At 63.9% G+C, this 55,809-nt stretch carries 55 protein-coding genes and 1 tRNA gene (1 of these 56 only partly in view); 24 read left to right on the top strand and 32 right to left on the bottom strand.

Annotation, left to right across the window (positions count from 1 at the left end):
* Positions 1-469: 469 nt before the first annotated feature.
* The gene (locus AC6H34_RS22955) at positions 470-1,318 is read left to right on the top strand and encodes a cytochrome c (RefSeq protein ID WP_497540333.1); all 849 of its coding nucleotides are present in this window, start codon (positions 470-472) and stop codon (positions 1,316-1,318) included.
* A gap of 254 nt (positions 1,319-1,572) precedes the next feature.
* Positions 1,573-2,457, top strand: coding sequence for a formyltetrahydrofolate deformylase (gene purU / locus AC6H34_RS22950; RefSeq protein WP_448147272.1), 885 nt, complete (start codon positions 1,573-1,575; stop codon positions 2,455-2,457).
* A 67-nt stretch (positions 2,458-2,524) separates the two neighbouring features.
* Here the strand turns inward: purU and AC6H34_RS22945 are convergent, their stop codons facing one another.
* Positions 2,525-3,415, bottom strand: coding sequence for an AraC family transcriptional regulator (locus AC6H34_RS22945; protein ID WP_497540332.1), 891 nt, complete (start codon positions 3,413-3,415; stop codon positions 2,525-2,527).
* A 141-nt stretch (positions 3,416-3,556) separates the two neighbouring features.
* Here AC6H34_RS22945 and AC6H34_RS22940 point away from each other — a divergent pair, with 141 nt between their 5' ends.
* A complete protein-coding gene (locus tag AC6H34_RS22940) occupies positions 3,557-4,336 on the top strand; it encodes an SDR family NAD(P)-dependent oxidoreductase (RefSeq protein ID WP_448147270.1) in 780 nt (259 codons plus the stop codon).
* Positions 4,337-4,355: 19 nt separating this feature from the next.
* Here the strand turns inward: AC6H34_RS22940 and AC6H34_RS22935 are convergent, their stop codons facing one another.
* From AC6H34_RS22935 to AC6H34_RS22925, 3 genes are all read right to left on the bottom strand, one after another.
* Positions 4,356-4,661 carry a hypothetical protein gene (locus AC6H34_RS22935; RefSeq protein ID WP_497540331.1) on the bottom strand — a complete coding sequence of 102 codons (306 nt, stop codon included), beginning with the start codon at positions 4,659-4,661 and terminating at the stop codon, positions 4,356-4,358.
* A 314-nt stretch (positions 4,662-4,975) separates the two neighbouring features.
* Entirely contained in the window at positions 4,976-5,359 is a 384-nt protein-coding gene (locus AC6H34_RS22930) for a hypothetical protein (protein ID WP_497540330.1), read from the bottom strand.
* 290 nt (positions 5,360-5,649) lie between these two features.
* On the bottom strand, positions 5,650-6,579 hold the full coding sequence (locus tag AC6H34_RS22925; protein ID WP_448147267.1) for an ABC transporter substrate-binding protein: 930 nt from the start codon (positions 6,577-6,579) through the stop codon (positions 5,650-5,652).
* Between the two features lie 541 nt (positions 6,580-7,120).
* Here AC6H34_RS22925 and AC6H34_RS22920 point away from each other — a divergent pair.
* The 4 genes from AC6H34_RS22920 to AC6H34_RS22905 all read left to right on the top strand — a co-directional run bounded on the left by AC6H34_RS22920 (position 7,121) and on the right by AC6H34_RS22905 (position 10,375).
* Positions 7,121-7,648, top strand: coding sequence for a Dps family protein (locus tag AC6H34_RS22920; RefSeq protein WP_448147266.1), 528 nt, complete (start codon positions 7,121-7,123; stop codon positions 7,646-7,648).
* Positions 7,649-7,787: 139 nt separating this feature from the next.
* Positions 7,788-8,696, top strand: coding sequence for an arginase family protein (locus tag AC6H34_RS22915; RefSeq protein ID WP_497540329.1), 909 nt, complete (start codon positions 7,788-7,790; stop codon positions 8,694-8,696).
* A gap of 63 nt (positions 8,697-8,759) precedes the next feature.
* Positions 8,760-9,563, top strand: coding sequence for a dienelactone hydrolase family protein (locus tag AC6H34_RS22910; protein WP_448147264.1), 804 nt, complete (start codon positions 8,760-8,762; stop codon positions 9,561-9,563).
* A gap of 95 nt (positions 9,564-9,658) precedes the next feature.
* Positions 9,659-10,375, top strand: coding sequence for an SAM-dependent methyltransferase (locus tag AC6H34_RS22905; RefSeq protein WP_497540328.1), 717 nt, complete (start codon positions 9,659-9,661; stop codon positions 10,373-10,375).
* Here AC6H34_RS22905 and AC6H34_RS22900 read toward each other — a convergent pair.
* Positions 10,370-11,317, bottom strand: a complete 948-nt coding sequence (locus AC6H34_RS22900; RefSeq protein ID WP_448147262.1) for an AEC family transporter — start codon at positions 11,315-11,317, stop codon at positions 10,370-10,372. The two genes, AC6H34_RS22905 and AC6H34_RS22900, sit on opposite strands and share 6 nt — an antisense overlap.
* A 281-nt stretch (positions 11,318-11,598) precedes the next feature.
* Here AC6H34_RS22900 and AC6H34_RS22895 point away from each other — a divergent pair, with 281 nt between their 5' ends.
* The 5 genes from AC6H34_RS22895 to AC6H34_RS22875 all read left to right on the top strand — a co-directional run bounded on the left by AC6H34_RS22895 (position 11,599) and on the right by AC6H34_RS22875 (position 16,903).
* Complete coding sequence (locus tag AC6H34_RS22895; RefSeq protein ID WP_448147261.1) at positions 11,599-12,480, top strand: LysR family transcriptional regulator; 882 nt, start codon at positions 11,599-11,601, stop codon at positions 12,478-12,480.
* A gap of 94 nt (positions 12,481-12,574) precedes the next feature.
* Complete coding sequence (locus AC6H34_RS22890; RefSeq protein ID WP_497540327.1) at positions 12,575-12,895, top strand: hypothetical protein; 321 nt, start codon at positions 12,575-12,577, stop codon at positions 12,893-12,895.
* Between the two features lie 137 nt (positions 12,896-13,032).
* Positions 13,033-14,184, top strand: coding sequence for a carboxylate-amine ligase (locus AC6H34_RS22885; protein ID WP_497540326.1), 1,152 nt, complete (start codon positions 13,033-13,035; stop codon positions 14,182-14,184).
* 149 nt (positions 14,185-14,333) lie between these two features.
* Positions 14,334-15,965, top strand: coding sequence for an HAL/PAL/TAL family ammonia-lyase (locus AC6H34_RS22880; RefSeq protein ID WP_497540325.1), 1,632 nt, complete (start codon positions 14,334-14,336; stop codon positions 15,963-15,965).
* A gap of 8 nt (positions 15,966-15,973) precedes the next feature.
* Positions 15,974-16,903: a carbohydrate kinase family protein gene (locus AC6H34_RS22875; protein ID WP_497540324.1), complete on the top strand. Its 930-nt coding sequence runs from the start codon at positions 15,974-15,976 to the stop codon at positions 16,901-16,903.
* Between the two features lie 215 nt (positions 16,904-17,118).
* On the opposite strand, the gene AC6H34_RS22870 is transcribed toward AC6H34_RS22875, so the two are convergent.
* Together AC6H34_RS22870 and AC6H34_RS22865 are read right to left on the bottom strand one after the other, a co-directional pair.
* Complete coding sequence (locus AC6H34_RS22870; protein WP_448147255.1) at positions 17,119-17,520, bottom strand: hypothetical protein; 402 nt, start codon at positions 17,518-17,520, stop codon at positions 17,119-17,121.
* Between the two features lie 556 nt (positions 17,521-18,076).
* Positions 18,077-18,150: transfer RNA gene (locus tag AC6H34_RS22865), tRNA-Gln, on the bottom strand.
* A gap of 397 nt (positions 18,151-18,547) precedes the next feature.
* Between AC6H34_RS22865 and AC6H34_RS22860 the strand changes: the two genes are divergently transcribed.
* Together AC6H34_RS22860 and AC6H34_RS22855 are read left to right on the top strand one after the other, a co-directional pair.
* Complete coding sequence (locus AC6H34_RS22860; protein ID WP_448147254.1) at positions 18,548-19,258, top strand: hypothetical protein; 711 nt, start codon at positions 18,548-18,550, stop codon at positions 19,256-19,258.
* A 39-nt stretch (positions 19,259-19,297) separates the two neighbouring features.
* Complete coding sequence (locus AC6H34_RS22855; RefSeq protein ID WP_448147253.1) at positions 19,298-20,050, top strand: hypothetical protein; 753 nt, start codon at positions 19,298-19,300, stop codon at positions 20,048-20,050.
* Between the two features lie 42 nt (positions 20,051-20,092).
* On the opposite strand, the gene AC6H34_RS22850 is transcribed toward AC6H34_RS22855, so the two are convergent.
* Genes AC6H34_RS22850 through AC6H34_RS22825 form a run of 6 tightly spaced genes read right to left on the bottom strand, consistent with a single transcriptional unit; the run spans position 20,093 to position 26,055 of the window.
* Positions 20,093-21,043, bottom strand: coding sequence for an RDD family protein (locus AC6H34_RS22850; RefSeq protein WP_497540323.1), 951 nt, complete (start codon positions 21,041-21,043; stop codon positions 20,093-20,095).
* Positions 21,027-22,121 (bottom strand): stage II sporulation protein M, encoded by a 1,095-nt coding sequence (locus AC6H34_RS22845; RefSeq protein WP_448147251.1) that lies wholly within the window; start codon positions 22,119-22,121, stop codon positions 21,027-21,029. Before AC6H34_RS22845 ends, AC6H34_RS22850 begins: the two co-directional genes overlap by 17 nt.
* Positions 22,118-23,428 (bottom strand): DUF58 domain-containing protein, encoded by a 1,311-nt coding sequence (locus AC6H34_RS22840; RefSeq protein WP_497540322.1) that lies wholly within the window; start codon positions 23,426-23,428, stop codon positions 22,118-22,120. Before AC6H34_RS22840 ends, AC6H34_RS22845 begins: the two co-directional genes overlap by 4 nt.
* A complete protein-coding gene (locus AC6H34_RS22835; RefSeq protein WP_448147249.1) occupies positions 23,425-24,381 on the bottom strand; it encodes an AAA family ATPase in 957 nt (318 codons plus the stop codon). Before AC6H34_RS22835 ends, AC6H34_RS22840 begins: the two co-directional genes overlap by 4 nt.
* Positions 24,359-25,579: a DUF4350 domain-containing protein gene (locus tag AC6H34_RS22830; RefSeq protein WP_497541263.1), complete on the bottom strand. Its 1,221-nt coding sequence runs from the start codon at positions 25,577-25,579 to the stop codon at positions 24,359-24,361. The genes AC6H34_RS22835 and AC6H34_RS22830 overlap by 23 nt, the downstream gene beginning before the upstream one ends.
* On the bottom strand, positions 25,579-26,055 hold the full coding sequence (locus tag AC6H34_RS22825) for a DUF4129 domain-containing protein (RefSeq protein ID WP_497540321.1): 477 nt from the start codon (positions 26,053-26,055) through the stop codon (positions 25,579-25,581). The genes AC6H34_RS22830 and AC6H34_RS22825 overlap by 1 nt, the downstream gene beginning before the upstream one ends.
* 495 nt (positions 26,056-26,550) lie before the next feature.
* Here AC6H34_RS22825 and AC6H34_RS22820 point away from each other — a divergent pair, with 495 nt between their 5' ends.
* From AC6H34_RS22820 to AC6H34_RS22810, 3 genes are read left to right on the top strand one after another with little or no spacing between them, the layout of a single operon-like run.
* On the top strand, positions 26,551-28,623 hold the full coding sequence (locus AC6H34_RS22820; protein ID WP_497540320.1) for an ATP-dependent helicase: 2,073 nt from the start codon (positions 26,551-26,553) through the stop codon (positions 28,621-28,623).
* Between the two features lie 34 nt (positions 28,624-28,657).
* Positions 28,658-29,356, top strand: coding sequence for an SOS response-associated peptidase (locus AC6H34_RS22815; RefSeq protein WP_448147245.1), 699 nt, complete (start codon positions 28,658-28,660; stop codon positions 29,354-29,356).
* A gap of 38 nt (positions 29,357-29,394) precedes the next feature.
* Entirely contained in the window at positions 29,395-30,393 is a 999-nt protein-coding gene (locus tag AC6H34_RS22810; protein WP_497540319.1) for an NAD(P)H-quinone oxidoreductase, read from the top strand.
* Between the two features lie 11 nt (positions 30,394-30,404).
* Here the strand turns inward: AC6H34_RS22810 and AC6H34_RS22805 are convergent, their stop codons facing one another.
* Positions 30,405-30,608, bottom strand: a complete 204-nt coding sequence (locus AC6H34_RS22805) for a heavy-metal-associated domain-containing protein (protein ID WP_497540318.1) — start codon at positions 30,606-30,608, stop codon at positions 30,405-30,407.
* A 217-nt stretch (positions 30,609-30,825) separates the two neighbouring features.
* Here AC6H34_RS22805 and AC6H34_RS22800 point away from each other — a divergent pair, with 217 nt between their 5' ends.
* The 4 genes from AC6H34_RS22800 to AC6H34_RS22785 all read left to right on the top strand — a co-directional run bounded on the left by AC6H34_RS22800 (position 30,826) and on the right by AC6H34_RS22785 (position 34,657).
* A complete protein-coding gene (locus AC6H34_RS22800) occupies positions 30,826-33,204 on the top strand; it encodes a heavy metal translocating P-type ATPase (protein ID WP_497541262.1) in 2,379 nt (792 codons plus the stop codon).
* Positions 33,205-33,216: 12 nt separating this feature from the next.
* Positions 33,217-33,651 carry a Cu(I)-responsive transcriptional regulator gene (gene cueR, locus AC6H34_RS22795; RefSeq protein WP_497540317.1) on the top strand — a complete coding sequence of 145 codons (435 nt, stop codon included), beginning with the start codon at positions 33,217-33,219 and terminating at the stop codon, positions 33,649-33,651.
* Positions 33,652-33,704: 53 nt separating this feature from the next.
* Positions 33,705-34,205: a peptide deformylase gene (locus AC6H34_RS22790; protein WP_497540316.1), complete on the top strand. Its 501-nt coding sequence runs from the start codon at positions 33,705-33,707 to the stop codon at positions 34,203-34,205.
* Positions 34,206-34,303: 98 nt separating this feature from the next.
* Complete coding sequence (locus tag AC6H34_RS22785; protein WP_448147240.1) at positions 34,304-34,657, top strand: DUF1428 domain-containing protein; 354 nt, start codon at positions 34,304-34,306, stop codon at positions 34,655-34,657.
* 64 nt (positions 34,658-34,721) lie between these two features.
* Here AC6H34_RS22785 and AC6H34_RS22780 read toward each other — a convergent pair whose 3' ends face one another.
* The 8 genes from AC6H34_RS22780 to AC6H34_RS22745 form a co-directional block, all read right to left on the bottom strand.
* Complete coding sequence (locus tag AC6H34_RS22780) at positions 34,722-35,075, bottom strand: ArsC family reductase (RefSeq protein WP_448147239.1); 354 nt, start codon at positions 35,073-35,075, stop codon at positions 34,722-34,724.
* A 37-nt stretch (positions 35,076-35,112) separates the two neighbouring features.
* On the bottom strand, positions 35,113-36,315 hold the full coding sequence (locus AC6H34_RS22775) for an MFS transporter (RefSeq protein ID WP_497540315.1): 1,203 nt from the start codon (positions 36,313-36,315) through the stop codon (positions 35,113-35,115).
* 438 nt (positions 36,316-36,753) lie between these two features.
* Entirely contained in the window at positions 36,754-37,824 is a 1,071-nt protein-coding gene (locus tag AC6H34_RS22770; protein WP_497540314.1) for an ABC transporter ATP-binding protein, read from the bottom strand.
* An 11-nt stretch (positions 37,825-37,835) separates the two neighbouring features.
* Positions 37,836-38,675 carry a carbohydrate ABC transporter permease gene (locus AC6H34_RS22765; protein WP_497541261.1) on the bottom strand — a complete coding sequence of 280 codons (840 nt, stop codon included), beginning with the start codon at positions 38,673-38,675 and terminating at the stop codon, positions 37,836-37,838.
* Between the two features lie 2 nt (positions 38,676-38,677).
* The gene (locus AC6H34_RS22760; protein WP_497540313.1) at positions 38,678-39,601 is read right to left on the bottom strand and encodes a carbohydrate ABC transporter permease; all 924 of its coding nucleotides are present in this window, start codon (positions 39,599-39,601) and stop codon (positions 38,678-38,680) included.
* Positions 39,602-39,750: 149 nt separating this feature from the next.
* On the bottom strand, positions 39,751-41,016 hold the full coding sequence (locus AC6H34_RS22755) for an ABC transporter substrate-binding protein (RefSeq protein WP_448147234.1): 1,266 nt from the start codon (positions 41,014-41,016) through the stop codon (positions 39,751-39,753).
* 231 nt (positions 41,017-41,247) lie between these two features.
* Positions 41,248-42,417, bottom strand: a complete 1,170-nt coding sequence (locus AC6H34_RS22750) for a PLP-dependent transferase (protein ID WP_497540312.1) — start codon at positions 42,415-42,417, stop codon at positions 41,248-41,250.
* Positions 42,414-43,067 (bottom strand): FadR/GntR family transcriptional regulator, encoded by a 654-nt coding sequence (locus tag AC6H34_RS22745; protein ID WP_448151270.1) that lies wholly within the window; start codon positions 43,065-43,067, stop codon positions 42,414-42,416. The genes AC6H34_RS22750 and AC6H34_RS22745 overlap by 4 nt, the downstream gene beginning before the upstream one ends.
* A gap of 320 nt (positions 43,068-43,387) precedes the next feature.
* On the opposite strand from AC6H34_RS22745, the gene AC6H34_RS22740 reads away from it, so the two are divergent.
* Positions 43,388-43,519 (top strand): hypothetical protein, encoded by a 132-nt coding sequence (locus AC6H34_RS22740; protein WP_497540311.1) that lies wholly within the window; start codon positions 43,388-43,390, stop codon positions 43,517-43,519.
* A gap of 3 nt (positions 43,520-43,522) precedes the next feature.
* On the opposite strand, the gene AC6H34_RS22735 is transcribed toward AC6H34_RS22740, so the two are convergent.
* Entirely contained in the window at positions 43,523-43,966 is a 444-nt protein-coding gene (locus AC6H34_RS22735; protein WP_497540310.1) for a GNAT family N-acetyltransferase, read from the bottom strand.
* Positions 43,967-44,239: 273 nt separating this feature from the next.
* Between AC6H34_RS22735 and rimO the strand changes: the two genes are divergently transcribed.
* Positions 44,240-45,592 (top strand): 30S ribosomal protein S12 methylthiotransferase RimO, encoded by a 1,353-nt coding sequence (gene rimO, locus AC6H34_RS22730; protein WP_497540309.1) that lies wholly within the window; start codon positions 44,240-44,242, stop codon positions 45,590-45,592.
* A 221-nt stretch (positions 45,593-45,813) separates the two neighbouring features.
* Complete coding sequence (locus AC6H34_RS22725; protein WP_497540308.1) at positions 45,814-46,038, top strand: hypothetical protein; 225 nt, start codon at positions 45,814-45,816, stop codon at positions 46,036-46,038.
* Between the two features lie 11 nt (positions 46,039-46,049).
* Here AC6H34_RS22725 and AC6H34_RS22720 read toward each other — a convergent pair whose 3' ends face one another.
* From AC6H34_RS22720 to xdhB, 9 genes are all read right to left on the bottom strand, one after another.
* Entirely contained in the window at positions 46,050-46,913 is an 864-nt protein-coding gene (locus AC6H34_RS22720; protein WP_497540307.1) for an EamA family transporter, read from the bottom strand.
* A gap of 60 nt (positions 46,914-46,973) precedes the next feature.
* Positions 46,974-48,236 carry an allantoate amidohydrolase gene (locus tag AC6H34_RS22715; protein WP_497540306.1) on the bottom strand — a complete coding sequence of 421 codons (1,263 nt, stop codon included), beginning with the start codon at positions 48,234-48,236 and terminating at the stop codon, positions 46,974-46,976.
* Positions 48,229-48,723 (bottom strand): 2-oxo-4-hydroxy-4-carboxy-5-ureidoimidazoline decarboxylase, encoded by a 495-nt coding sequence (gene uraD / locus AC6H34_RS22710; protein ID WP_448147226.1) that lies wholly within the window; start codon positions 48,721-48,723, stop codon positions 48,229-48,231. Before uraD ends, AC6H34_RS22715 begins: the two co-directional genes overlap by 8 nt.
* Positions 48,724-48,905: 182 nt before the next feature.
* Entirely contained in the window at positions 48,906-49,985 is a 1,080-nt protein-coding gene (locus AC6H34_RS22705; RefSeq protein WP_497540305.1) for a BMP family ABC transporter substrate-binding protein, read from the bottom strand.
* A gap of 78 nt (positions 49,986-50,063) precedes the next feature.
* Complete coding sequence (locus AC6H34_RS22700) at positions 50,064-50,999, bottom strand: ABC transporter permease (RefSeq protein WP_448147224.1); 936 nt, start codon at positions 50,997-50,999, stop codon at positions 50,064-50,066.
* Positions 51,000-52,070: an ABC transporter permease gene (locus AC6H34_RS22695; protein ID WP_497540304.1), complete on the bottom strand. Its 1,071-nt coding sequence runs from the start codon at positions 52,068-52,070 to the stop codon at positions 51,000-51,002.
* Positions 52,060-53,583 (bottom strand): ABC transporter ATP-binding protein, encoded by a 1,524-nt coding sequence (locus AC6H34_RS22690; RefSeq protein ID WP_497540303.1) that lies wholly within the window; start codon positions 53,581-53,583, stop codon positions 52,060-52,062. Before AC6H34_RS22690 ends, AC6H34_RS22695 begins: the two co-directional genes overlap by 11 nt.
* Before the next feature lie 60 nt (positions 53,584-53,643).
* Positions 53,644-54,681 (bottom strand): xanthine dehydrogenase accessory protein XdhC, encoded by a 1,038-nt coding sequence (xdhC, locus tag AC6H34_RS22685; RefSeq protein ID WP_497540302.1) that lies wholly within the window; start codon positions 54,679-54,681, stop codon positions 53,644-53,646.
* A gap of 59 nt (positions 54,682-54,740) precedes the next feature.
* Positions 54,741-55,809, bottom strand: the final stretch of a protein-coding gene (xdhB, locus tag AC6H34_RS22680) for a xanthine dehydrogenase molybdopterin binding subunit (protein WP_497540301.1). 1,250 nt of this gene lie beyond the right edge of the window; only the last 1,069 of its 2,319 coding nucleotides appear in the window; the start codon falls outside the window, past its right edge; it ends in the stop codon at positions 54,741-54,743.

Here is a 55,809-nt window from a genome sequence, read left to right as displayed (position 1 = left end):
GCCTCCGCGGAGTGGAACATCACCGATGGAAAGGTGCCACAAGGCACGCCGTCGGTCCCTACGCCAACTGACGTATCCGATCTGCTCCTATGCGGCCGATGCGTGCGTAATCTTACCCATCGTTCATTTGATCTGGCGGCCCAACGATCTACGATGAGCTGCCGGTCTCCCGACTTCCGGCACGCCTCGACCGACCACCGGCTCCAAGCGGTGGCCGGCCGGGGTGTTTTTTGGGTCTCGGAACAGATGTTCTAGACCTACGGCCAGTGGCTGTCCTCCTATGCGGCTGCGCGATAGCGCGGGACCCTCCCAGCAAGCCGTATTCGGGATGTGATTTCACAGCACCAAGAAATCATTCAGACCTGTATTGAAATCGCCCTTTTCGGGACGAGGCCGATCTGGGATCAATTGACGTTCAGAGCCCTGTCTCAGTAGTGTAGCGATATTCGAACAACTCGTTGCTTCTTGCATGCAGATCAAATTGCTCCGCCGGCTCACTCGTGGACTGTTTGCGCTGGCCGTCTTGGCGGCCGCCGGTCCGGTTATGGCTGCTGAACTGCTGATGGATGTAGGAGCGAGAAAATCGCTTTCCACGGAAGAACTGCTGCACCGCTCGGACGTCGCGACCATCGAGGTGCCGGCAGATGCCAGCTATGGCCGCACGATGACCTATCGCGCCGTGCCTCTGCGCTCGCTTCTCGGCGTCGAGGAATTGCCGGCCGGCCAGGATCTGCAGATTACGGCCACGGACGGCTTCGTGACCAACCTGCCAGTGGATCTCATTCATCCGGCCGGCGACAAGGCTGCCGTTCCCTGGCTGGCCATCGAGCCGTCCGATACCCCCTGGCCCCCGACGGCTGGCGGCAAGGCGACCGGGCCGTTCTACCTGGTATGGCTCAATCCGGCAGCCTCCGGCATCACGAGCGAGCAGTGGCCTTTCCAGGTCGATACGCTTCGATTCGTGCCTGCATGGGCGTCGAAATGGCCTAGCCTCGCCGTGGCGAATGACGTAGCCGTGGAATCTCCCCTTCGGGCCGGTCAGGCATTGTTCGCCAAGCAATGCATGGTCTGCCATCAGATGGGAGGCGCTGGAGACGCGAAGGTCGGCCCCGACCTCAACATCCCCCACAATCCCACCGAATACTTTCAGGCCTGGGCGTTGCGGGCCTATATCCGCTCGCCGGCCTCCCTTCGCGCCTGGGCCGACATGAAGATGCCGGGCTTCGATAGGCAATCCATTAGCGATGCGGATCTCGATGCGATCATCGCCTATCTGGCCTATATGGCGGGACGGAAAACCGCGGCTCAAGCGCCCTGACGCCCCGTTCGCCCGCCGACGGTGCGAAACAGCCGATCGGCTCTGGCACGTGTCATCCAGTCTTGACGAAAATCAGCGAAAGCCTGTCGCAACGGGTCGGGGATAGTACCTCGTCGCTGGTATGCTTCTTGCCTGAGGAACCCGCCCTCCGCACAAGGCAGCCATGCGCCCGAGGCCGTTGCCCATGCCTGTGTAGTCGTGCGCCTTTATCTAGTCAGTCAACGGGCAGTCTGCCCGAAAGTGGAGCATCCGACGTGAATAAATACATCCTGACCGTATCGTGCCAGTCGACGCGGGGCATCGTTGCGGCGCTTTCCGGCTACCTGGCGGAGAAGGGCTGCAACCTCGTGGATGCCTCTCAATTCGACGCGCTCGACTCCGGCAGGTTCTTCATGCGCATTTCCATCCAGTCGCAGCAGGGCCTTGGACGCGACGCACTCCTGGAGGGGCTGCAGCCGATCATCGAACGTTTCGGTCTGGAGGTGGCGCTCTACGATGCGGCGGAGCGCATGAAAGTGATGCTGATGGTCTCGCGCTTCGGCCATTGCCTGAACGATCTGCTCTATCGCTGGCGCATCGGCGGCCTGCCCATCGACATCGTAGGCGTCGTTTCCAATCACCTCGACTATCAGAAGCTGGTGGTGAACCACGACATCCCGTTTCACTACATCAAGGTGACGAAAGAGAATAAGCCCCAGGCCGAAGCCCACCTCATGGATCTGGTGAAGCAGACTGGCACGGAACTGATCGTGCTCGCACGCTACATGCAGGTCCTGTCGGAGGAACTGTGCAAGGTGATGTCGGGCCGCATCATCAACATCCACCACTCCTTCCTGCCTTCCTTCAAGGGAGCAAATCCCTACAAGCAGGCTTATGAGCGCGGCGTGAAGCTGATCGGCGCCACTGCGCATTACGTCACTGACGACCTCGACGAAGGCCCAATCATCGAGCAGGACACCGTGCGGGTGACCCATGCCCAGAGCCCCGAGGACTATGTCTCGCTCGGACGCGACGTGGAATCGCAGGTGCTGGCCAGGGCCATCCACGCGCATATCCACCACCGCACCTTCATCGACGGCAACCGAACGGTTGTCTTCCCTGCCAGCCCCGGTAGCTACGCATCCGAGCGGATGGGCTGAGCGGCTGCTGACGGGAAACCCGCAGCCCCTTCTGTGTCCGGCTGAGGGCCCCAGCCTGCGCCCGTGCTCAGGCGGCCGCCAACCTCAGCGCGGCCACATCCCTTCGCGGCGGCGTACCGAACATGCGGGTATACTCGCGGCTGAACTGCGATGGACTTTCATAGCCCACCTCGAATGCCGCGGACTCCACGTTCGCGGCGTTCGTGACCATCAACCGCCGAGCTTCCAGGAGACGCAGCTGCTTCTGGTACTGCAGCGGCGTCATGGATGTCAGGCTCTTGAAGTGGCGATGGAAGGCCGACGGGCTGAGCTGTGCGATCGCCGCCAGTTCCTCGACGCGCACCGGTTCTGCAAAACGCGCCCTCAGAACATGGACCGCGTTGATCACCCGGTGGGCGTGGTTGCCCGCCAGGGTCATCCTGGCGACGGCGCCCCCCTGCGGTCCCGTCAGGAGCCAATAGCAAACCTCACGCATGATCGAGGGATAGAGCATGCCTATGGCCTGTGGCGTGTCGAGCAGGCGCACCGCCCGCAGCACGCAATCGGCAAGCGCGCCGTCGAAATGGGTGACGAAGACGCCGTGCCCAGGCCTGCCCCCTCGCGCCGGGGGCGTCTCCAGTCCCTGCAAAACCTCGCGCATGATCGCCAGATCGAATTCCATGACGAGGCCGAGAAACGGTTCTGTCGGACTAGCCTCCGTCACGCGGCCGAAGGCCGGCATTTCGACACTTACGACCAGGGCCTGCCCTGCCCGGTATTCGAAGCGCCGCTCACCGAAACTGGTCCATTTCGCGCCCTGAACCACCACGCAGAGCGCCGGTTTCAGGATCATGTGCGATGTTCGCTTCTCACGCTCGGAGCGCAGGATGGTGAAGCCCTCGATGGCGGTCGCGAAGGGACTCTCGCCCGCCTGGCGCGCCGTGTAGCGGCCGACGGCCGCCAGCAACTCCTCGGACATAAAGAAGCCCCTTCTTTTAACCGGTGCGAGATAGATAGGCTCCTGAGCAGGATCAGGCAAGAAAGGAGAGGGTTTCGGCATTCACGCGGGCAGTGCAGCACTTATTCTGCAGGCCATCAAAAGCCATGCGAGGAACCTGCCATGACATCCGAAAACGCCGTTTCTTCAATCCCTAAGGTCGCCATCGTCACCGGCGGCAGCCGCGGTCTCGGCCGCAGCACCGTGCTGGGCCTGGCTCGGCGCGGCATCCATTCGATCTTCACCTATAACGCCAATCGGGCAGAAGCCGACAAGGTGGTCGCCGCCGCAGGGCAGGCCGGCGTACGGGCTTTCGCCCTGCAACTCGATACGGGCAAGGTGGCCAGCTTCGGTGCCTTCGCCGACGAGGTGCGCAAGATCCTGTCAGATCTCGGCATCGATCGCTTCGATTATCTGGTCAACAATGCCGGCATCTCCCATCACAATGCCTTCGAGACCACGACGGAGTCCGAAGTCGACGCGCTCTACAACGTCCATTTCAAGGGCGTCTTCTTCCTTACCCAGAGACTGCTGCCGCTGCTGCGGGACGGTGGGAGGATCGTGAATGTCTCCACCGGCCTTACGCGTGTCACGATGCCGGGCAGCAGCCCCTACGCGGCGATGAAGGGAGCGGTCGAGGTGCTCACACGCTATCTCGCCAAGGAACTGGGTGCACGCGGGATCGCCGTGAACACGGTCGCGCCCGGCGCAATCGCCACGGACTTCAGCGGCGGCATGGTGCGCGACAATCCCGAGATCAACAGGCGTGTCGCGGAAATGACGGCACTCGGCCGGGTAGGCCAGCCGGACGACATTGGGTCGATGATCGCTTCCCTGCTCGCCGACGACAATCGCTGGGTCAACGCCCAGCGCATCGAAGTCTCCGGCGGCATGGCGCTTTGACCCACTCGCCCCTATCGGATCAGGACAGCGGCTCGAAACGGCCGTCGAGGAATTCGCTCTTCCGGCGTACCCAGAGTTCGCCGTCCTCCTCCGCACGATAGACCACGACGACCTCGTGGTCGGCAAGAGGCTCGGCGGCCTGCACCTGGGCAAGACCGAGTTCCACATAGGTGCTGCCGCGTTTCTTGTGACGCCAGCGCCGCGGCGGCGCCTCGCTTCCCAGGGCGGCGTCGCAGGCGTCCACCGCCGCCGCAGCCTTCTCGCGTGCCATGTCGGGCATTCCCAGCGCCGCGATCAGCGCATCGATCTGTGCATCCGTTGCCATATCTTCTCTCGGGGATGTCGTTCGTTCCGCAGCCTTCTACAGCAAAATGCGGCCAGGTCGAACGGCCTTTCCAACCTAACATGCAGAAATCACGAGCATTTTGCGATTCATGGCGATTTCGTCCGAGAGCGAGATGCGCTTAGTATAGCTTACCTTCAGGACCAATCGCCACGGCTCGCCGAGTGTTTCACTGCCGATGGGTGACCTGGTCGATCCTGTCAGATTGATCGCAATTTGCCTTGGCCCGCCCCGGCAACAGCAGGCGCATTGCGGGAGCTGCGGCAACGGGAGGTGCCACCTTTTCGTCGAACAGGCTACGGCGTCTCGGGTACCCGGCACGTGAAAATCACCTGGGTTGGCGAGACCTGCTCCAGATTTGTGGCGAAAGCGCCTCCGCCCAGGCGGTTGCGGCAGATGTCGGCCGCATCCCGCCGCGTACTCCCGCGCATAGCCGCGCTGTGGTCGAGGTCGAAGGTCCTGGGATATGCGTTCACGATGAGGAGAGATTTCGAACCCTTGCTCGCGGCGGCCAGAGCATCCACGGACTGCTTGAGAGCGGCGATCTCGGCGCTTTGAGCCTCGATCAATTTCTGCAGATCCGTCGTCGGCGGCGGGGTGGCCGCCGGAGTCGCACTATCCTGGGCCATGGCCGCCGTGGCGAAAGCAATTCCCACCATTCCCAAGACGATCCCCTGCATATCTCTTCCTCCGGCCCTGTCATCCACCGGGCAACAGTGGCCCGTGCCCCGCCGAAGACTGCGCGAAGAGAGGCGGAGGCGCAAGCTTTCGCGCGCCCGGCTCGAGCATTCGTCCCGGCGGGGCTCCGCGCACCATTCAACTGTTGTTTCCCAGGTAACATGCACCGGGCCGGTCAACGGCTAGCAATGTCGGTGTCGGTGCGCCTCGCCCAACCTAGGTCGCCGTTCTCGGGGGAGTAGTTACCCAGCCCAGTCCTCGGGGGGAGGACTGGGTTTTTTGTTGGGTCTTGTCACCAGCCCTTGTATTGGGCAGCGTTGTCGCGGGTCACCAGTTGCGGCGGCAGCATCAGGATCCTGTGCTCGGGCGGCTTGCCGTTCATGAGCCCGTAGCCCTCCTCGACACCGATGCGTCCCTCCTGCCGGGGATCCTGGCTCGAGGTGGCGATGAGGTCGGTATCGCCCTTGAGCGCGCTGACCGCATCCGGAGAACCGTCGGTGGACGCTATGACGATGCCGTCGCGCTTGAGCTGACGGATCGCAAGATCCGCGCCAAGCGCCTCCGGTTCGCAGATCGTATATACCCCCTTGATATCGCGATAGCGCTGCAGGTGGTCCAGCATGATGTTCATGCCACCCTCACGGGTGCAGTTGCCGTTCTGGTCGTCAGAGAGAACCTTGATGCCTGCATGGGCACCGAGTGCCTTCTCGCAACCCTTGACGCGCGCGATCGAACCCGAAAGCGGCCCCGCCCACTGGATGACGACGTTGCCGGCGCCCATCTTGTCGCCGAGATAGGCACAGGCGATCTCCCCGGCCTTGGTGTTGTCGGTCTCGACGGTGGCATCCGCCCCTTCTGCCTCGACATCCACGGCCACCACGGCAATTCCTGCCGCCTGTGCCCGCTTTATGGCCGGCGCGATGGCCTTGGGGTCGTCCGCCGCTACGAGAATGAGATCCACACCCGCTGCGATGAAATTATCCATCTCGGTGAATTGCTTGCCGAGATCATATTCGGACGAGACGGCATTGACGCGGACATCGGGATTGATCTTGTGCGCCGCCTGGCTGGCACCCTCCACGAGGGCGACGAAATATGGATTGCCCAGCGAACCGACACTGATCCCGACGGACCGCAGTTCCCTTGCACAGGCAGGCATGGCGGCAAGCGCGATTGCAATGGCCGCGGCAACGCCGCCAGCCTGAAATGTCCTGAAGGACATGGTGGTTTTCCCCTCTTGCGTTTCCTGATCTGCCCGAGTTCCCCTCGCCCGATCGAACCATGCGCTCACATGGGCCGGCCGCTTGCTCGCGAGAGCGGCCCACATCCATGGCCGTAACCGTTCGACGACGGAAAAGACAGTATCAACAATATCTTAGAAAGCTGGTCGCCGTAACCGAAGTCGCTTTTCGTTATGGCCCCGTCGCGTTCCGCGATGGAGTAGCCATGCAGAGGCCCTGCCCTTTTTCCTTTCGGCACATCGTGCCGTCCGCAGGGGCGACGCATACCTTGGTTGGGGGTGCCCCATGCAAACATATGGGGGCGGATACGTTCGTATGGATTGAGAGCCTTGCAGGGCACTTCTAGTGTTCTACCACGGTGATCGAAGATCTGCCCCGGCATCGGCAAGCGTTGCGACGGCATCGCAGGCAAACCGGCCCGAGGGAATACGGGTGAAAGGCAGCTTCTTCATCATCATGTCAAAATAATCATGAATGCCAGCAAGCTCCGGCACTCTCCAGAAGCATAGAAAGGACGAAACCATGACTGTACCGGCCAAGACCGCCTGGGCAGACCGTTCTCACGTCGCCACCGACCTTTCCGAAGCAGCGAGCCGGGATATCAGCGCTGCACTCGCGCCTCTCCTCGCCGACGTCTTCGCGCTCTATCTGAAGACGAAGAACTTCCATTGGCATATGAGCGGACCGCACTTCCGCGACTATCACTTGCTGCTCGACGAGCAGGGTGACCAGATCTTCGCCATGACCGATGCGATCGCCGAGCGCGCCCGCAAGGTCGGCGGCACGACGCTGCATTCCATCGGGCATATTGCCCGCCTGCAGCGCCTGGCAGACAACGACGCCGACTATGTCGATCCCCAGGACATGCTGGCCGAACTGGGCGAGGACAACCGTCGCCTCACCGCCGCCATGCGCCAGGTCCACGCCACCTGCGACGAGTATGGCGACGTCGCCACCGCCAGCCTGATCGAAAACTGGATCGACGAGAGCGAGCGGCGGAGCTGGTTCCTCTATGAGGCCTCGCACATTCGTCCCGCTGCCTCCGCCTGACAAGCAATCGACACCCGGGGCAGGCCACACTCGCCCATGTTGGGGACACTCTGGATCGCAGGGACCAACCCTGCGATGAAAAGAAACGGAAATCTTCCCGATTCTTCGATCAGCCCTGAACTCAGGCGAGGATCCAGACATGTCCCCCTCTACCGGCTTCCTTGGTTTTCCCGCACGACTGCCTGACGGTAGCCCGCGCGCCGTGCTGTTCGGCGCTCCTCATGGCAGCACCTATCCGGGCGCGGACAGCATCGGATTTGCCGGAGCGGCGGCTGCCATTCGCACTGCAAGCCAGGCTGATGCGTCCTTTCTCGACAGCTGGGATTTCGATCTCGGCGGTCCCCTGTTCGACGGCCGGGCACCCTGCTGCACGGATGCGGGCGACCTGCCGACCTCGGACCATGACAACGCAGGCAACCGCAGGCTCATCGAGGAGAAGACCCGCGCCATTCTCGCTGCCTCGGCCGTACCGGTGATGATCGGGGGCGACGATTCCGTGCCGATTCCCTTCATCGCCGGCTTCGCAGATCACGGCCCGATCTGGATTCTGCAGATCGATGCCCATATCGACTGGCGTGACGAGCGCCATGGCGAACCGATGGGCTATTCGAGCACCATGCGGCGGGCAAGCGAGATGCCCCATGTCGCCGGCATCGTGCAGGCCGGCATTCGAGGCGTCGGGAGCGCAAGGCCGCTGGAAGTCGAAACAGCCAGACGCTGGGGCTCCCGTCTCGTGACGGCGCGGGAGATTCAGGCAGAAGGCATCGAGGCGGCCATCCGTCACATCCCGGAAGGCGCCCGCGTGGTCATAACCCTCGACTGCGACGGTCTCGATCCCAGCGTGATGCCGGGTGTCGCCGCCCGCACGCCCGGCGGGCTCAGCTACCAGCAGGCCGTAGCGCTGATCGAGGCGGTAAGCAGGCGCGGCCGTATCGCGGGCTTCGACATCATCGAGTTCCACACTCCCTCCGATGTCGACGGCATCACGGCCCTCACCGCCGCCCGCCTTCTCGTCAATGTGATCGGGCGCGTCATCAGGCAGGTTTGAACCACGGGGCGGCGCATGCATGATGCGGACGGACTTGTACAGATCCGCCTAGGGAGCTACATCATGCGCCTGATCCGTCGATTTCTGCTCGCCCTCGTTGCCCTTGTCGCCGTGGCCTACGCGCAGCCGGCCTTCGCCAAGATGGTCGCCAAGCCTGTGGACTGGACGCTGGACGGCACCGCCTTTCACAGCTTTCTCATCTATGACGACGCAGGCAAGGCCAAGCGCCCGGGCCTGGTGATGGTGCCTAACTGGTACGGCGTCACCGACATCGCCGTAAAGAAGGCCGAAATGATCGCCGGCAAGGACTATGTAATCCTGCTCACGGACATGTACGGCGCTTCTGTGAGACCCAAGAACAACGATGAAGCACAGGCGGCCATCATGCCGTTGCTGAAGGACCGCGTGCTGATGCGCAAGCGTATCAGCCTTGCGGTAGACCAGCTCAAGGCGCAGGCCTCGTCTGCCCCGATCGATACCGGCCGCCTCGCGGCCATCGGCTTCTGCTTCGGCGGCGCTTCCGTGCTCGACCTTGCCCGAAGTGGTTCCGACGTCCGGGCGGTGGTTGCCTTCCACGGCGTTCTCGCCACGGACGACCCCTCCCTCTCCAAGAACATCAAGGCCCGCGTGCTCGCGATGACCGGCGCCGACGACGTCGACACCATGCCCCAGGCACCTGGTTTCCTCAGCGAGATGAAGGGCAGCCCGGCAGACTGGCGCTTCGCCGTGATCGGCCATGCCGTGCACTGCTTCACGGAGACTGAGGCGACCGCCGCCACCGGCAATTGCCGCTACGACGCCAAGGCTGCCGGGGAATCCTACGCGATGATGCGCGCTTGGCTGGCGGAAACCTTCGCGAAGTCCTGAGGGCCGCGCTTCCGGGCAGTTTTCATACCAGCATAAAGGGGCGTCTTCCCGGCGCCCTTTCCCTGCGGGAAAAGCGCTGCATAGGGAGCTGAAAAATGAACAGACCGCCTTCTAACTCCTCGGCCGGCAAGTTCGATACCGGCCGCGCCGGGGAATATGCGGTGCAGAGCCGCATTGCCCTTGCGGGCTACGACGCGTGCCATGAACTGGCTGCCTGCCTGCTCGCAGCCGATCTCGGTCCGGGACGACAGGCTCATGTCCTGGTTGCCGGCGCCGGCGGCACAGGGCAGGAAATGCTCTGCGCGGCCCCGCTGGAGCCCCTCTGGCACTTCACCGCCGTCGACCCCTCCGAACCCATGTTGGAGTTGGCGATGGCGGCCGTCGGACAGGCTGGCCTTGCGAGCCGAGTCACGCCCGTACTGGGCGAAATCGGCACCCTCCCGGAAGAGCGTATCTATGACGCCGCTACCCTGATCGGCGTGCTGCATCACCTGCCGGGAGAAGCAGCCAAGCTGGCGATTCTTCGTGACATCGCCGGACGGCTCAAGACGGGGGCGCCGCTCATTCTTGCTGGTAACCGCCATCCCTATGAAAGCCGCCCGCTCTTCCTCGCCGCGTGGAGCGAACGTTGGAGGATGCATGGGGCGTCTCCTTCCGAGATCGAGGCGAAGCTCGGCAAGATCCGGCAGGGCGCCGATCCGCCCGACTCGGAGCGGGCTATCTGCGATCTGCTTGCCGCATCGGCTTTCGAGCCGCCGCAGTTGTTCTTCTCGAGCCTGTTCTGGGGCGGCTGGATCACGCGTCGCCTATGATGACGCGGGCGTCACGAAGGCAAGATAGGCCGAAACGGTGAGGATCGAGATGATCGTGGAAGTAAGGATCACCCGAGAGGTGACCTGGGCCTCCCGCCGATAGAACTCGGCCAGCATGAAGGGCCCCGTACCGGTCGGCAGGGCAGCCAGCAGCACGGCTGTGTGCGTGAGAAGCGGCGGCAACTGGAACACGAAAACCGCGAGTACCCAGGTTACCAGCGGGTGCAGCACCAGCTTGAAACCGACAAGCAGGGCCGTGATGTCGGCGCCTGCAGCGGCCTTTTCCTGCTTCTGGGCAAGGAACAGGCCGAGCGCGACGAGCGCGCAGGGAGAGGCGGCTCCTCCCAGGAGCTTTAGGAAGCTCTCCCCGGCGTCGGGCACACTCAATCCGCTAAGCGGGAACAGGGCAGCGACCGCCGGCGCCACCAGCAATGGGTTGCGCGCGAGGGAACGGCAGACCTTGGCCGCGAGCGGTCCCGGACGCTTCTCGGCCTGCAAGCCGGCTTCGATCAGCACGATGGCCACGGCGAAGATGGCGCACACCGTGATGATGGTTGCGATCACCGTGGGTGCCAAGGTCTCCCTGCCGATCGCGACGAGCGCCAACGGAAATCCCATGAAGCCGGTATTGGCATAACCGGCGTTGAGACCATCTATCGCAGCATCCGCCAGGGGCCGTGCCCCGCGCAGACGGATGAGCAAGGTCAGGGCGAAGACCAGGACGCTGGAGAGCCCGAAGACGGCGATGAAGCCCGGCTGCCAGATATCGGCGCCGTGCGTATGCGCAATGACGTCGAACAGGAGAGCCGGCAGGGCGAGCCAGACCACGAAGCGGTTGAGCTCGGTGGTGGCGTGCGCGCCGAGCACTCCGATGCGGCGCGCGAGCCAGCCGGCGAAGATCAGGGCGAAGATGGGCAGGACGGTTGAAAAGGTCGAGAGCATGACGGTTGGCCAGAGAGCGCCAGGGCATCGAACTTCGGAGGCATCCAGGCATAGATGCCGTCACCGGGGCATGAAGCGGAATGCGGAAATCCGTGACCCTGCCCGAACGACATGGCCTTCATGGTTTCCAGGCTTTTCCGACAGCCACCCGACTAACGACACCCTGCCGCCGAAGACCCCGTAGCCGAGCCCTTAGGAGAACAGGTTTTCATTGGCGTAGCCGAGCCGTTCGATATAATCCAATGCCGATTTTTGTTCCCATTAATACCTTTTCAGTATCCATGATCGACATCAGGCAGATGCGCTATTTCGTGACCCTGGCCGAGACGCTGCATTTCGGTCGGGCAGCCGAACGCCTTCACCTCACGCAGCCTCCTCTCACCAGGCAGATCGCCGCATTGGAGAAGGAACTCGGGGTGAGATTGCTGGAGCGCCATTCACGCCAGGCGAGGTTGACACCGGCCGGCACGCAATTCCTGCAGGATGCCAGAACCGTCCTGGCAACCTTCGAGCAGGCTTGCGACAATGCGCGCCTCGCCGACAGGGGTGAACTCGGCCGGCTCTCGATCGGATTCATGATGCATGCCGCACACACCATCGTGCCGCGACTCGCGCGCCGCTACATGGCGGATCATCCCGGCGTCGAGCTGAAGCTCCGCGAGGTCATCCCGAATGTGCTGATCGACGATGTGCTGGCCGGCCGCCACGATGTCGGCGTCGTATTCCCGCCCGGTCACGTCAGGGGACTGGAGGCTCGGGTCGTACACCGCGAGAAGCTCTGCGTGGCGCTCTATCCCGGCCACCCTCTCGCGGCGGAGAACATCGTCGCCCCTGCGGACCTGGAAGGCCTGCCCCTGATCGCAACACCGGTGGAGATCTCGCCGGCACTTCGCGACAGCATCGTCGCCTATTGCCGCAGTGCCGGGTTCCTGCCGGAGATCAGACTGGAGACGCAGTTGCAGCAGACCATCGTCAGTCTCGTCGCCGAGGAGTTGGGCATAGCACTGGTACCGGAGTCCATGCGCCGCTCAGGCATCCCCAATGTCGTCTACCGGGACCTTTCCCTGGCCCCTTCGATCGAACACGTCCTGATCTGGCGGCGCGGCAACCTCAACCCCGCTCTCCCGAGCTTCCTCGCTCTGGCCGAAGAAGCCATGGCGTGAGCAATATCTTTATTCGGTCGTATTTTTCTGGTGATCTCGACGTGGAACCTAGGTGCGTCGCGCCTGGGCGCCTGTCCCGTGCCGGAGTTGTTTCATGAAGCGGAAAGCAGCGAAGACGATCATGGGGGCCGCGGCTCTCATTCTCGCAGCCGGCGCCGCCTCGGCCGAGGACAAGTTCGCCCCTCCCCCGAATGCTTTCGCTCCGCCTCCGCTGACGCCGGAAAAGCCCAAATCCAAGCACCATGACTGGACGGGTTTCTACGCCGGCGTGCAGACAGGAGCTTCCTTTGGCAATTCGAGCACGAAGTGGAGCAGCGACAGCACGGCCTCGCCGACTTTCGGAGCCCATGCCGGCTACAATTACCAGCTCGGGCAAGGCCTGGTGCTCGGCGGCGAGAGCGACGTTTCCAAGTAGCGCCGCTCGCTGCCTAGGGTCCGATGCCCGGCATCATCGGAATTCGTGACGCGCTGGATCCACGAACCGTCCCCCCGCGTTCCCCTTGCGATATCGAGACTTCCGGTCCCCCGACCGCGACGCGCAGGAAGGGATAGATGACACAGCCCTATACGTTCGGCATCGAGGAAGAATATTTCGTTTTCCGGCGTTCCAGCGGCGCAGCCCAGGAAACGATGTCTGCGCAATTCTTCGACAAGGCGCGCCGGGTGCTGGGCAAGCATGTCTCGCGTGAGCTTCTGCAAGCGCAGATCGAGGTAGCGACCTCGCCCTGCGAGGACATGCAGGATGCGAGGCTCCAACTCGTCGGTTGCCGCCAGAGCCTGCAGGATCTCGCCCTCGAGCACGGACTCGGCATCCTCGCCGCCGGGACTCACCCCTCTGCCGCATGGTCCGAGCAGCAGATGACAAGGGCTTCGCGCTACGGCAAGGTGGCGCAGGATCTTCAGATGATCGCCCGCCGCAAGATGATCTGCGGCATGCACGTCCATGTCGAGGTGCCGAGCACGGTCTCCCGGGTGGATCTCATGGGACGTACCCTCTCCTGGTTGCCCCTGTTCTATGCATTGTCGACATCCTCGCCTTTCTGGCAGTCGCGGCGTACCGGATTGAAGGGCTACCGCCAGTGCGTCTACGCCGAGCTGCCTCGTTCCGGCCTGCCCGAACTCTTCCGCGACGAGGCCGACTATCGCAGCTATGTCGATACGCTGGTGGCCAATGGCATCATCACCGACGCCAGCTTCCTGTGGTGGAGCATCCGACCCTCCAGCCACCTGCCTACGCTCGAGCTTCGGATCACCGATGTCTGCACGCGCGTAGACGATGCCATCGCCATCGCAGCCCTCTATCGCGGACTCATCCGTCATCTGTGTCACAATCCCAAGTCGGGCGGTGGGTTGACCGCCGCCGGCCGGGCCATCGTGGAGGAGAACAAATGGCTGGCCCAGCGCCATGGCGTGCACGCTTCCCTCATCGACGTCTCATCCGGCGAGGCCCGCCCGATCGCTTCCCTGCTGACCGATCTGCTCGATCTGATCTGGGAAGATGCGGAGATGCTGGGTTGTGCCGAGCAGGCCGCCGCCACCCAGATGATCCTGCGGGAGGGAACCAGCGCCGACCGCCAGCTCGCAATATACGACGCCCATCTCGCGCAGGGCGGCGATGCGACCGGAGCCGTCCAGGCCACGGTAGAATGGCTCGCCGATACGACGGCGGAGCCTGCCAGCGTGGCGCTGACCGCCGGATCATGAACTTCGCTCTTCCCGCCAGCATGCCCCGTGCGAGAGCCAGGCGTGCGGTTGCGTTTCCCTTCGCTTCTGTTACGTCAGGCGATTGGACAGCCTTTGCGCGCCAGGGCTTCTGAGTCTGTTTGCGGTGCGGCTGGAACGCGGGGTTCGCCATGGCGGTAACGATCGACGGAAGGCGCATGACCGGCGCCAAGGTGATGCGGGTTGCCCGGCCCGGCGGCGCGGGTCGCTTCGAGAAGGCAGGCATCGACGCGAGGGCGCGCGAGGCCGTCGGCACCGCCCGTGACTACATCGACGGCAACTGGCTGAACGACGAAGCCCCGCTGATGTATGCGTTCAATACGGGTGTCGGCCTGTTCAAGGATGTGCGCGTGCCCATCGCGAGCATGGCGCATTACCAGGACCAGACCATCCGGGCCCACGCCACCGGCATCGGCGAGCCCTTCGCGCAGGACATCGTGCGCGCCACCATGCTGCTGCGTGCCAACGCTTTCGCCTCCGCCTATTCGGGCGCCACTCTTTCCCTGATGGACAGGCTGGTGGGCTTCCTCAATGCCGGCCTGCATCCGGTAATCCCCTCGAAGGGGTCCGTGGGAGCCTCCGGCGATCTCGCCCCCCTCGCCTATCTCGCCGGCGCCCTGCGCGGCTTCGAGGATGTCCTGGTGGAATATAAGGGGCGGATCTATTCGGCCCCTGAGGCCGCGCGCCGTGCCGGTTTCGAGCCTGAATATCGGATGGGCGCGAAGGAAGCCTCGGCCATCATCAACGGCTCCACGGTCTCTCTTGCCATCGCCGCGCTGGCGCAGGAGGATGCCAAGCGCATCCTCAAGCACGCGGACATCGCTCTCGCGCTGACGCTGGAGGCCCTGCGCGGGGAGCTTGCTGCCTTCGACCCGCGCGTGCACGCGGCGCGCCCGCATCGTGGCCAGGCTCGCACCGCGCGCAATCTCCTCAAGATCGCCGGCGATTCCAGGCGGTGTTCGGAGGCGGCCCGCGCCATCCTCTTTCCTGACGAGACGCGCGACCCGCAAAAGCCGGTGCCACCCCGCGTGCAGGATGTCTATTCGCTGCGGTGCGCCCCGCAGGTGCATGGCCCGGTATTCGAGGCGCTCTCCTACACGGAGAATATCCTCGGCGTTGAAATGAATTCGGCCACAGACAATCCGCTGATGTTCGCCAACGAGGACGGCAGCTACGTGTCGATCTCCGGCGGCCACTTCCACGGCGCCTATGTCGCGCAGGCCATGGATCTCCTCGCCATCGCCATGACGGATCTCGGCGCCATCAGCGAGCGGCGCCTCGCCCGCCTGATCGACCCGGTGATGAGCTACGGCCTGCCGCGCAACCTGCTCGCCGGCCAGCGCGGCCTCAACACCGGCTTTGCCACAGTGCAATGCTCGATGTCGGCCCTCGTGATGGAAAACCGCAGCCTTTCCACACCCGGATCGGTCGATTCCATCCCCGGCAAGAGCAATGCCGAGGACCATGTCTCGAACTCAACCTGGTGTGCCCGCAAGGCGCGCACGGTGGTGGAGAATGTCGAGCAGATCGTCGCCGTGGAAATGCTGATGGCGGCGCAGGCCCTTTCGCTGGTCGCGGACCGCACGAAGGACTGTCCGATCGGCAAGGGATCGCAGGCGGCGCTCGAAGCAATCCGTGCGGAAATCGAGCCGGCTCTTGACGGCGACCGCTGGTACCATCACGAAATAAAGTCAATTCTCGAACTCGCCCGCAGCGGCCGCATCCTCGCGGCGGTTGAAACGGCGGTCGGCCCCCTGGAGTGAGGAAGCCCATGATCCTTGTGTGCGGAGAAGCCCTGATCGACTTCTTGCCCGTGAAGACGGCGGATGGGCGCAACGCCTATCGTCCCGTCGTCGGCGGCAGCCCGTTCAACACCGCCGTCGGCATCGGGCGGCTCGATGGTGACGTCGGTTTCTGCGCGGCCCTGTCCACGGACTTCTTCGGCGAGGATCTTGCCGCCGCCCTGAACCGCTCGAAGGTCAGCCAGCACTACGTGGCCCGCTCGAAGCATTCCTCCATGCTGGCCTTCGTCTCGGTCGGCGACGGCGAGCCGGAATATGCCTTCATCGACGAAGCTTCCTCCAACCGCCTGTTCTCGCCCGAGCGCGACGTACCGGCCATCGGCCAGGAAGTGTCGATGATCTGGACGGGTTCGGTCGCCCTCATCAATGATCCGATCGCCTCCGCCTATGAGAAGCTCTATTTCGACAACAAGGGCAAGCGCGTGCTGGGCATGGACCCGAATGTGCGACCTACCGTGGTGGGCGACGCCGGCGCCTATCGTGCCCGCATGAAGCGCATGACGGAAGCAGCCGAGATCATCAAGATCTCCAAGGCGGATCTCCTCTGGCTCTATCCGGGCATCGATCCGGCCACCTGGGCAAAGGACCTCGTCGCCAAGGGCGCGCATCTGGTCGTGCTCACCGATGGCGGCAATGGCGCGGAAGGTTATGGCAAGGGCTTCGCAGTGAAGAGCCCGGTGGTGAAGGTGGCGAAAGTAGCTGACACAGTCGGCGCCGGCGACAGCTATTCGAGCGGCCTCCTCACCATCCTGCAGCGACGCAACGTGGTGTCGATCGACACAGTGAAGAACATCGACGAGAAGATCGCCCAGGAAGCGATGGACTTTGCGGCCCGCACGGCGGCGATCACGGTCTCGCGGGAAGGCGCCGACCCGCCTTGGAATAGCGAAATGGCGTGAGACGTCCGGCTTTTCGGCCGGACATTTCTCACGGCGTCATCGCCTTCCGTTTTGTCCGGAGCAAAAGGCAGGCCGGGCCGGCCGCTCGCCCAACCCGACATACGGAATGGCGAGCGTTTTGCGATGCTCAGCAATGCCGACTTAGGGCACAATGCACTTTTTCTGCGCAGCAGCGGTGGCGGCAAGCCTGACCAGGACCGGCAATGTCCGCGGGCTCATGCCTTCTTGTCGAGTTCGGCGAGCTTCCTGTCGAACCGGCCGCTCTGGATGCTGATCAGGGCCAGCAGCGGCAATGCAAAGAGCAGCAGGTGAATGAACCCGCCATGCACCACGAAGATCTGCGCCACCAAGATAGCCGCATCAAGGAGCAGCAGCACGATCGCCGCCGCCAGGCTGGTGAGGGGCACCAGGACGAGCAATGCCGCGGTGACCTGCACCAGGGAAACCGTGATGCGAAACCAGACGCCGTAGCCGAAGGCATCGAATTGACGGACCATCGAGGCCTGCCCGCCCAGCGAGAGCAGAGCCGGCGCAGCGAAGAGCGCCGCCACGATGATACGCAGCCCCCAAATCACCAACGCCTTGGTACGTGCATCAGAAGAAGCGGCAGAGGCCATCCAGTGAACTCGTGAACAACGCACCTACACGCCCGAAGGCCAGCTTCTGCAGCAAACAGCCGACCACCGGGCTCCGTCGATATAATAGTCCGCCCACTTCCTCGCCATGGCAACAGCGAAAATCACGCGCAGCCGTCGGAACAATCGGCGGACCCAGTGCGCCGGATCGCGCCAAGTTCACGGGATTTGAAAAGGATGAACTTATTCGCGATCCTGCTATCTCACTATGTTTATCACAATACTATCCAGGATTGGCGTACTTCCGTCAGGATACACACGACGAGCGACAAGCTTATCCCGACCGATGAACCCCGCCTTGAACCTATAAAACAGAGCGACCTTGTCTATTTTTCTGCCATTGCATTTCTCCCAGCGAAGATCGGGGCTGCGGAATGAATACTCCACTGTGTTCCCAAGCCGCCATTCCGGAGTGTCGAAATGCGTACACCCGCTCCCGATGACGTCCGTCGCAGGGTTGTCGGTCGATCCCATGGCGTCGACAGCGCCCAACACAAGTAGACGCTGGGAAATTCAGAAACCTATCGTATATCCGGACTGGCTCGGGGACCTGGATTCGAACCAAGATTAACGGAGTCAGAGTCCGCTGTTCTACCGTTGAACTATCCCCGAACAAAAGGCCTTGTTGGTCAATCACTTGGCAGCGACGTTTTCCAGTCCCGCGTGATGTTTCGCAGCGGGTAGCCTCGATCCGTTCGCGCTTCATATTGAAGTCGCTCCGGCATTGCAAGAGGCGAGAACGATTTTCTGTGGTTGGTCTTCCGCCCTTCGGATGTTCCCGCCTCGGCTCTGATCAACAAGCGCCTGGCAAAGGCGCCGGATGGTGGAAAAAGGCTGGTGGATCATGTGTGCAGCGGAAACGCCGACGGCTCGAAGCCTCGCAGTAGCAAGCGACAGATCGAACGCGTACAATATGGCTTCCTGCCTGGTCTCCCGCGTTGGTGAGCGCCCGCTCTCTCATGCAGCACCTCATCGGGGACTGAGGTTCGATTCGTTTCATGGAGTGCGGATGGCCGATACACCGGTGCTGGTCCCGAGTTTCCGCATCGGCTTGCTCGCCGCAAGTGCTGGCCATATTTGCCTGCGCAGCCTGCCCCAGTTGCTCGTTCTCAACGCTCTGCCGAGCTTGCCGGCCCTGCTGGTCCTGGCCTTGACGGCCGGATCGCCGCAGAGCGTTTCCATGGCCTCGCTGGTTGCTCTGCCCATCTCGCTCATCCTGCTCATCTTCGCGCAGGGCGTCACCATTCTGGGGACGTTCCGCCTGCTGCAGGGCGAATCCTTCGAGCTCCGACAGGCCGCCCATGCCGTCTGGTGGACGCTGCCGGTGCTCACCGGCGCCGGATTGCTGGCAGGCCTCATCGTGATGCTCGGCTTTGCTGCCCTGTTCGTGCCCGGCGTGATGGCGATCTGCGTGCTCTACGTAACCCTGCCCGCCTGCATCATCGAAAGGACCGGCCTGGTCGAAAGCCTGGAGCGCAGCGCCGAACTGACGGACGGCTATCGCTGGCCGCTCTTCGGGCTTTTCCTCCTCACCGCCATACCCATCATCGTGCTGTCGGCGGTGACAGACGGTCTCAGCGGCGACGGCGCATCGCCCGTGCTCGGCGCTCTCGGCCAGGAGGCCGCGACGTTGCTCTACAGCGCTTTCACGGCCGTGTTGACCACCCTATGCTTCGACCATCTGCGCAGGCTCAAGGGTAGCTTCGTGATGCTGCGCTGATTCCCGCAGCCAATAATCCAGACGTCGAGGGGGGACTTCGTGACCGACATGACTTCAAACCGCACCGGCGGATCGTTCAACATCGGCGAGTTGCTTGGCAGTTCCTTTCGCATTCTCCACACGGCCTTCCCGCGTTTCATCGCCCTGGCGCTGGTGCCGGCCCTGCCCCTGCTCCTCTCGCTCCTCGTTCTCGGCCCAATGGCCGATACCACCGATTTCAACAGCAGCCTGTTCTTCGGCGGTTTTGTCGTCGCGATACTCGTCTTTGTTCTCTATCTGGCGATGCAGGGCGCCATAACTTACGGGGCTTTCTGCGAGATGCGGAACCGTGGCTTCACCATCGGCGAAGCCTTCTCCAAGGGCCTGTCCCGCGCCCTGCCCCTGCTTGGCGTCGCCATCCTGGCGAGTGTTCTAATCATGCTGGGCTTCGTGGCGTTCATCGTCCCCGGTCTGATCCTCAGTTGCATGCTTTATGTCGTTATTCCCGTCTGCGTGGTGGAAGGCAGGGGCGTATTCGAAAGCATGGGACGCAGCGGCGAACTCACCAGGGGCTATCGCTGGCAGATCCTCGGATTGTTCCTCATCGTGATGATCGGCAGCTGGCTTGGATCCGAACTCGTCGTTGCCCTGCTCAAGGCCTTCGGCGGCGACGTCGTCGGAGGACTCGGCGATATCGCCGTGCAGATCTACGCGATCGCCTTCGGTGGCGTGCTCTCCGCGCTCGCCTATTATCGCCTGCGCTCGATCAAGGAGGGGATCGACATCGACCGCATCGCCGATGTCTTCGATTGACGCTTTGCCGGTCGGACCGGCCTTCCGGCGTTCCTGAACTCCTTAGGGCTTGGCCGGCTCGCCCGCCCGGCGAAGTCCGGAATTCTTGTCGTCGCGATAGCGCCCGAAGAGCTGGCCGCGTTCGAGTTCGGCACGCTCGGCCGCGTAGAATGCCTGCAGGAAGTCCCTCGCGGCGTTCGGCTCGAACGTGCCCTGCCATCCGATGCGGCGGATGATCTTTTCGGCGATGTCGCGATGGACACGCCGGGTTTCGGGGTTGTCTGGCCGGCGCAGGACTTCCTCGAGCACCTGCAGTTCGTAGGCTCCATAGGCTTGAAGCTGCGTGCTCGTGAAGGGGAAACGCTGCGAGGCCTTGGCGGAGGCTTGCGTGAGGTCGAGGGCCAGCGCGCGCTTGGGCAGCGCGATCACCAGCGTGCCGCCGATGAGATCGCCCGCGCGCAGATGGTCGCGATTGAAGAAGGGCAGCGCCGTCAGCAGGATTATCCAGCCGAGCATCGAGAGGACCTGCCAGGTTTCATTGCCGCTGTCCGCAGCCATGAGCCCGAACGTCAGTTGCAGTGGCACGAAGAACTCGACCTCACGGGTAAGGTTGCGCGCCACGATCGCGGCCGGCGCCAGCGCACCTCCCTTGCGGTCGATCACCTTGAGGCCGGTAACCCGCTTGCCCGGAGTCTGCCCCTGCCACGCAAGTTCAAAATGGATGAAATAGAGATTGCGCAGCAGGAACGACAGGAAGGCGATCACGGTCACGGCGACATCGGCACTCGCCCCGCCCCTGAGGAGGGTCGATATCAGGGCGATCCAGATCACGATGGTGGCGCCGAACCAGATCAGTACATCGATCAGAAAGGCGCCGAGGCGCTCGCCACGATCGGCCACGTCGACATGGATGGCAACGCCTTCGGGTGTGACGATCCTGTGCTTCCGGCGCTGGCGGCCCTCGAGCAGCTCGGAAACGCGATCGCCGACGAGCGGATCAGACCGGGAGGCCATGCTGCTCATCCTTCCTGCCGGACATGAAATAGAGCATCCACAGCACGGCTGTGACAGCGGCAAAGGCGAAGCGCCACGAAGTCACGCCGACCAGTTGGCGGAAGCCGCCCTCGATGATGCCAGCAATGAAGAGCATCGCCACCGATCCGCCCACGATGGCAGCGGCCTGCCTGCCGTGAATGGCCAGGCTTTCGAGGCGCGTATAGCGCCCCGGAAAGAGTATCTTCTCGGCCACCAGAAGACCGGCCGCGCCGCACAGCACGAACGCGCCGAGTTCGGTGACGCCATGGATCGAAAGCCAGCCGAGGAAATCGACGAACAGACCCCGCCGCGCGTGGATGGCGATGAACGCGCCGAGGATCAGGCCCTGGTAAACCATCAGCAGCAACGTCGGAACCCCGGCCATGAAGCCGAGGCCGAAGGAGAGGATCGCCACCATGGAGTTATGCCGGAACAGATAGTTGGCAAAGACGATGAAGGCATCCTTGAATCCGGGCCACGGAGCGAAAAGCTCCGTTCGGCGCAATTCCTCCGCCGTCACCGTCGGGCCCCGCCCCCCGGAGAGATCGTCTGGGACGATGGCGTTGAACCATTCCTCGTCGCTGTTGACGATCAGATAGCCGGCGATCACCCCGATCGCGAGCGCTGCGAAGGAGATCAGGATGTGCCAGCCGACCTTGCGCACGGCGGCCGGAAAACCGCGCTGGAAGAACTGGCCCAGTCCGGCGGACAGGCTGGTGCGCGGACCGTAGACCACGAGATAGGCCCGAAGGCTCAGGCCTTCGAGATAGCGCAGGAGATTGCGGTCGAGTGCGATGGAGCGCGCCACCGACAGCGAGGAAAGCGCGGAGCGATACAGCAGCGGCATCTTCTGCAATTCGTCAGCCGACACGGAGCGGATGCCGCGCTTCTCGACACGCTGGACCAGATCCTCCAGTTCGCGCCAGCTCTCCTCGCGCCCCCGGCGGAACTCGGCCGACCGCAGCACCACATGGGCACGCGGTTCGCCGGGCGCGCCGATGATGGTCGGCGTGGCGGCGGCTTCCCGATCCTGCGCTCCGGCATCCAGCGTCGTCATAGCAGGCCCTTCTGCTTGATTTCGAGATATCGGTTGAGCAGCGCCACCGAAAGGCCGCCCACCGGGACATCGACGCAATGCACGCCAAGTCTTGCGATGCGCTGCATCACGATTGCCCGCTCGCGCGCAAAGTCATGCGCCACCACGGCTTCGGCCATGATGCCGAAATCCTGCGGTTCGGTCCCGATCAATCGCGCCGTCAGAGGGTCCTGGAGAGTGACGAAGATGACGGCATGCCTGTTGGCCATGCGCCTCAAGCTTTCGATGAGAAGCTCGGCCATCACACTGTCGACGAATTCCGTGAACAGCACCACCAGCGCCCGTCGTTTGAGGCGCGAATTCAGCTCGGCCAGGCCGAGGGTGAAGTTGGTTTCCTCGGTGTGATAGGCGAGTTGCGCCGCCGCCCTCTGCAGGCGCGTGTAGTAGGTGCTGCCGCGGCCGGGATCGAGATATTGGCGAATGGTGGCATCGAAGGCGAAACTGCCGACGAGGTCGCCGGCGCGCAAGCCCGTCCAGCCCAGCATCAGTCCGGCCTCGATGGCGTGGTCGAGCCGCGCCAGCCCCTCGATCGGCTCGAGCATCAGATGGCCGGTGTCGAAGGCTAGGATGATCTGGTGATTGCGCTCGATGCGGAACTCCTTCGACAGGAGCTTGCGATGGCGGGCGGACTGCTTCCAGTCGATGAAGCGGGAATCGAGCCCGGCGACATGCTCGCGCAGCGTATCGAACTCGGTCCCCTCGCCCTTCTGGCTCTGCGTCTTCGTCCCGTAGATCGCGCTCTTGCTCAATGCCTGGATCGCGGGTCCATAGGACATCCTTGCCGAGGGCAGGATCTCGACCCTGTCCGCCAGCGCCTGCCGGATACGGCATTCCACCAGTCCCAGAGGTCCCTGCCAGCGCAACCAGAGCGCTTGAAGTTCGACGATCCCGCGACGCAGGGCTTCGAACGGGATGCCGATGACGACGGATTGCCCGGCGAAGCGGACATCCCGGGCGGGAGGCGTTTCCAAGGGCCCCTGGGTATCGACCACCGCCTCGATCCGGACCGGGCGCACGGGCCGCGCCGCGTTCAGCGTCACATCGATCGTGCTCGCATTCCCGACAGGCAGTCGCGCCGGCACGCCGACACTCACGCCGAGCGCGCGTCGGGGCATGATCAGCAGCGCATCGACGCCCGTCACCAACAGCGCCAACAGGCTCAGGTCGAAGGAAAACGGCCAGAGCGCCGGATTCCATACGAGCATCAGCAAGGCCACCGGGATCCCCAGGCTGAACAGCAGCACCGCGCGGGGGGTCGGCCGGATCATCGCGGAGCCGCCGTCTGGTCCAGGATCTCGCGTACGATGCGATCCGGCGTCAGACCGTCGATTTCGGCGTTCGGCGCAAGAACTATGCGATGGCGCAGGATCGGTGGCGCAAGCCGCTTGACGTCGTCGGGAATGACAAAATTTCGTCCGTTCAGCGCTGCCAGGGCACGCACGGAAGAAGCAAGGGCATTCGCCGCACGGGTGGAACCGCCGGTTTCGATCGCCTGGTGCTGGCGCGTGGCGCGCACGACATCGACGATATAATCGATGATCTGCGGGGTCAGCACGATCTGCTCGCTGGTGGCGCGCAGGTCGGCGAGGGTCACCGGATCGGCCTGCGGCTGGATGCCGAAATCTGAAAGTCTGGGCATGGCGGAGCGATGGCCGTGCTGCGTGACGATCGCCCGTTCCTCGTCGCGCGTGGGATAGCCGACATCGATCTTGAAGAGGAAGCGGTCGAGCTGTGCCTCCGGAAGCGGGTAGGTGCCCTGCTGCTCGATCGGATTCTGTGTCGCCACCACCATGAAATCGGAACCGAGACCGTAGGTCTTGCCGTCGATCGTCACTGCGCGCTCGTTCATGGCCTGCAGCAGGGCTGCCTGCGTTTTCGGGGGCGTGCGATTGATCTCGTCGGCGAGAAGGAGATCGGTGAAGATCGGCCCGTGCGTCAGGATGAAGCTGTTGGTCTGGAAATTGAAGAGATTGGTTCCCAGCACGTCGCCGGGCATCATGTCAGGCGTGAACTGCACGCGGCCAAACTTCAGCGACAGCGTCGAGGCGAATGCCTGTGCCAGCAGCGTCTTGCCGGTGCCCGGCACGCCTTCGAGCAGGATGTGACCGCCGCACAGCAGGCCCGTGAGCATCAGTTCGATGACCTCGTCCTGACCCACGATGGCCTTGCCGACCTCCCTGCGGATGCCGCCCGCGATATCAGCTACGTGCTGAAGTTCCATCGGAGATTTCGTCCTTCCATTGGTGAATATCGCGCGCGGCCTGGAACAGCTCGTTGAGACTGGAGCTCCGGCTCTCCCTGGAGCGGGCGAGGATATCGGCGGATTTCGTGGACACGCCGCGCGACTCGCCAATCTTGTCGAGCCACGCTGCCAGCCCCTCGTCGTCGAGTTGGCGCGGCGCGTGGAAAAGGCGGCCTGCGTCCCTCAGGGTTTCGGCAACGTAACGGCGCATCACGAAGGCATGATGTCCCGCCCGGTCGAGCAGCGAGGCCGTGTTGGCGATCAGCCGGCCCTTGCCGAAGTCGAAGGCGGCCGGTGCCTGCCGCGGCTTTCCGAAGCGCGCCGTGGTCGCCCACATCAGCAGTACGGAAGCTGCCAGGGTGAGCAGCAGCACGATCACATAAGGGAACTGGAACAGTTTCTTGAACGGGCTGTCGACGACGTTGACCATGCCGTGAATGGTTTCATCGAACACCACCTTTCCTTCGTCGCCATCGCGCATGGCGTTGAGGAGCGCGATGGCGAAGGCCGCGTTGCGCCCCTTCGCCAGGCCGTGATTCTCGATGATGTCGGGGTCCGAGAGAACCCAGACCCTGCGATCGCCGTCCAGCTTCTCTCCCACCAGCATGCCCTGGGCGTTGCCGACGATCGGCGTCAGCACATCGCTCTTGATGAGTTGCGCACCATCGTCGAAGGAGGGATCGACATCGAGGTCGTTGCGATCCCAGCTCCGCGGTGGTGCCCCGCGTGTGAGATCCGCCTTGGGCTCGACGAGGCGGAGGATGTCGCCAACCCAGTTTTCCGGCATCGGCGAGGTCGAGCGGATCCAGCCGGAACGGGTGCGGTCGGCGGTGGCCCAGCGCTTGGGCAGGACGAGCAGCACATTGGATTCATGACCCAGGCGGACGATGTCGTCGCTGGAAAAATGCGAAGCCGGCTCGGCCATCACCAGCAGGCCGCCCTCGTCAGGCGCCACGATCCCATTGATGCGGCTGCGCGCCACGGGGATGTCCGAACGCTCCGCCAGTTCGTAGAAGCCGGCATGCCCGATCGCCGAGATCGACCTGGTGGTGGTGCTGTAGCTCGTATCCTCCGACGAACCATTCAGCATCAGCAGCATGGACAGTGCGAAGACGGCCGTCGCCCCCGCGATCAGCACCGCGAGCACCGGCCCGGAGAAGGTCGCCCTCTCGCCCATCACGCCGGCCTCGCCTGCATGGCCTGCGTCAATCTCTCATAGCTCTCGCGGCAGGCTGCATAGTCCTGCTCGCTGGCGGGATTCTCACCGAAATAAACCACCTCGACACGGCGAATGATGTCGGCGAGCGAGAGCTTTCCCAGCTCGGGCAAGCTGAGTGCCCTGAGGATTTCGCGACTGGTGAGCGAATCCGCAAAGCTGACATTGAGGCGCCGGCGCACCTCGATGAGACTGCGCAGGAGAAGGGCGTGCATGGCCTCGGCGATACGCCCCTGCCGAGCCAGTTCGTCGGCTTCCATCTGCGCGACTACCATGCGCTCGACAGTGGCATCCCGCGCGGCCTGGACGCCCTCCTGCCTGGCGACGAGCCTCCGCCGGCCGAGCGTCGGCAAGCGGTCCCTCATGGTCCAGATGGCGAAGGCGATGCCGACCGCCAGTGCCCCGTACAGCAGGAAGCGGATGAAATCGCCAAGCATGAAGTCCCCGAACCGGGAGCGGGGCCTCTCCGTCTGCCGGGGTTCGGTCCGGGGGGTGACGACCTCGTTCTTGTTGCCTGGCAGGTCCGGCTGGAGGCCGAGATCGCGCGTAATTTCCCGCGCCGCCTGTACCGGGTCAGGCGCGCCGAAAGCCGGCGCAGAAGGCGCAAAAGCAATCGCTGCCGCGAGCAGACAAGCCCCGACAGGCCTCGCAATACCTTCAAATCGCTTGATAAAATCCCGCAGCAAACGTCGACCAGCCCTACTCTCGTTCGGCAGAGCATGGCGCGGCGGCGCATGTGGAGCAAGCGCCTGGGGAACACAATCGACATCCCGCGGCACATTTCCTTAGGGAAGGCGGCCTACGCCGGCATGCCGCTACCTCGACAGGGCACGGGCGCAACTGTGTTCTATCTTTGTTCAGATTTCGTCACTAGGCTCGGGTGGCCTTTCGAATCATGGGAGGCGCTCCTCCCGTCCGCATGAGGTCCGGCTATGAACGTCCACGCAGCCGCCGTCAAAACCGCCGAACCGGTGGACTATCTCGCCAAGCTCAACGAGGGCCAGCGCCGCGCGGTCGAATTCGGCAATGGCAGGGTGGCCGGCCCGCTCCTGATCATCGCCGGTGCAGGCTCGGGCAAGACCAACACCCTCGCCCATCGCGTCGCCCATCTGATCGCCGAGGGCGCCGACCCCCGGCGCATGCTGCTGCTGACCTTCTCGCGGCGGGCCGCCGATGACATGACGCGCCGGGTCGAACGCATCGCCACCAGCGTCCTCGGGGCGAAGGGCTCGACGCTGAGCGAGGGGCTGGCCTGGGCCGGCACCTTTCACGCCATCGGTGCCAGGCTCCTGCGCGAACATGCCTTCCAGATCGGCCTCGATCCCTCCTTTACCATCCACGACCGGGAGGATTCCGCGGATCTGATGAACCTCGTGCGGCATGAGCTCGGCTTTTCGAAGAAGGAGAATCGCTTTCCCACCAAGGGCACGTGCCTCGCCATCTATTCTCGCGTGGTCAACGCGCAGGAGGAGCTGGAGGGCGTGTTGAAGGAAGCCTTTCCCTGGTGCCTCGATTGCGCGGCGGATCTGCGTGTGCTGTTCGCTGCCTATGTCGAGGCCAAGCTCCAGAACAATGTGCTCGACTATGACGACCTGTTGCTCTGGTGGTCCCACATGGTGGCCGAGCCGATGATCGCCGCGGATATTTCGTCGCGCTTCGACCATATCCTGGTGGACGAATACCAGGACACCAACCGCCTGCAATCCTCCATCCTGCTGGCGCTCAAGCCCGATGGCTCCGGCCTGACGGTGGTGGGGGACGACGCCCAGTCGATCTATTCCTTCCGGGCCGCCACCGTGCGCAACATCCTGGACTTTCCGGAGCAGTTTTCGCCGCGGGCTGAGATCGTCACGCTCGATCGCAACTACCGCTCGACCCAGCCCATCCTTTCGGCCGCCAATGCGGTGATCGACCTCGCCAGCGAGCGCTTCACCAAGAATTTGTGGACCGACCGCGAATCCGCCGAAAAGCCGCAACTGGTGACGGTCAGGGACGAGACGGCGCAGGCCGATTTCGTCGCCACCCGCATTCTCGAGAACCGCGAGGAGGGCATGACGCTGAAGCAGCAGGCCGTGCTGTTCCGCACGTCGCATCACTCGGGACCGCTCGAGGTGGAACTCGTGCGGCGCAACATCCCCTTCGTCAAGTTTGGCGGGCTCAAATTCCTCGATGCCGCCCACGTCAAGGACATGCTCGCCGTGCTCCGCTGGGCACAGAACCCGCGTGACCGCGTTGCCGGCTTTCGCGTACTCCAATTGCTGCCGGGCGTGGGGCCGAGCGGCGCAGCCCGCGTCCTCGATGCGGCCGATGCCGACGACATCGCGGCCTTGCCGGCCCCTCCCCGCGCGGGCGAGGACTGGCCGTCCTTCGTGGCGATGGTCCAGTCCCTGCGTGCCGGCCGAAGCGATTGGCCGGGTGAGATGGAAGCCGTGCGCCGCTGGTACGAGCCTCATCTCGACCGCATGCACGAAGATGCGCTCGTGAGGCGTGCCGACCTCCTTCAACTCGAACAGATCGCCGCCGGCTATGCCTCGCGCGAGCGCTTCCTGACGGAACTGACACTCGATCCCCCAAGCGCCACCAGTGACGAGGCAGGCCCCCCCTCGCGCGACGAGGATTACCTCATTCTCTCCACCATACATTCCGCCAAGGGTCAGGAGTGGAAATCCGTCTTCGTGCTCAACACCGTCGATGGCTGCCTGCCGGCCGACATCGCCGCCGGTTCGAAGAACGAGCTCGAGGAGGAGCGCCGCCTGCTCTATGTCGCCATGACGAGGGCGCGGGACAGCCTGCATCTCATCACGCCACAGCGCTTCTTCACCCACGGCCAGCATGCGCAGGGCGACCGGCACGTCTATGCCGGCCGTACTCGCTTCATTCCACCCACGATTCTCCAGCATTTCGAGCAGGTCATGTGGCCGAAGGCCGCCGCAGGTGCGTCGCGGACGAATTCCATCCACAAGCCGGTGGACCTTCGCGACCGGATGCGCGGCATGTGGCGTTGAGGCAAGGCGGCGGCCGTGGCATGGTCCGGCCATCATGTGTGGACGCATCATGCAACAGGGCCCGGATCTGCCGGGCCTCCATTCGGAGCTCGGCGCCACCTCGGAGGAGATCGTCCGGGCATGGGAGGCTCACAACAATGGAGCGCCCGCGCAATCGTTCTGGGTCGTCAGGAGGGAGCCGCGGACCGGGCGCCGCGTGCACGACCTCCTGCAGTGGGGCCTCGTCCCCAATTGGGTGAAGGACCCCGGCAACTGGCCCAAACCCATCAACGCCCGCTGTGAAGGCATCCAGTCGAGGCCATCTTTCCGTGACGCCTATCGCTCCCGGCGCTGCCTCGTGCCCATCGACCTTTTCTTCGAATGGATGCGCGTCAAGGATGACGGCGGCAAGGCGCTGAAAGGTCCGAAGCAACCTTACGCCATCGCCATGAAGAATCGCCTGCCCTATGCGGTGGCCGGTGTGTGGGAGAGTTGGACGGACAGGGAGACCGGGGTGATCACGCGCAGTTTCGCCATCGTGACATGCGAGGCCAATGAGCTGGTGGCTCGGATCCACGATCGCATGCCCGTGATCGTCGCGCCGGATAACTTCGCCCGCTGGCTCGACAACATCGAGCCCGACCCCTTCGACGTGATGGTGCCCTATCCGCCGGACGAGATGGAAATGTGGCCGATCTCCACCCGGGTGAATAACGTTGCCAACAATGACGCCGGGATCGCCGTGCCCGTTTAGGGAAACAGGCGTCATCCGGCCGGACAAAGGAGCACCCAATGCCCTCGCTTCCCTCTTCCATGATCGCGATCGCCATCAGCACGCCGGGTGGACCGGAAGTTCTGGTCCCCGAGCAGCGTCCCCTTCCCCGCTTCGGCGACACCGAAATCCTGATCAAGGTCGCGGCGGCGGGCGTCAATCGTCCGGACGTCTTCCAGCGCGCCGGCGCCTATCCCCCGCCAAAGGGCGCTTCGGACCTGCCCGGACTGGAAGTGGCGGGAGAGGTCGCCGCGATCGGAGCCGCGGTGACGCGCTGGAAGGTGGGCGACAAGGTCTGCGCCCTCACGCCTGGCGGCGGCTATGCGCAGTATGTGCGCACCGACGCCACCCACACGCTGCCGATTCCCGAAGGACTCGATGCGATCCATGCCGCGGCGCTGCCTGAAACCTTCTTCACCGTCTGGCACAACGTGTTCCAGCGCGGCGGCCTCCGATCGGGCGAGACTCTGCTCGTCCATGGTGGCTCATCGGGAATTGGCACCACGGCGATCATGCTGGGCAAGGCTTTCGGCGCAACCGTGATCGTTACCGCCGGCTCGCGTGAGAAATGCGAGGCTTGCCTCAAGTTGGGAGCCGATGCCGCCATCGACTACAAGGCCGGCGACTGGACTTCCGGCGTCAGGGAAGCAACGGGAGGGCACGGGCCGAATGTCATTCTCGACATGGTCGGCGGCCCCTACATCACCCGGAACTACGACGTCGCGGCGATAGATGGGCGCATCGTGAGCATCGCCTTCCTGGAGGGATCGAAGGTCGAGATCGACTTCACGCGCCTTATGACCAAGCGGCTTACCCATACGGGCTCCACGCTGCGGCCCCAGACGGTGGAAGCAAAGGCCGCGATCGCACGCGACCTGGAAGAAAAGGTCTGGCCCCTGCTCACCTCCGGTCACTGCCGGCCGCTGATCCACGACACCTTCCCGCTGGCGAAGGCCTCGCAGGCCCACGCCCTCATGGAGACGAGCAGCCATATCGGCAAGATCGTCCTGACGGTGTGAGGGCCCGGCCTTCAGGCCGCCACCTTCTCGTTGTCGTAGCCGGCATTGGCAATGGCCTGGCGCAGGAGCGCCTCGTCGGCTCCGCTCTCTACGGTTACGACGTGAGCCGAGAGATCGGCATCGATCGTGGCCTCGGGATCGACGGACTTCACCGCGCCGTCGATCGTCTTGATGCAATGGCCGCAGCTCATGTCGGGAATTTTCAGGGTGATCATCGAAACTCTCCTTGAGATGGTGGACTTCTAAGGCTTCCCATCATTGGAAGGTCAAGCTCTCCGGTGCGATAGTCGGCGGAGAATGGCCAAGAAATCGGTGGAGCTCGGCTTCCGCGCTGCCCGACCAGCCTGAGCAGCCCAGGAAACCGTGCCGCTCTCCCTTGTCGCGACGGTTGGCCGGTTCCTTCGAGATTGGCCGGAGCCAGGCTCCACGCAGATTGAGAGGGTCGCCACAGCCGTTCCGCGCCGGCCTGCCGAAGCGCCGGCATACGCCAACGACATACCCCTTGACCTTCCCATCATGGGAAGGATTACCTACATGAGCAACACCCGGAAAGGGATTGCCATGTCTTCCACCTATGAAATCGCCATCGACGGCATGACCTGCGCCTCCTGCGTGCGCAGGGTCGAGAAGGCCATTGCCGGTGCGCCAGGCGTCGCGAAGGCCTCCGTCAACCTGGCGACCGAGCGCGCACAGGTCGATTTCAACAACACGCCCGATTTGCCCCCCGTTCTCGCCGCCATTGCCAAGGCCGGCTACGAGGCTCACCTCGTCGAGACCGAAGAGCGCGCCGATGATCCCGAGCGCGGGGCTCGCGCGGCGGAGTTCTCGGCCCTGCGCCGCGACCTCGTCCTCGCCGCAACCCTCACCCTTCCCGTCTTCCTGGTGGAAATGGGCTCGCACCTCGTACCTGCCTTCCACCATCAGGTAACGATGACGTTCGGCAAGTGGAACTGGTACGCCCAATTCGTTCTCATCAGTCTCGTCCTGTTCGGGCCGGGCAGACGCTTCCTTCGCAATGGAGTTCCCGCCCTGCTGCGCGGTGCGCCCGACATGAACGCCCTCGTGGCCCTTGGCGCGGGCGCGGCCTGGCTCTTCTCGGTGGTCGCGACCTTCCTTCCCGATCTTCTGCCCGCCGGCGCCGCCAACGTCTACTACGAAGCCGCCGGCGTGATCATCACGCTGATCCTGCTCGGTCGCTATCTCGAGGCACGCGCCAAGGGTGAAACCAGCGAAGCCATCCGCAAGCTCGCCGGCCTGCAGGCCCGGACCGCGCTGCGCCTGCGTGAAGGCCTGGAAGCCGAAGTGCTTCTCTCCGACCTGAAGGCCGGCGACGTCATCCGGGTGCGTCCGGGCGAGAAGATCGCCGTCGACGGCGAAGTCATCGAAGGCTCCTCCTTCGTGGACGAAGCGATGATCTCAGGCGAACCCGCTCCCGTCGCCAAGACTGTCGGGTCTGATGTCATCGGCGGCACCATCAACAAGACCGGCAGTCTGACCTTTCGTGCCACCAAGGTCGGTTCACGCACGCTCCTGGCGCAGATCATCCGCATGGTCGAGGCCGCCCAGGGCGCAAAGCTGCCCGTCCAGGCCCTGGTCGACAGCATTACCGCCTGGTTCGTGCCGGCCGTCATCGCGGCAGCATCATTGACCTTCATCGCCTGGCTGCTACTCGGCCCCAGCCCTGCCCTGAGCTTCGCCCTCGTCAACGCCGTTGCCGTGCTCATCATCGCTTGTCCCTGCGCCATGGGCCTGGCAACGCCGACCTCGATCATGGTCGGCACGGGCCGTGCTGCGGAACTCGGCGTGCTGTTCCGTCGCGGGGATGCCCTCCAGAGCCTGCGCGATGTCGGCATCGTGGCGTTCGACAAGACGGGAACGCTCACGGCCGGCGCCCCGGCAGTGACGGATTTCGATATGGTTCCGGGGTTCGACAGGAACGAGGTGCTCACGCTCGTCGCGGCTGTCGAGGCGCGCTCGGAACATCCCGTCGCGACCGCCATCGTCAGGGCGGCGAAGGAGAGCGGCCTCCCCCTGCCCGCCGCCACCAGTTTCGAGGCAGCGCCCGGCCGCGGCGTCGCGGCCGACGTGGAAGGACGGCATGTCGTCGTAGGGTCACAACGCTGGATGACCGAACTCGGTATCGACAGCATGCCGCTTGCAGCAGACGCAGCCACCCTCGGCGCGGCAGCGCGTACGCCCCTTCTCGCCGCTATCGACGGCCGGATCGCAGCCTTGATCGGCATCGCCGATCCCATCAAGCCCACGGCCAAGGCGACCGTCAGCGCACTCAAGGCTTCCGGTCTGGCCATCGCGATGATCACCGGCGACAATCGCCGGACGGCCGAGGCAATCGCGCGGACCTTGGAAATCGATCTCGTCGAGGCGGAGATACTGCCGGACGGCAAGGCGGAAGCCGTGAAGCGTCTCTCTGCGGGCGGCCGCAAGGTGGCCTTCGTCGGAGACGGCATCAACGATGCCCCGGCCCTCGCCTGCGCGGACGCCGGCATCGCCATCGGTACCGGCACCGACATCGCCATCGAGAGTGCCGACGTCGTGCTGATGTCGGGCGATCCCCTCGGCGTCGTGAAGGCTATTGGACTGTCCAGGGCCACCATGCGCAATATCGGACAGAACCTGTTCTGGGCTTTCGCCTACAATGTGGCGCTGATCCCGGTAGCCGCCGGCATTCTCTATCCGCTCAACGGCACCTTGCTCTCGCCCATGCTGGCGGCAGGAGCCATGGCGCTTTCCAGTGTCTTCGTCGTCACCAATGCTCTTAGGTTGCGACGCTTCCGGCCTGCCGCGGCCTGAAAGGAGATCACCATGAACATCGGCGAAGCAGCCACGGCATCCGGCGTCTCGGCCAAGATGATCCGCTACTATGAATCGATCGGCCTCGTGACGAATGTCGCGCGCACGCAGGCCGGCTATCGTGTCTATAGCGAGACCGATATCCACGCCCTGCGCTTCATCCGGCGCGCCCGGGATCTCGGCTTTTCCGTGGAGCAGATGGAAACTCTGCTGGCCTTGTGGAGCGACCGCAGCCGGGCCAGTGCCGACGTGAAGCGCCTGGCCCTCGCCCATATCACCGAACTGGAGCGCAAGATGCGGGAAATCGAGGGCATGGCGAAGACGCTGCGCCATCTCGTGCATCACTGCCACGGTGACGGCCGTCCCGATTGTCCGATCCTGGAAGACCTGTCCCAGGGACTGGAGGCCGCGTCGCCCAAGCCTGCGAAAACACGCAGGGCCGGATGAAGGTGGCCTCGATTCCGCTTGGCAATTCGCCGCGTCAGGCCAAACCTGCTCCAATGCCTATTCGACCGATTCTCCGTTTCCCGGACCCTCGCCTGCGTCTTGCCGCTGAACCCGTCACCCAATTCGGGGCACCGCTGGAGGCCCTCGCCGCAGACCTTCTCGACACCATGCGCGCCGCGCCCGGTATCGGGATCACGGCCCCGCATCTGGGGATCCTCGCGCGGCTGACTGTGCTGGATCTGCCGGGGGAAGGGCAGGTCAGGCTTTACGCCAACCCGCGTGTCGTTTGGTTCTCCGATGAAACGCAGGACCATGTCGAAGGCAGCGTCTCCATGCCTGGCGTGACGGAGACCCTCACTCGCCCGGCACGGGTACGTGTCACCTACCAGGACAAGGACGGCGACGTGCAGGTCGAGGAGGCCGGCGGGCTGCTCGCCGTCTGCCTCCAGCACGAGATCGACCAGTTGGAGGGCATTTTCTGGGTCCAGCGCCTCTCCCGCCTCAAGCGGGAACGCGCGATCAGGCGCTTCGAAAAGCAGAGCGCTGCACGTTAAAGTTGCGTAACCTCTCCTTGCGTCAAAGATTTCGCCCCGAATGTCGGCTAGCCTCCCGCACGTTCGTCCTTCGGAAGACTGAAACAGGAGGAAGCGATATGGCCTATGTCGACGGTTTCGTGGTTGCGGTCCCCAGGCAGAACCTGAAAGCTTACGAGGATATGGCGCGCCTGGCCGGCAAGGTCTGGAAGGAGCACGGCGCGCTGACCTATGTCGAATGCGTCGGCGACGACGTCCCCTTCGGCGAACTCACCTCTTTCCCGCGCTCCGTCCAGGCGAAAGACGACGAGGTGGTGGTGTTCTCCTGGATCACCTATTCCTCGCGCGAGGCTCGCGACGCGATCAATGCCAAGGTGATGGCCGATCCAAGGCTCAAGGACAGCATGACCAATACGCCCTTCGACGGCAAGCGGATGATCTATGGCGGCTTCACGACCTTGATGGAAATGTAGGCGTACTCGCTTCCAGGTCTTCTCCGCGAGGCTGGGAATGCCTGGAGCCGGCAGCTTCTACGCCTCAGCCCTTCAGGGCGCCCGCGTAGATGTCTGGCTTGAAGCCCACCAGCAGCCTGCCGTCGCCCAGATCCAGCACAGGACGCTTGATCATCGAGGGTTGCGCCGCCATCAGCGCGATGGCCTTGGCCTCGTCGAGTCCTTGCTTGTCGGCGTCAGGAAGCGCCCTGAAAGTGGTGCCCGCCTTGTTGAGCAGCACCTCCCAGCCCACCCTCGCGCTCCACGCCAGCAAGTGATCGCGGTCGATGCCCTCTGCCTTGTAGTCGTGGAAGGCGTAGCCGACACCGTGGTCTCCCAGCCAGGTCCGGGCCTTCTTCATGGTGTCGCAATTCTTGATGCCGTAGATGGTGATCGTCATCGTTCAATCCTGCCGTCGGTGCGAATCCCGCACTTGCTCACCCACGCTTTTCCGTCGCGAAGAACAGCAAGGCAAGCACCGGCAGGCTGAAGCCGATCCAGGAAGCTGCATTCCAGCCGCCCTGAGCGAAGGCCCAGCCGCCCAGCGCGGAACCGATGGCGCCTCCGCAGAAGAATGTGGCCATGTAGAGCCCATTGAGACGGCTGCGGTATTCGTCGCCGAGGGCGTAGATCAGGCGCTGCCCGAGCACCAGATTGGCAGAGACGCCGAAGTCCAGGACGATGGCCGCGGTGATCAGCAGGCCGAGCGACAGGGTGGAGCCGGGCTCGGCGAGATGGGTGAGCAGGAAGGCGACCGCACCCAGCGACATGGCGATGGCGGAAGCCGGCCGGCTCCAGCCGTGGTCGGCGATGCGCCCGGCGATCGGCGCGGCCACGGCGCCCGCCGCGCCCGCCAGCGCGACCAGGGCTATGCCGGACTGGCTCATGCCGAAGGCCGGACTCGCGAGCCAGAGCGGCGATGTCGTCCAGAAAAGGCTGAAGGCGCCGAACATGCCGGCCTGGTAGAGGGCACGGCGTCGCAGGATCGGCGTGGTGCGCACCAGCATCGCCATGGAGGCGATGAGGCCGCCATAGCTTGGCCCTGGCGGAGGCTGGCGCCGGGGCAAGGCGCGCAGCAGTACGAGGCCGAGCGCCACCATCATCGCGATGGAGAGGATGAAGACCACGTGCCAGGAGGAGAAATCCGTGATCAGGCTGGACACCGGCCGCGCCAGCATGATGCCGACCATGAGCCCGCTCATCACGTTGCCGACCACCCGCCCGCGCTGCTCTGCAGGCGCGAGGTAGGCTGCGAAGGGCACGATGATCTGGATGGCGACGGAGCCGATGCCGATGAACAACGCTGAAGCGAGAAATTGTGCATCGTTGCGGGCGAGTAGCGCACCGATCAACGCCAGCACGGCGATGGACAGCACGCTGACGATGAGCTTGCGGTTCTCGATGAGATCGCCGAGCGGCACGAGGAAGAGGAGGCCCGTGCCGTAGCCGACCTGCGTCATCGTCACGATCAGCCCGGCGGCACCCGGCGACATGCCGAGGTCATGGCTGATCAGGCCGATCAGCGGCTGCGCATAATAGAGATTGGCTGCAATCATGCCGCAGGCCACCGCCATCAGCAGCGTAACCCAGCCGGGCGTATCGGGAGCGGCGGCGGCGCCGGACGAGGCAATGTCGGACATGAAAACCTTGGGGAAATGAGAGACGCGGGGCTGCGTCCCCACCTTGAAAAGTGTTGGGGGATGTTGTGTCACGGGAAGCGGCGGCTTGGCCAGTCACTTGTTCGCATGACGGTCCTGCGGCGGCCTGCCGATCCGGCTGTCTCAAACCGCTCCCTGCCCTTCCTTGTCCGGCACAAGCATGAGTGTGCGACCATCCGGTTCCCTGGATAGGCCGACGCTCATCCCAGCATGCTCGCAAAGCGAGGCAACGCTTCCCCAATGCAAAATCACACCGGCGGTTAGCGGCTGTATCCCTGGAAAGCGAAGGTGCGGACAGGAAATCCAAGGGCCGCCGGAACCCTTGTTCCAAGGGTTCCCTTCCCCCTGCCCCTCTCGCTTCGCCCCGAGAAGCTCGGCCGGGAGCGGCGGTCCTGGTGACGGATCCTGCCGCCGTAGGCTCTAGATCCTGATCCGTGCCCCCGTGTCGGGATCGAACAGGCGCAGGTCGCCCGGCGCAAGCCTCAGCTTCACCATCTCGCCAGCGCTCATCTGCGGCCGGTCGGTGGTGAAGAGCTTCAGGTCCTGTCCCCCAATCTGAAGATGAGCAACCGTGCCCAGCCCCGTCGGCTCGACGAGGTCGACCCGGGCCGGGACGCTGCCCTCCGCCGAGAGCTGCACGCGCTCGGGGCGGATGCCGACCACAACTTTCGGCGGCAGGCCGCGGCCCGGGATGGTGGCGACCTCGGTGTCGCCCACCTTCACGATCTGGCCATCTGAACCGGAGACCGGCGCGGCATCGGCATTCAGGAAGTTCATGGCGGGCGAGCCGATGAAGCCGGCCACGAACATGTTGGCCGGATCGTCATAGAGTTCCAGCGGCGCGCCCACCTGCTGGATCACGCCGCCATGCATCGCGACGATACGGTCTGCCATCGTCATCGCCTCGATCTGGTCGTGCGTGACGTAGACCGAGGTGGCGTTGAGATCGCGATGGAGCTTGCGGATCTCGAAGCGCATCTGTTCGCGCAGGCGGGCATCGAGATTGGAGAGCGGTTCGTCGAACAGGAAGGCCTTGGGGTTGCGCACGATGGCGCGGCCCATCGCGACGCGCTGGCGTTGGCCGCCGGAGAGCTGCCGTGGCTTGCGCTCCTGCAGCGCGTCGAGGCCCAGCTTGGTGCCGGCCTTGTTGACGGCGCCGGCGATGAAATCCGCCGTTTTCTTCCGCAGCTTCAGAGCGTAGCTCATGTTGTCGCGCACGCTCATATGCGGGTACAGCGCGTAGGACTGGAACACCATGGCGATGTCGCGGTCCTTGGGTGGAAGGTCGTTGACGGTGGTGCCGTCAATGAGGATCTGGCCCTGGGAGGTGTCTTCAAGGCCGGCGATCAGGCGCAGCAGCGTGGACTTGCCGCAGCCCGAGGGTCCGACCAGCACCACGAATTCGCCCGAGCGGATCGAGAGATCGATGCCCTTGAGGATAGGCACGGCGCCATAGTTCTTGCGAACGTCGCGGATGTCGATATTGGCCATCGCGTTTCCTTTCAGCCCTTCACGGCGCCGGCCGTGAGTCCCTGGACCAGATAGCGCTGGATCAGGAAGAAGAAGATACAGACGGGGATGAGCGCCAGCACGCCGGCGGCCATCATCTGCCCGAAGTCGACCGCGAATTTCGAGACGAAGTTCAGGAGGCCGACGGGGAAGGTGATGACGTTGTCCTTGGTGTTGAGCATCAGGGCGAAGAGCAGTTCGCTCCACGCCGCCGTGAACACGAAGCCGAGCGTCGCCGCGATGCCGGGCATGGTGAGCGGCAGGATGATCTGGCGCACGGCGCCGAAGCGCGTCGCGCCGTCGATCATGGCCGCCTCCTCCAGGTCCTTCGGGATGCCGTCGAAGAAGGATTGCATCAGGAAGGCGGCGAAGGGCACGTTGTAGGTCGTGTAGATGATGATCAGGCCGGTAAGGCTGTTGTTGAGCCCGAGCGGCTGGAACAGCTTGAAGATCGGGGCGATGATCATCACCAGCGGGAACATCTGCGTGACCAGCATCAGGCCTACGAGCCAGAACTTGCCGCGATAGACGAAGCGCGAGAAGCTATATCCCGCGCCCGCTGCCACGAGCGTGGTGAACAGCGCCGTGCAGGTGGAGATGATCATGCTGTTGCGGAAGTAGAGCGGGAAGTCGGTAGCCTTGATCACCGAAACGTAGTGATCGAAGCTGAAGCGCGAAGGCCAGAGCTTCACGCCCTCCGTGTAGAGCAGGTCGTTGGGCGTGACGGAGACCTTGAACACCCAGTAGAGTGGGAAGAGCGCGAAGACGAGGAAGGCCGCGATCAGGATGTAATGGAAGGTCCAGTAGATGGAGCGGCGGGTGGAGCGGCGCATCGTCATGCCCTCCTGATCAGCATCTGGCGCAGCACGATCAGGGTGGCTGCGTAGAAGAGGAGCAGGACCAGCAGCACCAGCGATATGGCGGACGCGTAGCCGAAGTCGAGGCGCATATAGGCCTGCGTGTAGATGTAGCTGGCGATGATCTGGGTCGAGTCGGCCGGACCGCCGCGTGTCATGACCACGATCAGGTCGGCGGAATTGGCAATCCAGACCGCGCGTAACAGCACGGTGATGGCGATGGTGGGCGCCAGGAACGGTACGGTGATGGACCAGAATCGCTTGATCGGGCCCGCTCCGTCGATTTCGGCAGCCTCATAAATGTCCTGGGGTATGGACTGGAGCGCGGCGAGAAGCGTGATGGCGAAAAAGGGAAAGCCCCACCAGACATTGGCGACGATCGGTCCCCAGATGGCGTGATCGGGACTGGAAAGGATATTGTCGGGCGTCGACATCAGGCCGAGGCCAGACAGCCAGTGCGGCACCGGGCCTACGATGGGATTGAACATCCAGGCCCAGTTGAGGCCCGAGAGGAAGCTCGGCACCGCCCAGGGCAGGAAGACCAGCGCCTGCACGAGGCCGCGTCCCGGGAAGGGCCGGTTCAGCAGCAGCGCCAGGATGAGGCCGAGGACGAATTGAAGGATGACCGAGATCGCCGTCCACAGGACGGTGTTCTTCAGGGCGTTCCAGAAATTGGCGTCGGCCCACATATCCTTGAAATGTTCGAGCCCGACATACCCGCCGCCGAACGGCTTCAGGAGCTGTATGTCCCTGAAGGCATAGGACATGCCGATGGCGAGCGGCACGAGCATGATCGCGGCGATCAGGATGACCGAGGGTGCGGCGTAGAGCCAGGGTTCGAGTGCCAGCCAGAGCCCGCGACTGCGTCGCCGGGTCTGGATGGTCGTATCTGCCAGTGCCATTCCGTTTCCGATCGAGAATGGGTGGATTGAGGGCATGAAGCCCAATGCAGGGGGGAGCAACGACACGTCACCCCGAACCCTCCCGTTGATGGAGAGGGTTCGGCGTCCGATCTTCGCGTGTCTTGCTCCTGAAGTTGCTTCCGCGAAGGTTACTTCTTGTTCGCGAGGTACTTCTGCTGCGCCTTGGTGAGATAGTCAGCCCACTGGCCGGCAAGCTGCTCCGGCGTGAGTTGGCCAAGCAGGGCCTGCTGCGTCGTCTTCACGGCGATCGAATCGGCGAAGAACGCGAACTCCTCCAGATAGGTCGGCATCACGAGCGGCACGACGCTGGGGTCGCTCAGTTCAGCGAACCAGCCCTTGAACTTGGGATCGGCGTAGAAGGGATCGTTCGCTGCCGCCTTGTAGATCGGAAGGGCGCCGGTCTTCTTGTTCCAGACGAGATTGCCATCCGGTCCATCGAGAGCGGCGATCAGCTTCCAGGCGAGATCCTTGTTCTCCGAATTGGCGAACATCGACCAGGAGGCATAGCCGATGGTCGGAAAGGTCTTGCCGGCCGGTCCCTTCGGCATCGGCGCGACGTCATAGTCGTCCTTGCCCATCTTGTCGGCCACGGCGATCAGGGCATCGGGATCCTGGTCGAGCATGGCGCAGGTACCGGAATAGAAGCCCGTGACGATCTCGTTGAAGCCCCAGTTCACGCTGTCCTTGGGTGCATAGCCGTTCTTGTAGATGTCGGTCAGTACGGCGACGCCCTTCACCCAGCCTGGATCGGCCATCGTGGAGGTGCCGTCCGCCTTGAAGAAGGTGCCGTCGCCAGCCATGTTGGCGCCCATCATCATCCAGCCATTGAGGCCGCCCGGACCGCCGCGGAGGCAGTAGCCGTACTTGCCGGGAATGGTGGAGATCTTCTTGGCGTCCTCGACGAACTCATCCATCGTCTTGGGCGGGCCATCGATGCCGGCCTGGGCGAACAGCTTCTTGTTGTAGAACATGGCGCGCAGGTAGAAGCCATAAGGCAGCGCATAGGCCGTGTTGTTCACGTAGCGGCCCATCTCCAGGGCCCGGTCGTTGAGCTCCTTGGTGTGCTCCCACTTGGCCAGATAGGGCTCGAGGTTCTCGAGCATGCCGTTGTTGGCATAGAGCGCCTGCCAGCGGTCGGGCATTTCAACCACATCGGGCGTATCGCCTGCCGAGACCATCGTGGCGAACTTCTCGAAGGCCTGGCCCCAGGGCAGCGAGGTGATTTCTACCTTCACGCCGGGGTTCTCGTCCTCGAACTTCTTGACGATCTGCTTGAGCGTTTCCGTCCTTTCGGGACTGGTGATGACCTCGGTCAGCTTGAGCGTGGTATCCGCCCAGGCCGGCATCGATATGGCAAGCGAGGCCGTCGCGGCCAGCAGCAGTTTTCTAAACATGGAACTCCCCTCTTTGTTTTTGCAGTTCAGTTCTAGAAACGTCAGAAACCATGGTGAAGACGCAGAAACTCTCCGTCGATCCTCTGCGGCCCAACCGTCGCAGCCGTCATTCCGTATGGCCGCAGGCCGCTGCGGAAACCATGAGCACCGACCTTGCAAGGCGGTGTGCGTGGGTTTCGGCTCTTCCATCGGAATGGCGCCCCTACCTCAGGATCTCCATCCATTGCGCTCCTATTTCCTCGCGATGGCCAACGCCTGGGTGATGTCGGCCCAAAGAGCGTCCGCTCCTTCCAGGCCGACGTGAAGGCGCACGATCCTTTCGGAGACACCGAAATCGACCGCCGAATTGGGACCGGCATTCTGTGCCTGGGCCACTAGGGCCGGCACGACCAGGCTCTCATGGCCGCCCCAGCTCACGCCAAGCTTGAACAGGCGGAGCGCATCGACGAAGGCCGGAATGTCAACGCTCTCGTCCAGTGCGAAGGAGAACAGGCCGGAAGTACCGCTCAGGCTTGCCGGAAGGGCATTGCCGAGGCCCGGATGTAGCACCGCCGTCACCTCCGGCAGCTCACCAAGACGCCGGGCCACCGTCATGGCGGCGGCTTCGTGCGCCTTCATGCGCGTGGGCAGGGTGCGCAGCCCGCGCAGCAGCAGCCACGCCTCGAAGGGCGCAAGCTTGGCACCGAGATAGGGCGAGATCGTCCGCCGGATGACGTCCGTCAATTCCCTCCGACCTGCCACGACGCCGGCCACCACGTCGGAATGCCCGCTGATATATTTGGAAGCCGAGTGCACGACGAGGTCGACGCCGTTCCGGATCGGCTGCTGGAAGACGGGTGTCGCCCAGGAGTTGTCGATGACGGTGAGGACTCCGTTCGCCTTGGCCAGTTCCGCCATCGCCTGGATGTCGTGGGCCTCCATCATCCAGCTGTTAGGGCTCTCCATGTAGAAAAGCTTAGCGCCCGGCAATGCCCTGGCAACCGCGTCGAGGTCACGGCCATCGACATAGACGGTCTCGACCTTCCAGCGCTTCAGTAGCGTCTCGAACAGGCGATAGGCGTCAGGATAGACATGGCGCACGCAGACGATGCGGTCCCCAGGCTCGACGAAGGCCAACACGGTCGACGAGATGGCTCCCATGCCGCTCGCGAAGCCTATGGCGTCCTCGGTGTATTCGAGTTCGGCGATCTTCTGCTCGAACAGGCGCGTCGTTGGGTTGGTGGTGCGGGAATAGACAGGGCGCGCGCGCTCCCCACGATACGTGGCTGCCATTTCCGCGAAGCTGGGAAAGGTGAAGAGAGAACTTTGCACGATCGGCGGCACCACAGCCTCGAAGGCATGCTCGTCATCATGCGCGACGAGTAGGCTGGCGCGTTCAAAATCGGCAATGGATTCAGTCATTTGGACATGTCCTTGATATCTTCTTCGACGATCTCGAGAATGGAGAGCGTCTTTTGCCGAGCCGTGTCCGGATCGTGGCTGGCAATGGCATTGAAAAGTTCGCGATGGAACGGAAACGAGCGGCGCGCAAAATCAGGCCTGTCGAATGGCTCGTCGAAGAAACTCTCGAACGCCTCGCGTATCTGTTCGAGAAGCTGCCCGAACAGGGGATTGTGGGTTGCGTCATAGATCGCGAGATGGAAGGCGAGGTCTTCCCGCCCCGAGGTGCCTTTCTCCAGATGTACCGCTTCCATCGCGTTGAGCTTGGCCTCGATGACCACGATGTCGTCCGGCGTGGCCCGAAGCGCGGCGAGAGCGCTTGCCTCCCCTTCCAGCCCCCGACGCACGTCGAGAGTCTGCAGGAGGCGATCGCGCAGCAACGTGGCGTCGATCACCAGCGGCACATGTATGGTATCGGCCGACATGCCGCGCAGGAGGTAGGTGCCGCTGCCCTTGCGCGACTCCACCACGCCGAGCGCCTGCAGCTTGCGGATGACTTCGCGCACAGTGGACCGCCCCACCGCAAGCGACTGCATCAGCTGGCGCTCCGTCGGCAGGCGATCGCCCGGCTGGAGGCCCGAACTGGCGATGAACCCGCCTATGGCACGCATCACGTCATCCGCCCGATCGGCGGACGGCAGCGGAGCGAGGCCCTGGAGGGTCGTTGTGCGCACGAGCGAATTCCGAGAATGAAGGGTGGTCAGAATTGGTCTGACATCTGACTATTTTTCGTCTAAGCAAAAGAGTCAAGAGGCCAGAGGAATTTTGCCCACTGGCCGAAGAAGAGAGCGGGAGGCCTTCTCCTTTGGGGCCAGCTGCCTTGACACCACGTGGCACGCCCCCCTGCCGCAGCGGTGTCAGCGCCGGCACTGCCAATGCCTACGCTACCCCAACCGCCAGATGTCTATTGGTCGATGCAAGGGAGTAGCAGTTGGTCCCGCAGATCGGGCAGGATGAGGCAGTGGGCAACACACCGCCGGGTGGCCTCTATGTCCTGATGAGGCATGAAGACCGGCTCGACAGGCGGTTCGACAGGGCCTGGATATTCTACGAGCAGGATTGAATCTCATTCTGCTCGCAAATCGAATTCATATCGCCACACGTCAAGCTCGAAAATGCCCTCCGTAGTCTCCAGTTTGTGCCGTACGACGCCGTCGCGGCGCCAACCGTTGGTCTCATAAAAGCGGGCTGCGCGTTCATTGCCGATGCCACACGCCAGCCAGGCACGCATATGTCCCTTGCGTCGAATGCGGTGGAGCGCATCGGTAACCAGGCGTGCAGCCAAGCCGGTGCCGCGCGCCGGACGACCGACATAGAGCTGGTCAAGTTCATCGTCATTCACGATCGCAAAGCCCATCGGTCTCCCACCTGCCCCAGCCGTGCGCAATTCAGGAAGAACGTGGGGCAGGCGCTGCCTAAAGCTCTCGAACGTACGAAGCCGGACGACTTGATCGGGTATGATCCCGGCATGCGCGTCGTGCCAGCCCTCGAACCATATCCAGGCAAGCATCTCGATCTCATCTGGTGATCCTTCTCTGATGGGCCAATCGTCTCCCTGTCCCACGTCAGATTTCCTTCTCGAGGGATGCGCCAAACACAATCTACATCATCTTTCCCAATGCTCGCATTACACACCAACTCCTCGACGCGTGTCCCTGGCGCAGAGCAAAGACAAGGCTCGTCTTGAAGGCGCTGCGTTTGCCGTGCGCTTCGCTTCCGCCATTGCTTTCTCGGCCCGTTTGGCGCAAAGACACGCGCTTCATGAATGGAACGGGAGCCCGCGATGGCGGTGATCGAAGCAGCGCAAGAGACGGCTGACGGCAAGACCGCGCCGACGGTGTCCTATGTGTCGCTCGGCTGCCCGAAGGCCCTTGTGGATTCCGAGCGCATCCTCACGCAGTTGCGCGCCGAGGGCTACGGCATCACGCGCAATCACAAGGGCGCCGATCTCGTCATCGTCAATACCTGCGGCTTCCTCGATTCAGCCAAGGCGGAATCGCTCGGCGCCATCGGCGATGCCATGGCCGAGAACGGCAAGGTCATCGTCACCGGCTGCATGGGCGCCGAACCCGATCCCATCCTGGAGAAGTTCCCGAACGTCTTCGCCGTCACCGGTCCGCAGCAATATGAGACGGTGGTCGAGGCCGTGCACAAGGCCGCGCCGCCGGCCCATGATCCCTTCACGGATCTCGTACCTCCCCAAGGCCTCAAGCTCACGCCGCGCCACTACGCCTATCTGAAGATCTCGGAGGGTTGCAACAATCGCTGCACCTTCTGCATCATTCCCAAGCTGCGCGGCGATCTCGTCTCCCGCCCGGCCGCCGACGTGATGCGCGAGGCCGAGAAGCTGGTGAAGGCGGGGGTCAAGGAACTGCTCGTCATCAGTCAGGACACTTCGGCCTACGGTGTCGATTTGCGCTATGCCGAGAGCCCCTGGCAGGGCGAGCCCCTCAAGGCGAGGTTCTACGATCTTTCGAAGGCTCTAGGCGAACTCGGCGTTTGGGTGCGCATGCACTATGTGTATCCCTACCCGCATGTCGACGATGTCATCCCGCTGATGGCCGAGCGCAAGATCCTGCCTTACCTCGACATCCCCTTCCAACACGCCTCTCCCACCGTGCTGAAGGCGATGCGGAGGCCCGGCAACCAGGAGAAGGTGCTCGAACGTATTCGCAAATGGCGCGAGATCTGCCCTGACATCACCCTGCGCTCCACCTTCATCGTCGGCTTTCCCGGTGAGACGGACGAGGATTTCGAGCTTCTCCTCGACTGGCTGCAGGAGGCCCAGCTCGACCGGGTCGGCTGCTTTGAATATGAGCCTGTGGCCGACGCCACGGCCAACGATCTGGGTCTTCCGCCCGTGCCCGACGATGTCAAGAAGCAGCGCCATCGCCGCTTCATGGAAGCGCAGCAGCTGATCTCGGTGCGCAAGCTGAAAAGCAAGGTCGGCAAGCGCCTGCCCGTCATCATCGACGCCATCGGCCCGACAGTCGCCAAGGGCCGCTCCATGGCGGATGCCCCGGAAATCGATGGAAACGTCTACGTCGCCAGCCGCCGCCCGCTGCGTGTGGGCGACATCGTGACGGTCAAGATCGAGCGCTCGGACGCCTACGACCTGCACGGCATGGCCGTGTGACGGCGAGAGGCCCTCACCGCGCCCGGCGAGAAGGCCGGCCGTCGGGGCAGCTTTGAGGTTTCCTGACCTGTCGTTCAGGAACTACCGGGCGCTCCGCGCGTTCTTCGGAACTGCCATGATGCCAAGCGGTCATACCTTATGTCATTCCGCTCCCGCTCAGGCTGTACCCTGAGGCGGGAGCGCGACCCGGCGGGCATCTCGTCAACCGAGGAGCAATGATCATGGGCATGGATCTGATGCCGAAGGAAGTCTACGAAGCGTTGCGCGATCTCGACATGGAAGGACAGGACGCGGACATTTCTCCCGCGATGATCCAGATCCTGCGGGATCAGGGTTATGTGGAGATCGTCGAGGGCGTTCCAACCGTCACCGAAGCGGGCCTGGTTGCTCTGCGGGCGCACGAAAAACACTCTCCCGCCTTCTTCATAAAGCCCCCTTCGGACTGAGGGCTGCCGGATCAGTGTCGCGCCCCACTCAGTACCGCACCGATACTGGCTGAGATCACCAGGGCGATGCCCAGCATTTGCTGAAGGCTCAGCGGTTCGCCAAGTATCAGAAAGCCGGCAAGCGCACCGATCCCCGGTTCTGCGCTCATCAGGATGCCGAAAGTCGCCGATGACAGGCGCCGAAGCGCCGCCATCTCCAGCGCATAGGGCAGCAGCGGCGTCAGGATAGCCAGTCCCGAGGTATGGAGGACGAACTCCCCCGGCAGGCGGAAACCCATCTCGTAGAGTCCGAAGGGCGTGGCGACCAGAGCCGCGGAGACGAAGGAAATGGCGAGGCCCTCCAGTCCGTTGAAGGCCGAGCCGATATGCTTCATCAGCAGGATGTAGGTCCCCCAGCCGAGGCCGGCCAGGATAGCAAAGGCGAGACCGAGCGGATCCACGCTCCAGCCGGTCCTGTCGACCACCAGGCACAGCACCCCCGCCACCGCGATGAACAGCCAGGCCATGCGCCAGCTTCGGGCGAATCCAAGCGTGGCGACGCCCAGCGGCCCGAGGAACTCGATGGCGACGACGAGTCCCAGGGGCACGCGCGTGATCGCCTCGAAGAAAAAGAGAGTCATGCCGGCGATCACCGCGCCGAGCGCGAGTGCCGAAAGGATCTGCCAGCGCCCGTAGCGACGGATATCGGGCCTCACGATCGCCACCAGCAGGATGGCGGCCCAGGCGAGCCGGCCCCATGTAGTGGCCAAAGTGCCGAAGGAGTCCATCGTCGGCTTGGCCAGCGCCGCGCCAAACTGCACCGAGGTCATCGAACCGATTGCCATAAGCGCTGCGAGACCCGACTGAGAGCGGGACGCCGACACTCCCACGGCCATGCTTCTGCTTTCTTGCTGCAACGCAGTTTCCACCCTGCCTCGTTCTAGCAGAGCCCGGGCTCAGCGCGCGAGGGCAGAAGGATCAAAGTTTTCGATGAATCTGATCAACGCGGCAATGGCCTGTCCCATGTCGCGGACCGCGGCGAATTCCGCGGGGTTGTGGCTGATGCCTCCCCTGCAGCGCACGAAGAGCATGCCGATCGGACACAGCATCCCCACGGCCTGGCCATCATGGCCGGCGCCGGACGGCAGACGGATGGCCTTGCCCTCACCACCGATCGCACGGGCGAAGCCCGCCTGCAGAGCGGGATCGCAGGGTCGCGCCTCCGCCTCGTGGGTACGCTCGATCCAGGCCGTGACCTTGCGCCGGCGGGCAATTGCGAGAATCTCCTCGCGTAGCCAGTTCATGGCGTCGATGCGCCTGGCATCGGTCTGCGAGCGCAGGTCCACCGTGAAGACCACGCGCGCGGGAATGACATTGGAGGCGCCTGGCGACAGGCTCATCTTGCCGATGGTGGCGACCATGAAATCGTCGGCGTTTCTCCGGGCAAGATCCTCGACAGCAAGCGTGATCTCGGCGGCGGCGGCCAGGGCGTCATGCCTGAGGTTCATCGGCACGGTGCCCGCGTGGCCGGCCTCGCCCACCACCGTCACGGAATGACGGGACTGGCTGGCAATGGCGGTGACGACGCCCAATGCCTGTCCCGCCTGCTCCAGCACCGGACCCTGTTCGATATGAAGTTCGACATAGGCCGCAGCCTCACCGGCCTCGTAGGCGGCGGCAGGAATCTGCGACGGATCCTTTCCGTAGAGCCGCAACGCGTCCTCGAGCCTGACGCCGTCGACCGATTCGACCTCCAGGGTCGAGGGATCGAACCGCCCGGCCACCGCCTGGGAGCACAGCAGCGTCGCGGGGAAGCGTGAGCCCTCCTCGTCTCCGAAGGCGAGCACGTCGATGCCGAAAGGCAGCCTTCCGTGCTTCTTGACCACCTCCCGCACGGCCAGGATACCCGCGATTACCCCAAGGGTGCCATCATAGGCACCCGCATCGATCACGGTATCGATATGGGACCCGATGAGGAGGCGCTGCACAGCATTGCGTCCGTCCGCCTTCGGGGCCAGGCGCCCGCGCACGGTCCCCAGCGCGTCTTCGCTGACTTCGAGGCCTGCCTCCTCCATCCATCGGCGGACGAGGTCGGCGGCGAGGCGGTGTTCGGGCGTGAGATAGAGGCGTGTAAGATGGCCCTCCTCCGCACTGATCAGCGCGAGGGCCCTAATCATGCTTTCGGCCTCGCGGCCCAGAGCCATCGCGCGTTCAACCATCCACCCGCTCCTCTAGACGGAAGCGGATGATGCGCATCACCTGGGCCAATGCCGTCAAGAACTCCTCCTCGCGCCCGCCGCCGATCCGGGCGGAAAAGGCTTCGAGAATCTGGAACTTCGTAGCGCCCTTCACTGCGAGAATGAAGGGAATTCCGAAGCGCTCGCGATAGCGTGCGTTGAGGTCGGTGAAACGCTCCAATTCCTCGGAGGTAAGGGTGCCGAGCCCGGCGCCGGCTTGCTCCTTGCGCGAGTCCGGCGCCAGGGCTGCCTTCCCCGCCAGGTCTGGATGGGCGCGGACCAGGGCTTCCTGATCACGACGGGGTGCCCTGGCAAGCGCTGCCTGAAAGGCGTCGACCATCGCCTCGCGCGTGGCAAAGGGCCGGGCGATAGCAGCCACCTCGGCCACCCAGGGCGTGTGCTCGGCGATATCGCCAAAGGCATCGACGAAAGCAGTGGGGCTGAGGGCGTTGACGTCAGCGAGGTTCATGGGCGGTTCGGCCGGGATGGAGGGATCGCCCTGCATAGGGGAAGGAGGAGGGAGCCGCAAGACAGGCTCGCGGCGGCCCTTGGCCGACGTCTTGCCCTCCCCCACAAGGGGGAGGGATGACTTTTACGCCGAGGCTAGCTGAGACGCTTCAGTCCCGCCCCGACGCCAGCCTCAGCTTCTCTTCAGTTCGGGAACTTGTCGTCGATACCCTTGACATACCAGTTCATGCCGAGGATCTGGCCAGCGTCGAGATGGTCGCCGCCCTTGCACTCAACCGTCTCGCCAGCCTGATTCACCACCGGGCAGGAGAAGGGATTGATCTTGTGCGACTTGAGACCGGCCTCGGTCTCCTCGGCGAGCTTCTTCACGTCGTCAGGCATATTGGTGAAGGGCGCCATCTGCACCATGCCGAGGTCCAGCCCTTCCCAGGTGTCGGACGACTTCCAGGTACCGTCCATCACGGCCTTGGTGCGCTCGATGTAGTAGTCGCCCCAATTGTTGACGATGGCAGTGAGCTGGGCCTTGGGCCCGAACTTGATCATGTCCGAGTCCTGGCCAAAGGCATAGATGCCCTTCTCGGCAGCGGCCTGCATGGCGGCGGGGCTGTCGGTATGCTGCGCCAGGATGTCGGCGCCCTGGGCGATAAGCGCCTTGGCGGCATCGGCTTCCTTGCCGGGATCATACCAGGTCGAAACCCAGACGATCTTGATCTTGAGGTCCGGACGGACGGACTGGGCGCCTCGCATGAAGGAGTTGATGCCCGAGATCACTTCCGGAATCGGAAACGGCGCGACATAGCCGACGATACCGGTCTTCGACATCTTGGCCGCGATCACGCCCTCGATATAGCGCCCCTCGTAGAAGCGTCCGGCATAGGTCGAGACGTTGTCCGCCCGCTTGAAGCCGGTGGCATGCTCGAAATCCACATCGGGGAAATTCTTGGCGGCCTTGAGCGTAGGGTCCATGTATCCGAAGGAGGTAGTGAAGATCAGCTTGTTGCCGGCATCCGCCAGGTTCTCGATGGCGCGCTGGGCGTCCGGGCCTTCGGGCACGTTCTCGACATAGGTGGTCTCGACCTTGTCGCCGAGCGCCTTGACGAGAGCCTGCCGGCCCACTTCGTGCTGGTAGGTCCAGCCGAAATCGCCGACGGGACCGAGATAGATGAAGCCTACCTTGAGCTTGTCTTCCGCCTGGGCGGGGCCGAGGGCGACGCCCGCCACCAGGCCGACGGCGGTCATGGCCGCCAGAATCATCTTCTTCATTGGAGTTCCCCGTGCTGTCGGGCCGTACGAACCAAATTGCCGGGCCACGACCCACACCCGGCAGGGATATTCTTGTCCTCAGCGGTCCGGCACGAAGGCCGTACCGAGCGAGGCGGGTGCTCCGCCCGCCCTACCCTTGCCGGCCGAGATCATCACCAGCACGACCACCGTGGCAAGATAGGGAAGCGCCGTCCAGAACTGCGGAGGCCAAACGAGCCAGTGCGGCAGAGAGCCGCTGAGGGCCTGCATGTGCAGGTTGCCGATCCAGATCGCGCCAAAGAAATAGGCGCCGACGAGTAGGCGCCAGGGTCGCCAGGAGGCGAACACCACCAGGGCCAGGGCGATCCAGCCGCGCCCCGCCGTCATGCCGGTGCCCCAGAACGGAGTGTCGGCGAGGGAGAGATAGGCCCCTGCCAGGCCCGCGCAGCCGCCGCCGAACAGCACGGCCCCGAACCGGATCAACCGGACCGGGTAGCCGAGAGCATGGGCGGAGGCATGATTCTCGCCCACCGCGCGGAGGACGAGCCCGCCGCGGCTGCGATAGAGAAACCACCACACGCCGGCCACCAGGGCGATGGAGAGATAGACCAGGGCATCCTGCCCGAAGAAGATCGGACCGATCACCCGGATGTCAGTCAGGCCGGGAATGTAGAGCGAGGGCACCTTGGGCCGGTTGAGCCCGACGAATCCGGTACCGATCAGATCCGACAGGCCGAGCCCCAGGATGGTCAGGGCGAGGCCGGAGGCGACCTGGTTGGCGGCAAGGCCCAGCGTCATCAGGGCGAAGAGCGAGGAAAAGGCCATGCCGGCCAGGATCGCGGCCAGAAAGCCCAGGATCGCGCTGTCGGTCATGTAGGCGGTGGCAAAGCCGCAGATGGTGCCCATGATCATCATGCCTTCGACGCCGAGGTTGAGAACGCCGGAGCGTTCCACCACGAGCTCGCCGATCGCGGCCAGCACGAAGGGTGTCGAAGAGGTGATGATGGTGAGGATGATGGCTTCGGTGAGATTCATTCAGGCCACCTTCGCCTCGGTCCGCGTGATGCGCAGGCGGTAAAGGATGAGGGTATCGCACGCCAGCACGAAGAACAGCAGCAGGCCTTGTATCACGGAGGTGATGCCGATCGGCACCTTCAGGGCGATCTGCGCAGCCTCGCCACCCAGATAGGAAAGCGCCAGCAGAAGGCCGGCCAGCAGGATGCCGACCGGATTGAGCCGCCCGAGGAAAGCGACGATGATCGCCGTGAAACCGTAGCCGCTGGCGAACGGGATCTGCAGCATTCCCATCGTGCCGTCAGCGACGCTGATGCCGGCAAGCCCGGCCAGCCCCCCGGACAGCGCGAAGACGAAGAGCGTCATGCGGGCGGGGGAAAAGCCGGCGAACAGGCCGGCACGCGGCGCCTGGCCGAGCACCCGGATCTCGAAGCCCTTGAGGCTTCGCCAGAGCAGGACGGCGGCGGCGGCTACGATTAGCAGCGCGAAGACCGTGTCGAGGTGGACCGGGCTGCGGCGGAACAGGGCCGGGAGCGTGTTGTCGAAATTGGCAGTGAGCGGGAAATTCAGGCCTGCCGGATCGCGCCAGGGCCCGCGCACCAGGTAGTCGAAGATCTTGTCCGCGATGTAGACGAGCATCAGGCTGGTCAGGATCTCGTTGGTGTTGAAGCGCGTCTTGAGGAAAGCCGGGATCAGCCCCCAGATCGCACCGCCGGCAATGCCGCCGAGGAGGATGAGCGGAACGGCGTAGAACGGCGTCTGGCCCTGGAAAGCTAGCGCGATACCGCCGCCGACAGCAGCGCCCATGATGTACTGCCCCTCGGCACCGATGTTCCAGTTGTTCGAGATGTAGCAGAGGGACAGGCCGACTCCCATGATCACCAGCGGCGTCGCACGCACCACCAGTTCCTGCACCGTGCGCCAGCCCGTGAGCGGCTTGATGAAATAGACGTAGAGGGATTCGCCCGGTGCCTTTCCATAAAGCGAGAAGATGATCGCGGCTGAGATCACGGTCAGGCCGATGGCGATCAGGGGCGAAAGCAGCGCCATCAGCTGGGAGCGTTCGGCCCGCTTTTCAAGTTCAATGCGCATGGGTCGAACCTCCCATCAGGAGGCCGATCTTCTCCAGGCTCATGGCTGCGACCGGCTCGGGCGGCGACAACCGGCCATCATGGATCACGGCGATGCGGTCGGCGACCTCGAAGATCTCGTCCAGATCCTGGCTGATCACGATCACGGCGGCACCACGGCGAGAAAGATCGATCAGGGCCTGGCGGATAAGGGCGGCTGCGCCCGCGTCGACACCCCATGTGGGTTGGTTGACCACCAGCACCTTCGGCTCGCGCAGCATCTCGCGCCCCACGACGAACTTCTGAAGGTTGCCGCCGGACAGCGAGCCGGCCTCTGGGTCTGGCTTGCCCTTGCGCACGTCGAACATCTTGGAGACCTCGCCGGCCTCGCGCGAGGCCTTGCCCATGTCGACCATCCCGAGCGAAACCAGACCATGGGTCGCGTGGCCCGTGAGCAGCGCGTTCTGTGACAGCGACATGCGCGGAGCCGCCGCATGGCCGAGGCGCTCCTCGGGCACGAAGGCTGCTCCCAGCCGCCTTCTCGCGGTGATGTCGAGGGCACCGGACGGCTTGCCGTCGATCTTCACCGCCTCATTGCTGGTCGCGATGCGCTCGCCCGATATCGCCGCGAAGAGTTCGCCCTGGCCATTGCCGGCGACACCCGCGATGGCGATGATCTCGCCACCGCGCGCCTGGAGGGAGACGCCCCGCAAAGGCGTGCCGTGCATATCCTCCGGTGCCATGCTGAGGCTGTCGAGCTCGAGCCGCACGGGCCCCTTCTCGTTCCCGAGCCGTCCATGCTCGATCTTGGCGATGTCCGCACCAACCATCATCCTGGCGAGGCTGGCAGCCGTCTCCCGGCGCGGATCGCAGGTCGCCACGAGCTTGCCGTGCCGCAGCACCGTCGCGGTCTGGCAAAGCCGCTTCACCTCTTCCAGGCGATGGGAGATATAGAGTACCGCCCTGCCCTCGCCCGTGATGCGCTCCAGCGTGAGAAAGAGCTGGTCAGCCTCCTGCGGCGTGAGCACGGCGGTTGGTTCGTCCAGGATGAGAAGCTTGGGATTCTGCATGAGGCATCGCACGATCTCGATGCGCTGGCGCTCTCCCACCGAGAGCGTATGCACCGGGCGGCGCGGCTGCAGCGGCAGGCCGTAGGCAGCGGAAACGGCGGCGATCTTCTCCTCGATCTCGCGCAGCCGCGTACCTGGCGGCTGGGCAAGCGCGACGTTCTCGGCAACGGTCAGATTGTCGAACAGCGAGAAGTGCTGGAACACCATGCCGACGCCGATGGCACGCGCCGCCGCCGGACGGGGCAGCTGGATGGGCTGGCCTTCCCAATAGAGCTGGCCCTCGTTGGGTTGCAGCAGGCCATAGAGGATTTTCACGAAGGTCGACTTGCCGGCTCCGTTCTCACCGAGAAGGGCATGGATTTCATGCGGCATGATCTTGAGATCGATGCCGTCATTGGCCCGGAGCGAGCCGAAGATCTTGACGATTCCGCGCGCTTCCATCAGCGGCGTTTGAGTATCTGCCATTGCTGCCACATTCATGGACATGCCCATTTCATAGGCGGTAAGTTGTGGCTTGCGAAGGGCTCAGACATTACGGTACGGCTTTTCCCCAACTGAGCGGCGAAGCTCCGGCGTGTTTCTAGGCAGGCGCGGCGCTGCGGCCACTGACTGGGTTCCGACCAGCAAGATCTGGGCCACCACCGAGGCGGCTATGACCGCAGGCTCCTTGCCCTCAATGCCCGGTATTCCGATGGGGCAGACCATTGCCTCGATCGCCGCCTCGGCCATCCCCGCCTGGCGCAGTTGCGAGACGAAACGCGCTCGCTTCGTCTGCGAGCCGATGACCCCGATATAGGCAAAACGCTGCATGGCGAGCGCCGCCGACACAATGGCGAGATCGAGGGCGTGGCTGTGCGTCATAACGAGAACGCGGGCAGCGTCCGGTGCATCGGCAAGAATGTGTCCGGGCTCCGTTTCGGCACTGAGCACGACCCGCTGCGGCACATGAGCCGGAAATGCATCGGGCCGGGGGTCGCACCACACGAGGTCGAGCGGCAGCGGGGCAAGGGCCATGACCAGGGCGCGCCCGACATGCCCCGCCCCGAACAAGTAGACGGGCGGATTTTGCGGACCGATGCTTTCAAGGAGTCGCCCATCGGGCAGCAACAGTTCCGGCTCACCCGCCGGAAGTTGCGCCGCCTCCGCCAAATCAGCCCACCGCCTGGCATAGCCACCCTGGAGCTTGGGCGCGCCGATGATCAGGCCAATGCCCGCCGGCTTCAACTCGCACAGCCTCGCGAGCCAGGGCAGATCCTCCCGCTCGAGCCGTTCCAGCATCAGCTTCACGCGCCCGCCGCAGCACTGTCCCAGATCCGGTCCGAGGGCCTTGTCGAACATACGCATGCCGGCGCCGCCTGCGCCCGACAGGAGCGCTTGCGCCTCCGCCAGAACCTGCCACTCCAGCGTGCCGCCGCCTATGGTGCCGGAAAAGGCGCCGTCCGCCCGCACCGCCATGCGCGTTCCCGGCTCACGCGGGCTCGATCCCCACACGGCCATGATCGTGACCAGTACGGCGCGTCCGTCCCGCTCGATCATGGCTTTCAGGGAGTCGAAGATGGTCATTCCTGGGTTCACGGACAGCTCGGCCCGCTTTTCCTTTGCACACGATCTCAGATATCACTTCAACTTGGCTTCATAGCTACCTTTATCGCCTTCAGAATTTCTTCCGGCGTAGCGGGCGAATCCAGCAACACCGGCGCACCGGGCGCCAGGCAGTGGATGGCATCGGCAATGGCGGAAAACACTGAGATGGGCAGCATGAGCGGTGGTTCGCCGACGGCCTTGGAACGCCCGACAACATCCTCGCGATTTTGGTTCTCGTAGAGCGCCACGCGAAAATCGGCAGGAATGTCACCGGCCGTGGGGATCTTGTAGGTCGAGGGGGCATGCGTGCGCAGGCGTCCCTGCCGGTCGAACACGAGTTCCTCGGTCGTCAACCAGCCCATGCCCTGAACGAAGCCGCCCTCGATCTGCCCGATGTCGATGGCCGGATTGATGGAACGTCCGACGTCGTGGAGTATGTCGACGCGATCGACCTTGGTCTCGCCGGTCAGCGTATCGATGGTGACTTCCGAGCAGGAAGCCCCATAGGCGAAATACAGGAAAGGCCTGCCCCGCCCTGCCGGCCGGTCCCAATGGATTTTCGGCGTGCGGTAGTAGCCGGTCGACGAGAGGGAGATGCGTGCCAGCACGCATTTCTTGGCCAGTTCGTTGAAGCCGATGCTCTTGTCGCCCGCCAGCACGCGTCCGCCGCGAAACTCGATCGACTCGGCAGCGACACCGAATTCGGTTGCGGCAAAGGCGGCCATGCGGTCACGGATCGTCCGCGCGGCGATTCTGGCGGCCATGCCGTTGAGGTCCGTCCCCGAGGAAGCTGCCGTCGGCGAGGTGTTTGGGACCTTGGCGGTCGAGGTCGCCATGATTCTCACCCGGTCGACGGCGATGCCGAAGACGTCCGCCGTCACCTGCGCCACCTTCTGGTAGAGCCCCTGCCCCATCTCGGTGCCGCCATGATTGAGGTGCACCGACCCGTCGGAATAGACATGCACAAGCGCGCCGGCCTGGTTCAGATGGATGAGAGTGAAGGAAATGCCGAACTTCACCGGCGTAAGCGCGATGCCCTTCTTGAGAATGGCGCTGGTCTCGTTGAAAGCCGTGATCGCCTTGCGCCGTGCGCGGTAGCCGGAACTC

The sequence above is a fragment of the Labrys sp. ALF-8 genome (assembly GCF_059699065.1).
The sequence above is the reverse complement of the archived record's forward strand: the minus strand, read 5'-3'. Positions and strand labels throughout refer to the sequence as shown.

Coding starts and splice junctions, on each gene's coding strand:
- AC6H34_RS22700 (WP_448147224.1), bottom strand. CDS start 50,999: ATGAATCTCACCGAAGCCATCATCCTCACCATCATCACCTCTTCGACA.
- xdhC (WP_497540302.1), bottom strand. CDS start 54,681: ATGACCATCTTCGACTCCCTGAAAGCCATGATCGAGCGGGACGGACGC.
- rimO (WP_497540309.1), top strand. CDS start 44,240: ATGGCGGTGATCGAAGCAGCGCAAGAGACGGCTGACGGCAAGACCGCG.
- uraD (WP_448147226.1), bottom strand. CDS start 48,723: ATGAACCTCGCTGACGTCAACGCCCTCAGCCCCACTGCTTTCGTCGAT.
- AC6H34_RS22785 (WP_448147240.1), top strand. CDS start 34,304: ATGGCCTATGTCGACGGTTTCGTGGTTGCGGTCCCCAGGCAGAACCTG.
- AC6H34_RS22760 (WP_497540313.1), bottom strand. CDS start 39,601: ATGGCACTGGCAGATACGACCATCCAGACCCGGCGACGCAGTCGCGGG.
- AC6H34_RS22850 (WP_497540323.1), bottom strand. CDS start 21,043: ATGGCCTCCCGGTCTGATCCGCTCGTCGGCGATCGCGTTTCCGAGCTG.
- AC6H34_RS22780 (WP_448147239.1), bottom strand. CDS start 35,075: ATGACGATCACCATCTACGGCATCAAGAATTGCGACACCATGAAGAAG.
- AC6H34_RS22845 (WP_448147251.1), bottom strand. CDS start 22,121: ATGACGACGCTGGATGCCGGAGCGCAGGATCGGGAAGCCGCCGCCACG.
- AC6H34_RS22895 (WP_448147261.1), top strand. CDS start 11,599: ATGATCGACATCAGGCAGATGCGCTATTTCGTGACCCTGGCCGAGACG.
- AC6H34_RS22955 (WP_497540333.1), top strand. CDS start 470: ATGCAGATCAAATTGCTCCGCCGGCTCACTCGTGGACTGTTTGCGCTG.
- AC6H34_RS22930 (WP_497540330.1), bottom strand. CDS start 5,359: ATGCAGGGGATCGTCTTGGGAATGGTGGGAATTGCTTTCGCCACGGCG.
- AC6H34_RS22755 (WP_448147234.1), bottom strand. CDS start 41,016: ATGTTTAGAAAACTGCTGCTGGCCGCGACGGCCTCGCTTGCCATATCG.
- AC6H34_RS22915 (WP_497540329.1), top strand. CDS start 7,788: ATGTCCCCCTCTACCGGCTTCCTTGGTTTTCCCGCACGACTGCCTGAC.
- AC6H34_RS22880 (WP_497540325.1), top strand. CDS start 14,334: ATGGCGGTAACGATCGACGGAAGGCGCATGACCGGCGCCAAGGTGATG.
- AC6H34_RS22905 (WP_497540328.1), top strand. CDS start 9,659: ATGAACAGACCGCCTTCTAACTCCTCGGCCGGCAAGTTCGATACCGGC.
- AC6H34_RS22910 (WP_448147264.1), top strand. CDS start 8,760: ATGCGCCTGATCCGTCGATTTCTGCTCGCCCTCGTTGCCCTTGTCGCC.
- AC6H34_RS22875 (WP_497540324.1), top strand. CDS start 15,974: ATGATCCTTGTGTGCGGAGAAGCCCTGATCGACTTCTTGCCCGTGAAG.
- AC6H34_RS22840 (WP_497540322.1), bottom strand. CDS start 23,428: ATGATCCGGCCGACCCCCCGCGCGGTGCTGCTGTTCAGCCTGGGGATC.
- AC6H34_RS22925 (WP_448147267.1), bottom strand. CDS start 6,579: ATGTCCTTCAGGACATTTCAGGCTGGCGGCGTTGCCGCGGCCATTGCA.
- AC6H34_RS22815 (WP_448147245.1), top strand. CDS start 28,658: ATGTGTGGACGCATCATGCAACAGGGCCCGGATCTGCCGGGCCTCCAT.
- AC6H34_RS22805 (WP_497540318.1), bottom strand. CDS start 30,608: ATGATCACCCTGAAAATTCCCGACATGAGCTGCGGCCATTGCATCAAG.
- AC6H34_RS22820 (WP_497540320.1), top strand. CDS start 26,551: ATGAACGTCCACGCAGCCGCCGTCAAAACCGCCGAACCGGTGGACTAT.
- AC6H34_RS22690 (WP_497540303.1), bottom strand. CDS start 53,583: ATGGCAGATACTCAAACGCCGCTGATGGAAGCGCGCGGAATCGTCAAG.
- AC6H34_RS22745 (WP_448151270.1), bottom strand. CDS start 43,067: ATGCGTGCCATAGGCGGGTTCATCGCCAGTTCGGGCCTCCAGCCGGGC.
- AC6H34_RS22890 (WP_497540327.1), top strand. CDS start 12,575: ATGAAGCGGAAAGCAGCGAAGACGATCATGGGGGCCGCGGCTCTCATT.
- AC6H34_RS22935 (WP_497540331.1), bottom strand. CDS start 4,661: ATGGCAACGGATGCACAGATCGATGCGCTGATCGCGGCGCTGGGAATG.
- AC6H34_RS22860 (WP_448147254.1), top strand. CDS start 18,548: ATGGCCGATACACCGGTGCTGGTCCCGAGTTTCCGCATCGGCTTGCTC.
- AC6H34_RS22940 (WP_448147270.1), top strand. CDS start 3,557: ATGACATCCGAAAACGCCGTTTCTTCAATCCCTAAGGTCGCCATCGTC.
- AC6H34_RS22920 (WP_448147266.1), top strand. CDS start 7,121: ATGACTGTACCGGCCAAGACCGCCTGGGCAGACCGTTCTCACGTCGCC.
- AC6H34_RS22870 (WP_448147255.1), bottom strand. CDS start 17,520: ATGGCCTCTGCCGCTTCTTCTGATGCACGTACCAAGGCGTTGGTGATT.
- AC6H34_RS22695 (WP_497540304.1), bottom strand. CDS start 52,070: ATGCGCATTGAACTTGAAAAGCGGGCCGAACGCTCCCAGCTGATGGCG.
- AC6H34_RS22945 (WP_497540332.1), bottom strand. CDS start 3,415: ATGTCCGAGGAGTTGCTGGCGGCCGTCGGCCGCTACACGGCGCGCCAG.
- AC6H34_RS22835 (WP_448147249.1), bottom strand. CDS start 24,381: ATGGAACTTCAGCACGTAGCTGATATCGCGGGCGGCATCCGCAGGGAG.
- AC6H34_RS22765 (WP_497541261.1), bottom strand. CDS start 38,675: ATGCGCCGCTCCACCCGCCGCTCCATCTACTGGACCTTCCATTACATC.
- AC6H34_RS22720 (WP_497540307.1), bottom strand. CDS start 46,913: ATGGCCGTGGGAGTGTCGGCGTCCCGCTCTCAGTCGGGTCTCGCAGCG.
- AC6H34_RS22705 (WP_497540305.1), bottom strand. CDS start 49,985: ATGAAGAAGATGATTCTGGCGGCCATGACCGCCGTCGGCCTGGTGGCG.
- AC6H34_RS22725 (WP_497540308.1), top strand. CDS start 45,814: ATGGGCATGGATCTGATGCCGAAGGAAGTCTACGAAGCGTTGCGCGAT.
- AC6H34_RS22715 (WP_497540306.1), bottom strand. CDS start 48,236: ATGGTTGAACGCGCGATGGCTCTGGGCCGCGAGGCCGAAAGCATGATT.
- AC6H34_RS22810 (WP_497540319.1), top strand. CDS start 29,395: ATGCCCTCGCTTCCCTCTTCCATGATCGCGATCGCCATCAGCACGCCG.
- cueR (WP_497540317.1), top strand. CDS start 33,217: ATGAACATCGGCGAAGCAGCCACGGCATCCGGCGTCTCGGCCAAGATG.
- AC6H34_RS22790 (WP_497540316.1), top strand. CDS start 33,705: ATGCCTATTCGACCGATTCTCCGTTTCCCGGACCCTCGCCTGCGTCTT.
- AC6H34_RS22735 (WP_497540310.1), bottom strand. CDS start 43,966: ATGCTTGCCTGGATATGGTTCGAGGGCTGGCACGACGCGCATGCCGGG.
- AC6H34_RS22750 (WP_497540312.1), bottom strand. CDS start 42,417: ATGACTGAATCCATTGCCGATTTTGAACGCGCCAGCCTACTCGTCGCG.
- AC6H34_RS22900 (WP_448147262.1), bottom strand. CDS start 11,317: ATGCTCTCGACCTTTTCAACCGTCCTGCCCATCTTCGCCCTGATCTTC.
- AC6H34_RS22825 (WP_497540321.1), bottom strand. CDS start 26,055: ATGCTTGGCGATTTCATCCGCTTCCTGCTGTACGGGGCACTGGCGGTC.
- AC6H34_RS22775 (WP_497540315.1), bottom strand. CDS start 36,315: ATGTCCGACATTGCCTCGTCCGGCGCCGCCGCCGCTCCCGATACGCCC.
- AC6H34_RS22830 (WP_497541263.1), bottom strand. CDS start 25,579: ATGGGCGAGAGGGCGACCTTCTCCGGGCCGGTGCTCGCGGTGCTGATC.
- AC6H34_RS22885 (WP_497540326.1), top strand. CDS start 13,033: ATGACACAGCCCTATACGTTCGGCATCGAGGAAGAATATTTCGTTTTC.
- AC6H34_RS22770 (WP_497540314.1), bottom strand. CDS start 37,824: ATGGCCAATATCGACATCCGCGACGTTCGCAAGAACTATGGCGCCGTG.